Source organism: Haloarcula sp. Atlit-120R, assembly GCF_003665885.1.
In the GTDB taxonomy this organism is placed as follows: Archaea; Halobacteriota; Halobacteria; order Halobacteriales; family Haloarculaceae; genus Haloarcula; species Haloarcula taiwanensis.
The window spans coordinates 343,287-400,175 of record NZ_QPLN01000003.1 but is presented as its reverse complement, the minus strand read 5'-3'; the positions used below and the strand labels follow the sequence as shown (position 1 = coordinate 400,175).

At 59.5% G+C, this 56,889-nt stretch carries 53 protein-coding genes; 25 read left to right on the top strand and 28 right to left on the bottom strand.

The window, feature by feature from the left end:
- The first annotated feature begins 198 nt into the window (after nt 1-198).
- Nucleotides 199-870 (top strand): NADPH-dependent F420 reductase, encoded by a 672-nt coding sequence (gene npdG, locus DVK01_RS13690; RefSeq protein WP_101351502.1) that lies wholly within the window; start codon nt 199-201, stop codon nt 868-870.
- 130 nt (nt 871-1,000) lie between these two features.
- On the opposite strand, the gene DVK01_RS13685 is transcribed toward npdG, so the two are convergent.
- The 5 genes from DVK01_RS13685 to DVK01_RS13665 all read right to left on the bottom strand — a co-directional run bounded on the left by DVK01_RS13685 (nt 1,001) and on the right by DVK01_RS13665 (nt 6,744).
- On the bottom strand, nt 1,001-1,384 hold the full coding sequence (locus DVK01_RS13685) for a PaaI family thioesterase (protein WP_101351501.1): 384 nt from the start codon (nt 1,382-1,384) through the stop codon (nt 1,001-1,003).
- Nucleotides 1,385-1,545: 161 nt separating this feature from the next.
- Nucleotides 1,546-2,550 carry an LLM class flavin-dependent oxidoreductase gene (locus tag DVK01_RS13680; protein ID WP_101351500.1) on the bottom strand — a complete coding sequence of 335 codons (1,005 nt, stop codon included), beginning with the start codon at nt 2,548-2,550 and terminating at the stop codon, nt 1,546-1,548.
- A gap of 84 nt (nt 2,551-2,634) precedes the next feature.
- Nucleotides 2,635-3,903 (bottom strand): Xaa-Pro peptidase family protein, encoded by a 1,269-nt coding sequence (locus tag DVK01_RS13675; RefSeq protein ID WP_101351499.1) that lies wholly within the window; start codon nt 3,901-3,903, stop codon nt 2,635-2,637.
- A 113-nt stretch (nt 3,904-4,016) separates the two neighbouring features.
- Nucleotides 4,017-4,979 carry an NAD(P)-dependent oxidoreductase gene (locus DVK01_RS13670; protein WP_121537143.1) on the bottom strand — a complete coding sequence of 321 codons (963 nt, stop codon included), beginning with the start codon at nt 4,977-4,979 and terminating at the stop codon, nt 4,017-4,019.
- A 61-nt stretch (nt 4,980-5,040) separates the two neighbouring features.
- Nucleotides 5,041-6,744 carry a thiamine pyrophosphate-binding protein gene (locus tag DVK01_RS13665; protein ID WP_121537141.1) on the bottom strand — a complete coding sequence of 568 codons (1,704 nt, stop codon included), beginning with the start codon at nt 6,742-6,744 and terminating at the stop codon, nt 5,041-5,043.
- 1,166 nt (nt 6,745-7,910) lie between these two features.
- Here DVK01_RS13665 and DVK01_RS13660 point away from each other — a divergent pair.
- From DVK01_RS13660 to lpdA, 10 genes are all read left to right on the top strand, one after another.
- Nucleotides 7,911-9,110, top strand: a complete 1,200-nt coding sequence (locus DVK01_RS13660; RefSeq protein ID WP_121537330.1) for an ABC transporter substrate-binding protein — start codon at nt 7,911-7,913, stop codon at nt 9,108-9,110.
- Nucleotides 9,111-9,295: 185 nt separating this feature from the next.
- The gene (locus tag DVK01_RS13655; protein WP_101351915.1) at nt 9,296-10,414 is read left to right on the top strand and encodes a pyridoxal phosphate-dependent aminotransferase; all 1,119 of its coding nucleotides are present in this window, start codon (nt 9,296-9,298) and stop codon (nt 10,412-10,414) included.
- 262 nt (nt 10,415-10,676) lie between these two features.
- Nucleotides 10,677-11,774, top strand: coding sequence for a branched-chain amino acid ABC transporter permease (locus DVK01_RS13650; RefSeq protein ID WP_121537139.1), 1,098 nt, complete (start codon nt 10,677-10,679; stop codon nt 11,772-11,774).
- On the top strand, nt 11,771-13,078 hold the full coding sequence (locus DVK01_RS13645) for a branched-chain amino acid ABC transporter permease (RefSeq protein WP_121537137.1): 1,308 nt from the start codon (nt 11,771-11,773) through the stop codon (nt 13,076-13,078). Before DVK01_RS13650 ends, DVK01_RS13645 begins: the two co-directional genes overlap by 4 nt.
- Nucleotides 13,071-13,898, top strand: coding sequence for an ABC transporter ATP-binding protein (locus tag DVK01_RS13640; protein ID WP_121537135.1), 828 nt, complete (start codon nt 13,071-13,073; stop codon nt 13,896-13,898). Before DVK01_RS13645 ends, DVK01_RS13640 begins: the two co-directional genes overlap by 8 nt.
- Nucleotides 13,895-14,599, top strand: a complete 705-nt coding sequence (locus DVK01_RS13635) for an ABC transporter ATP-binding protein (protein WP_101351912.1) — start codon at nt 13,895-13,897, stop codon at nt 14,597-14,599. Before DVK01_RS13640 ends, DVK01_RS13635 begins: the two co-directional genes overlap by 4 nt.
- Nucleotides 14,600-15,278: 679 nt before the next feature.
- Nucleotides 15,279-16,427, top strand: coding sequence for a pyruvate dehydrogenase (acetyl-transferring) E1 component subunit alpha (gene pdhA, locus DVK01_RS13630; protein ID WP_121537133.1), 1,149 nt, complete (start codon nt 15,279-15,281; stop codon nt 16,425-16,427).
- Nucleotides 16,424-17,440: an alpha-ketoacid dehydrogenase subunit beta gene (locus DVK01_RS13625; protein WP_121537131.1), complete on the top strand. Its 1,017-nt coding sequence runs from the start codon at nt 16,424-16,426 to the stop codon at nt 17,438-17,440. The genes pdhA and DVK01_RS13625 overlap by 4 nt, the downstream gene beginning before the upstream one ends.
- A gap of 1 nt (nt 17,441) precedes the next feature.
- Nucleotides 17,442-18,968, top strand: a complete 1,527-nt coding sequence (locus tag DVK01_RS13620) for a dihydrolipoamide acetyltransferase family protein (protein ID WP_101351909.1) — start codon at nt 17,442-17,444, stop codon at nt 18,966-18,968.
- A complete protein-coding gene (gene lpdA / locus DVK01_RS13615) occupies nt 18,968-20,401 on the top strand; it encodes a dihydrolipoyl dehydrogenase (RefSeq protein ID WP_121537129.1) in 1,434 nt (477 codons plus the stop codon). The genes DVK01_RS13620 and lpdA overlap by 1 nt, the downstream gene beginning before the upstream one ends.
- A 1,930-nt stretch (nt 20,402-22,331) precedes the next feature.
- Here the strand turns inward: lpdA and rdfA are convergent.
- Entirely contained in the window at nt 22,332-22,946 is a 615-nt protein-coding gene (gene rdfA / locus DVK01_RS13600; protein ID WP_101351905.1) for a rod-determining factor RdfA, read from the bottom strand.
- A gap of 128 nt (nt 22,947-23,074) precedes the next feature.
- Nucleotides 23,075-23,959, bottom strand: coding sequence for a universal stress protein (locus DVK01_RS13595; protein ID WP_121512698.1), 885 nt, complete (start codon nt 23,957-23,959; stop codon nt 23,075-23,077).
- Between the two features lie 355 nt (nt 23,960-24,314).
- Here DVK01_RS13595 and DVK01_RS13590 point away from each other — a divergent pair, with 355 nt between their 5' ends.
- From DVK01_RS13590 to DVK01_RS22280, 4 genes are all read left to right on the top strand, one after another.
- Nucleotides 24,315-24,605, top strand: coding sequence for a DUF211 domain-containing protein (locus DVK01_RS13590; protein WP_101351903.1), 291 nt, complete (start codon nt 24,315-24,317; stop codon nt 24,603-24,605).
- A 6-nt stretch (nt 24,606-24,611) separates the two neighbouring features.
- The gene (locus tag DVK01_RS13585; RefSeq protein ID WP_121537125.1) at nt 24,612-25,193 is read left to right on the top strand and encodes a VIT1/CCC1 transporter family protein; all 582 of its coding nucleotides are present in this window, start codon (nt 24,612-24,614) and stop codon (nt 25,191-25,193) included.
- A gap of 75 nt (nt 25,194-25,268) precedes the next feature.
- Entirely contained in the window at nt 25,269-25,658 is a 390-nt protein-coding gene (locus DVK01_RS13580) for a DoxX family protein (RefSeq protein WP_121512700.1), read from the top strand.
- Nucleotides 25,659-25,771: 113 nt separating this feature from the next.
- Nucleotides 25,772-25,927: a hypothetical protein gene (locus tag DVK01_RS22280; protein ID WP_199722347.1), complete on the top strand. Its 156-nt coding sequence runs from the start codon at nt 25,772-25,774 to the stop codon at nt 25,925-25,927.
- A 140-nt stretch (nt 25,928-26,067) separates the two neighbouring features.
- On the opposite strand, the gene DVK01_RS13575 is transcribed toward DVK01_RS22280, so the two are convergent.
- The 3 genes from DVK01_RS13575 to DVK01_RS13565 form a co-directional block, all read right to left on the bottom strand.
- A complete protein-coding gene (locus DVK01_RS13575; RefSeq protein ID WP_121512701.1) occupies nt 26,068-26,391 on the bottom strand; it encodes a hypothetical protein in 324 nt (107 codons plus the stop codon).
- A 206-nt stretch (nt 26,392-26,597) separates the two neighbouring features.
- On the bottom strand, nt 26,598-27,962 hold the full coding sequence (locus tag DVK01_RS13570) for a bifunctional UDP-sugar hydrolase/5'-nucleotidase (RefSeq protein WP_121537123.1): 1,365 nt from the start codon (nt 27,960-27,962) through the stop codon (nt 26,598-26,600).
- 176 nt (nt 27,963-28,138) lie between these two features.
- Nucleotides 28,139-29,245, bottom strand: a complete 1,107-nt coding sequence (locus DVK01_RS13565; RefSeq protein WP_121537121.1) for a tubulin/FtsZ family protein — start codon at nt 29,243-29,245, stop codon at nt 28,139-28,141.
- A 400-nt stretch (nt 29,246-29,645) separates the two neighbouring features.
- Between DVK01_RS13565 and DVK01_RS13555 the strand changes: the two genes are divergently transcribed.
- Nucleotides 29,646-30,155: a universal stress protein gene (locus tag DVK01_RS13555; RefSeq protein WP_121537117.1), complete on the top strand. Its 510-nt coding sequence runs from the start codon at nt 29,646-29,648 to the stop codon at nt 30,153-30,155.
- A gap of 741 nt (nt 30,156-30,896) precedes the next feature.
- Here the strand turns inward: DVK01_RS13555 and phnE (DVK01_RS13550) are convergent.
- From phnE (DVK01_RS13550) to phnD, 4 genes are read right to left on the bottom strand one after another with little or no spacing between them, the layout of a single operon-like run.
- A complete protein-coding gene (gene phnE / locus DVK01_RS13550; RefSeq protein WP_053967803.1) occupies nt 30,897-31,691 on the bottom strand; it encodes a phosphonate ABC transporter, permease protein PhnE in 795 nt (264 codons plus the stop codon).
- Nucleotides 31,691-32,506, bottom strand: coding sequence for a phosphonate ABC transporter, permease protein PhnE (gene phnE, locus DVK01_RS13545; protein ID WP_101351895.1), 816 nt, complete (start codon nt 32,504-32,506; stop codon nt 31,691-31,693). Before phnE (DVK01_RS13545) ends, phnE (DVK01_RS13550) begins: the two co-directional genes overlap by 1 nt.
- 5 nt (nt 32,507-32,511) lie before the next feature.
- Nucleotides 32,512-33,327: a phosphonate ABC transporter ATP-binding protein gene (gene phnC / locus DVK01_RS13540; RefSeq protein ID WP_101351894.1), complete on the bottom strand. Its 816-nt coding sequence runs from the start codon at nt 33,325-33,327 to the stop codon at nt 32,512-32,514.
- A 15-nt stretch (nt 33,328-33,342) separates the two neighbouring features.
- On the bottom strand, nt 33,343-34,518 hold the full coding sequence (gene phnD, locus DVK01_RS13535; RefSeq protein WP_199722346.1) for a phosphate/phosphite/phosphonate ABC transporter substrate-binding protein: 1,176 nt from the start codon (nt 34,516-34,518) through the stop codon (nt 33,343-33,345).
- 299 nt (nt 34,519-34,817) lie between these two features.
- Between phnD and DVK01_RS13530 the strand changes: the two genes are divergently transcribed.
- Nucleotides 34,818-36,119 carry a DUF4010 domain-containing protein gene (locus tag DVK01_RS13530; protein ID WP_198560258.1) on the top strand — a complete coding sequence of 434 codons (1,302 nt, stop codon included), beginning with the start codon at nt 34,818-34,820 and terminating at the stop codon, nt 36,117-36,119.
- A gap of 122 nt (nt 36,120-36,241) precedes the next feature.
- On the top strand, nt 36,242-37,033 hold the full coding sequence (locus tag DVK01_RS13525) for an HAD-IIA family hydrolase (RefSeq protein WP_121537115.1): 792 nt from the start codon (nt 36,242-36,244) through the stop codon (nt 37,031-37,033).
- A gap of 52 nt (nt 37,034-37,085) precedes the next feature.
- Here DVK01_RS13525 and DVK01_RS13520 read toward each other — a convergent pair whose 3' ends face one another.
- The gene (locus tag DVK01_RS13520; RefSeq protein ID WP_232794571.1) at nt 37,086-37,958 is read right to left on the bottom strand and encodes a glycerophosphodiester phosphodiesterase; all 873 of its coding nucleotides are present in this window, start codon (nt 37,956-37,958) and stop codon (nt 37,086-37,088) included.
- A 701-nt stretch (nt 37,959-38,659) separates the two neighbouring features.
- On the opposite strand from DVK01_RS13520, the gene DVK01_RS13505 reads away from it, so the two are divergent.
- A complete protein-coding gene (locus DVK01_RS13505) occupies nt 38,660-39,829 on the top strand; it encodes a beta-ketoacyl synthase N-terminal-like domain-containing protein (RefSeq protein WP_101351943.1) in 1,170 nt (389 codons plus the stop codon).
- Nucleotides 39,826-40,257 carry a Zn-ribbon domain-containing OB-fold protein gene (locus tag DVK01_RS13500; RefSeq protein WP_121537111.1) on the top strand — a complete coding sequence of 144 codons (432 nt, stop codon included), beginning with the start codon at nt 39,826-39,828 and terminating at the stop codon, nt 40,255-40,257. The genes DVK01_RS13505 and DVK01_RS13500 overlap by 4 nt, the downstream gene beginning before the upstream one ends.
- Before the next feature lie 122 nt (nt 40,258-40,379).
- Here DVK01_RS13500 and DVK01_RS13495 read toward each other — a convergent pair whose 3' ends face one another.
- The 12 genes from DVK01_RS13495 to phnG form a co-directional block, all read right to left on the bottom strand.
- A complete protein-coding gene (locus DVK01_RS13495; protein WP_101351890.1) occupies nt 40,380-40,820 on the bottom strand; it encodes a hypothetical protein in 441 nt (146 codons plus the stop codon).
- Between the two features lie 1,245 nt (nt 40,821-42,065).
- The gene (locus tag DVK01_RS13490) at nt 42,066-42,443 is read right to left on the bottom strand and encodes an ACT domain-containing protein (RefSeq protein ID WP_101351889.1); all 378 of its coding nucleotides are present in this window, start codon (nt 42,441-42,443) and stop codon (nt 42,066-42,068) included.
- A gap of 141 nt (nt 42,444-42,584) precedes the next feature.
- Nucleotides 42,585-42,980 (bottom strand): hypothetical protein, encoded by a 396-nt coding sequence (locus DVK01_RS13485; protein WP_101351888.1) that lies wholly within the window; start codon nt 42,978-42,980, stop codon nt 42,585-42,587.
- Between the two features lie 92 nt (nt 42,981-43,072).
- The gene (locus DVK01_RS13480) at nt 43,073-43,729 is read right to left on the bottom strand and encodes an HAD family hydrolase (RefSeq protein ID WP_101351887.1); all 657 of its coding nucleotides are present in this window, start codon (nt 43,727-43,729) and stop codon (nt 43,073-43,075) included.
- Nucleotides 43,722-44,528 carry a sugar phosphate isomerase/epimerase gene (locus DVK01_RS13475; RefSeq protein WP_101351886.1) on the bottom strand — a complete coding sequence of 269 codons (807 nt, stop codon included), beginning with the start codon at nt 44,526-44,528 and terminating at the stop codon, nt 43,722-43,724. The genes DVK01_RS13480 and DVK01_RS13475 overlap by 8 nt, the downstream gene beginning before the upstream one ends.
- Entirely contained in the window at nt 44,525-45,697 is a 1,173-nt protein-coding gene (locus tag DVK01_RS13470) for an alpha-D-ribose 1-methylphosphonate 5-triphosphate diphosphatase (RefSeq protein WP_101351885.1), read from the bottom strand. The genes DVK01_RS13475 and DVK01_RS13470 overlap by 4 nt, the downstream gene beginning before the upstream one ends.
- On the bottom strand, nt 45,694-46,431 hold the full coding sequence (locus tag DVK01_RS13465; RefSeq protein WP_101351884.1) for a phosphonate C-P lyase system protein PhnL: 738 nt from the start codon (nt 46,429-46,431) through the stop codon (nt 45,694-45,696). Before DVK01_RS13465 ends, DVK01_RS13470 begins: the two co-directional genes overlap by 4 nt.
- A complete protein-coding gene (locus DVK01_RS13460; protein ID WP_101351883.1) occupies nt 46,428-47,258 on the bottom strand; it encodes an ATP-binding cassette domain-containing protein in 831 nt (276 codons plus the stop codon). Before DVK01_RS13460 ends, DVK01_RS13465 begins: the two co-directional genes overlap by 4 nt.
- Complete coding sequence (locus tag DVK01_RS13455; protein WP_233562777.1) at nt 47,255-48,358, bottom strand: alpha-D-ribose 1-methylphosphonate 5-phosphate C-P-lyase PhnJ; 1,104 nt, start codon at nt 48,356-48,358, stop codon at nt 47,255-47,257. The genes DVK01_RS13460 and DVK01_RS13455 overlap by 4 nt, the downstream gene beginning before the upstream one ends.
- Nucleotides 48,351-49,478: a carbon-phosphorus lyase complex subunit PhnI gene (locus DVK01_RS13450; protein WP_101351882.1), complete on the bottom strand. Its 1,128-nt coding sequence runs from the start codon at nt 49,476-49,478 to the stop codon at nt 48,351-48,353. The genes DVK01_RS13455 and DVK01_RS13450 overlap by 8 nt, the downstream gene beginning before the upstream one ends.
- Nucleotides 49,479-50,027 (bottom strand): phosphonate C-P lyase system protein PhnH, encoded by a 549-nt coding sequence (gene phnH / locus DVK01_RS13445; protein ID WP_121537107.1) that lies wholly within the window; start codon nt 50,025-50,027, stop codon nt 49,479-49,481.
- The gene (gene phnG, locus DVK01_RS13440; RefSeq protein WP_101351880.1) at nt 50,024-50,467 is read right to left on the bottom strand and encodes a phosphonate C-P lyase system protein PhnG; all 444 of its coding nucleotides are present in this window, start codon (nt 50,465-50,467) and stop codon (nt 50,024-50,026) included. The genes phnH and phnG overlap by 4 nt, the downstream gene beginning before the upstream one ends.
- A 225-nt stretch (nt 50,468-50,692) precedes the next feature.
- On the opposite strand from phnG, the gene DVK01_RS13435 reads away from it, so the two are divergent.
- The 4 genes from DVK01_RS13435 to DVK01_RS13420 are packed head-to-tail and all read left to right on the top strand — an operon-like array spanning nt 50,693 to nt 54,238.
- Nucleotides 50,693-51,730, top strand: a complete 1,038-nt coding sequence (locus DVK01_RS13435; RefSeq protein ID WP_101351942.1) for a PhnD/SsuA/transferrin family substrate-binding protein — start codon at nt 50,693-50,695, stop codon at nt 51,728-51,730.
- 23 nt (nt 51,731-51,753) lie between these two features.
- The gene (locus DVK01_RS13430) at nt 51,754-52,557 is read left to right on the top strand and encodes a phosphonate ABC transporter ATP-binding protein (RefSeq protein ID WP_101351879.1); all 804 of its coding nucleotides are present in this window, start codon (nt 51,754-51,756) and stop codon (nt 52,555-52,557) included.
- A complete protein-coding gene (gene phnE, locus DVK01_RS13425; RefSeq protein ID WP_101351878.1) occupies nt 52,554-53,576 on the top strand; it encodes a phosphonate ABC transporter, permease protein PhnE in 1,023 nt (340 codons plus the stop codon). The genes DVK01_RS13430 and phnE (DVK01_RS13425) overlap by 4 nt, the downstream gene beginning before the upstream one ends.
- Nucleotides 53,573-54,238 carry a DapH/DapD/GlmU-related protein gene (locus DVK01_RS13420; RefSeq protein WP_101351877.1) on the top strand — a complete coding sequence of 222 codons (666 nt, stop codon included), beginning with the start codon at nt 53,573-53,575 and terminating at the stop codon, nt 54,236-54,238. Before phnE (DVK01_RS13425) ends, DVK01_RS13420 begins: the two co-directional genes overlap by 4 nt.
- A 40-nt stretch (nt 54,239-54,278) precedes the next feature.
- Here the strand turns inward: DVK01_RS13420 and DVK01_RS13415 are convergent, their stop codons facing one another.
- Nucleotides 54,279-55,187 (bottom strand): PhoU family transcriptional regulator, encoded by a 909-nt coding sequence (locus DVK01_RS13415; protein ID WP_101351876.1) that lies wholly within the window; start codon nt 55,185-55,187, stop codon nt 54,279-54,281.
- A 194-nt stretch (nt 55,188-55,381) separates the two neighbouring features.
- Here DVK01_RS13415 and DVK01_RS13410 point away from each other — a divergent pair, with 194 nt between their 5' ends.
- Nucleotides 55,382-56,398 (top strand): phosphate uptake regulator PhoU, encoded by a 1,017-nt coding sequence (locus DVK01_RS13410; RefSeq protein WP_101351875.1) that lies wholly within the window; start codon nt 55,382-55,384, stop codon nt 56,396-56,398.
- Nucleotides 56,399-56,889 lie beyond the last annotated feature (491 nt).

Here is a 56,889-nt window from a genome sequence, read left to right as displayed (position 1 = left end):
ACTGGGTCATACTTCTCTTGCTGGCGTGCCCGGTTTTTACGGCTGTAGTAGCCATTGACAATCAATGTACACCCGAGCGCACGGCTGCAGTGTGCTCGGTATTAATTGTTTCAATTGTTACTGCAGTATCAGGGACGGTCGTCAGCGATTTGTGTGACAGGACAAAGCTTCTTGTTTCAAGGGGCGTTATGCGGGCGCATGGAGTTAGCCATACTTGGCGGTACTGGTGATATCGGTGAGGGACTTGCGATGCGCTTTGCCTCCGACACAGACCACACGATTACCGTCGGCTCGCGGGACGCTGCAAAAGCCAGCGAGCGAGCCAGAGCGTACGAAAAGCGATTGTCCGCTCACGATGTTGAGACTGAAATCAGCGGAACTGACAACAGCAGTGCCGCGGCTAGCGCAGACGTGGTTATCCTGGCCATTCCGCCACATCACGTCGGCGATACAGTCGAAGAACTAACTGAAGATAACGTGCTTTCGGATCAACTACTCATCAGCCCTGCTGTCGGGATGAGCGGCGACGGAGATGGACTTCACTACCGACCGCCGTCGACGGGAAGCGTTACCGAATTTGTCGCACAGCGGGCCCCTGAATCGGTTCCAGTGGCGGGCGCATTCCACAATCTTGCGGCGGACCGGCTGGCGGATCTAGAGGCCACGCTCGATGTGGATACGCTGGTCGTCGCGGACGATCCGGCGGTCAGTGACCGCGTCGTGACGCTAACTGCTGACCTCGCGGGCGTCCGACCGATCCCTGCTGGCCCGCTTTCGAACGCCGCGGAAGTCGAGAGTCTGACGCCGCTGCTCATCAACATCGCTCGATACAACGAGGGGATGCACGATGTCGGTGTGACTTTCAATTAGACGCCGGCAACGTTCTGTCCTCCGCCACGGCTCAGATAGTAGCGCCGCGCGGTCGATTGCACTCTTGCTTTCGACGTCTCTGCAAACCGCCACACTCAGACATGGGCCTGTTCACTTGCCGCAGCTGAGCTTAGCCTGTCTTGTAGACGCCGCGTGCAGTCGCGACCTGTGCACCGTCTTCGGCGTACACCTCGACACTGACGACGCCAACGTCACCACCGTGCCGAATCACGTCCGCCTCCGCTCGGAGGTTCCCTGTCCCGGCTTCGAGGTAATCGATGCGCATATCGATGGTGGGCACCGGCTGTTCGACGAGGGACACGAGAGCGGCCCCACCAACAGTGTCGGCGAGGGTGAATGTAACACCGCCGTGGGCCATTATTTGGTCCTCGTTCCACGACAGTTCCTCGCGCATCTCGATGTGGCCTTCGGCGTGCCCGTTATCGACGGTGGTTATCTCGATATCGAGCAGGTCGGCAAACGGCATGTTCTCGAAGAATGCTTCGATGTCCATACTCATCAATTAGGTTCTTTACCTAGGGAAATAAGTATTGGTGTTCACCGGGTCCGAAATCCACGGGCGACACGCAGATAACTGCTGGCGCGCGCTGTCACAACCCTCTCCGCCGGACTGTGTCTGTCGTCTCAGCAGCTACCGACACGGTCTGGCAGTCTCTAGCTGACCTTCGGTCGCACCTCTTCACCCAGCCGCCGGATGCACTCGGCCATTTCCTGCGTTCCGGTTCCGGGGTGGTACGTCCGGAAAATGAAGTGGATGTCATCGCCCAGCGCCTCCCGGTACGTTTCCAGTTCGGCCGCGACTTGGTCGGGTGTCCCGAAGAGAGCCTGTTCTTTGAGTTCCTGTTTGCGGTCGTCGTCCAGTTCCGGAACCGTCTCGCCCGAGAATATCTCCTCGTACCGGCGCTGGATGTAGAGGTAGCCGTCGCGCATCTGCTCCCATGCGTCTTCGCGGGAGTCACCGACGAACCCGTGCTGGAGGACATACACTTGAAAATCGCCCTCGATTTCCTCGTCGTCACGGACGTGCCTGATATCCTCGACACGCTTCCGGACGCCATCGACTGACAGCGACGACGGGGCACACCATGCGTCAGCGGTCCGGGCGGCCCGCCGGACGGCAGGTCGCGACGCCCCACCGAGCATGAGAGGAACATCGTGTGCTGGCTTCGGTGTCACAGTGACATCCGATGAGATGTCGTGGAACTCCGGCTCGTAGTCGAGCGGTCCGTCAGACCAAGCACCGCGAAGCGTATCGACCGTATCGGCCAGCCGGTCAGCCCGCTCGTCGTCGGGAATCCCGAAGGCATCAAACTCGGAGACGTTTGACCCGATTGCCAGCCCGAGGGTAGTTCGGCCACCGGAGATCTGATCCACCGTTGCGATATCCTCGGCGAGCCGGATTGAGTCATACAGCGGCGCGAGTGCGATACAAGAGCCGATTTCGATATTATCGGTGACTGCAGCTAACGCCCCGAGTGCCGGTGTGACGCCCGACAGATAGTCGTCGTCGAGGAAGTGATGCTCTGAGACCCAGGCGCTATCGAGACCTGCGGTGTCGATAACTGCCCCCAGTTCGAGCATTTCGTCGTAAATGTCACTGGTTTCGCGGTCGTCGTCCGGGCGCTGCTGACAGGTAAACAGGCCTGTTCCCAGTTGCATACCTCTCAATTACGACGCGACCGACTTAATGGTAGTGACGCGCTGGCAATCGGACAGTGCGTGAGACCGGCTGGATACTGCCAGTCAGTAGTCGATTCGAGTAATCTCCGAAACGGGCCACTCACTGAGGATCTCAACGCCGTTCTCGCGGACAACAACCATCTCTTCGACGCGGACGCCCTGCCGTTCCGCGGGTTGCATCGTTTCGACAGCCATCGTCATGCCCTCCTCGATTTCAATCGGATGGTCCGGTGAGAGCCCGCGCCAGATGAGCGGCGTCTCGTAGAGCTGTAGCCCCAGCCCATGCGCCCAGTGGTTGGTCGTCATCTGCCAGAACTCGTCGGCGTCGTACCAGTCCATATGCTCGCCGTCTCTGTCGGGGAAGCCCTTGCAAATCTCGTCGGTCGTGGCCCCCGGCTCGATCCGTTCGAGGACGTCATAGAGGTCGTCACGGGCCTTCTCGTAGGCGTCTTTCTGTGCCTGCGTCGGTTCGCCCATGCTGAACGTGCGGTAGTAACAGGAGCGGTAGCCCAGATAGCCGATGTTGTAGAAATCAGCGTACACGAGGTCGTTCGGTCGAATCACCCGGTCGGTCGTGTTCGCCTGATGTTTCGGCCAGGTGTTCGGGCCAGAGGTCACGTAGCCACCCTGGGCCATTGCGCCGTGCCGCCAGAGTTCGCCGACTGCATCACCCCAGACTTCAGATTCCCGCTTGCCCGGTTTTGCACTCTCAGTAATCCTCTGGAAGCCTGCCTCACAGATGGCAGCGACCTGTCGCAGACACTCGACCTCGTCGCGGGTTTTGGTCTTCCGCGCGTCGAGCATAATGTCAGTCGCCGCGCTGGTGTCGACATCGACGCCACGGTCCTCGAACTTCTCGATGAGCGCCCCGTTGCCCACGTCGATGCCCATCGGCTCCCGGTCGACACCGTACTCTTCCATGGCGGTGTACACCGTCTCGGCCATCTTGTCTTTGAGCCAGTCGCGCGCGGCAGCGCTGCCCGACGCCCGAGGAACGTTGCCGAGTCCCGGACAGGCATATCGGATGTCGTCGAGCCAGGGACAGTTGAACCGCTGGTTCGATGCGTGGTCCGCAGTGTCCCAGTGGACGATATCGCCGTCTTCGGTCAGGAGCGTGTAGTGGTCCGCCCCGCTCCCGCCGGTCATCGCCAGCCCGGTGACGTACCGGACGTTCGGGTCGTTGATCAGCAGCATCGACCCGAGTTCGGAATCCCGCAGTCGGTCGAGAGCTCGTTCTTTGCGTTCGCGTCGCATCCGCTTGACGTCGATCCGTTCTTCCCAGTCGACGGCCATGGTGCCACGCGTTCCTTCCATGAAGTCGCGCTCGTACATCACGTAGGCGTACAGGCAGGTCCCTAATCAAACACTGGGGTCACTCTGGAGCACTGAGCGAAACGCGGGCGAACCCACGGGGTGCAGTACGCTTCGAGGGCGGGACTGGCGTTTCAGAGCGGTTCGAGGCCGTTCTCCTCCCGGAGCGTGTTGATGTACGACCGGAACCCGGATTCGAGGCCGTACTCGACCTCGTAGCCGAAGTCTTGCTGCGCAGCGGTCATATCGAGATTCTGGGTCCAGGGGAGTTCGCCCTCATCAGAGACCGACAGGTCGGCATCCGGGACGATTTCCCGGACCGTGTTGGCGGCTTCGCGGATCGTCGCGAGGACGCCGCGGACGTTGTAGATGCGCTGGCTGAGATTGTCCTCGTCGACGAACGTCGCTTTCCGGAACGCCTGTGCGATATCGCGGGCGTGTTGCCAGTCGATTACCTGATCACCGTACTCGACGCTGAACGGTTCGCCGAGTGCCGGCTTCTCGATGATGTTTGCGAGGAACGCCGAGCCTCCGGTTTCGCGGTAGGGGCCGTACGCCACAGTCGGGCGGAGTCCAACGTGGTCAACATCGTAATCCTCGTGGTAGACACGGGCCTGATGTTCGTTGTACTCTTTTGTCGCGCCGTAGAGCGTATCAGGATAGACGAGTTCGTTCTCATCGACGTAGTCGGCGGCGTAATTATGTGGCGGCGCGTACACCGCCGCGCTGGAAGCCCATGTGACGCGCTCGATCTGGTCGTCGAGGGTGCGTGCAGCCTCGAAGATGTTGTTGGTCCCCTTGATGTTGACATCGAGGCCAGCCCGCGGGTTGTCCCGTGCCGTGTTCGTCAGCAGTGCCGCGAGGTGCACAATATGCGTCGTCTCCGTCTCTTTGACGGCACGAATCACGTCCGTCGCCTCGGAGACATCACCGCGCCGGATAGTCACATCGTCGGCGACACCCAGCTTCGAGAGGATGTGGTCGTCCGTCGAGAGGTCGTAGGCGACGACGTCGTGACCGTGTTCGATGAGGTCCTCGACGACATACGAGCCGAGGAAGCCGGTTCCGCCGGTGACGAGTACTGTTGTATCTGTCATTGTTGTATCAATGTGTGTTCCGTAGTTGATTTATATTCTTTGCTAAACCATGCTCGGGACTTCATTCGTGCAGCCCGCCGACTTCCTTGTAGAACGACGACTGGAGGGACTCGACCATCTCTTCGTCGCGGTCGATGCGAACGTCGATGACGAACGGGACATCGGCGCTGGTTCCTTCTTCGAGTGCAGCCGACAGTTCAGCGGGCGTTACTGCCCGCGTCGCATCAGCGCCGAACGCCTCGGCTGCCTTCACGAAGTCAGTGTCGTGGAACTCGACACCAGCGATGTCGCCCGCCTCGTGTTGCATCTGACGGACCATGCCCAGGCTGGTGTCGTTGAGGACGACGAACGTGGGCGCGACGCCGTTCTCGACGGCTGTCTCCACGCTGGTCATCGTCATCGTGAAGCCACCGTCTCCCGCGACGGCGATGATCTCTTGTTCCGTCGTGATGGCGGCTGACACTGCGGCCGGTGTTGCCCATCCCATCGCGCCGACGCCGCCACTCCCGTAGTAGGTCCCGGTGTCCGGTGTCTGAAGATAATTGAGCAACCAGAATCGGTTGTTGCCGGAGTCGGCGGTCACAATCGTTTTCGAATCAACCACTGCCTCGATCTCCTTGACCGCCCGCTGTGGCTTGATTGGCGACGCGTCCGACTCGCATTTGGGAGCATAAAACGACTCCTGCGCTGTGGCCGCCCGGTCACGCGCCCAGTCGTTTCCAGCGCTCTCGGGGAGGTTCGCCGCCAGATCGTCGAGACTGTGTGCCGCATCACCGATGAGTGCGACATCTGCGGGGTAGACCCAGCCAGCGTTGCGCGTGTCGATGTCTGCGTGAATAATAGTTTGCTCGTCAGGCCGGATGAACTCCGGGGACTGCCAGTTCGTGTCCATCGGGTTCATGCGACAACCCACGACGAGGAGGACGTCTGCCTCGCTGACGACCTGATTTGCGCCCTCGTGCCCGAAGGAGCCGATAACGCCCGCAGCCAGGTCGTGGGTTTCGGGGAACGTCGACTTGCCCAGATAGGAGGTAGTGACGACGGCATCAGTCGCCTCTGCGACAGTTTCGAGCTGGTCGTAGGCGTCGGCGGCGTGAACGCCGTTGCCGGAAATGATGACCGGGCGGTCAGCTTCGCTCAGGGCTGTTATCGCTGTCTGGACGTCCTTGTGGGCCGGTCGCGAGTCCCAGTTTTGCACCTGATCGTGGCCGTCCCAGACCGGCGGAATCGGGTCGTCGGGCATTTCCTCGGTGACGGCGTCGCCGTCGAGGATTATTGCCGTTGGCCCGGGCCGGCCGGCAGTCGCGTGTTTGAACGCGAGCTGGAGGCTTCGTACCGTCTCCGTCGGTGAGCGCGGGAACCAGTTTTCCTTGGTGTAGGCATCGAGCGCTGACGGGAGGTCCAGCCCACCGTAGTCACCGCGAGCCTGCTGATACGGCGCGAGCGTCGAATAGTCGCCCCGCTCGCTGGCCTCGGTAATGACGACCATCGGTGACGAAGCCAGTTTTCCTTCCATCTGGCCGATTGCGCCGAGGCTCCCGATCCAGGGACCTTGTCCCGCGAGGACCCCGGGGTCTCCGGTGAGTCGTCCGTGCATCTCGGCCATGACGCTGGCTTCCCGCTCATCGCGTGGCCGGACCATCTCCACATCGGCATCCGGGACGTGGTCAAGAATCTCGATGGCGCGACCACCGGGATATCCGAAGACGTACTCGACGCCTTGCTCGTCCAGTTCTTCGACAAGGCGCTTTCCTGTGTCAGTCATACGTAGTAAATTTGGCTGTCATTATCGATCGTTGCGTTACGTCTCACTGTGGGTCACTCCCAAGATATAGAGTTTGGGGTGCAAAGGTACAGCAGCTATGGCTGCATGGGGGGCTCGGGTCCCTGCGAAACCAACTGACTTGCTGTGCTGTTCAAGTAATTCGATCATGAGACAGCACTGGAATCTGGGAGCATCACTCACTTTGGATGCCTGTAACCTCTGTTTTTCTCAATAGAACTGTTCTACTGATTCGAATAGGACTGCTCCCATCATATGAATAGTAGAATATCCAGGAAAAACAAGAGAAATTGGACGAATTGTCGGGGACCCCCTCTCTATTCGCCTGTACCTCTTGTGTAGACCACCTGTACTCCATAGCGCTGGATACGGCCGCTGACTGATTACAGTGGTACTGCTGTAACAGTTTCTGCGCCACAATCGGAGCTGCTGTTACAAACGTATGAATGTAATAGCAATGCGAACGTAGGCCCGTTTTATACCATTCAGCTAGTTTAGGTATATCCCTCAATGAATTGGCTTTCGGCGGCGTAGACACACCCACTCTTCGAGGTCACAGTGTGCGTGGGCCCTGGCTGTTCGAGTAGCTCGAACTGGCATCACACTACAGCCGGTTTATATACTAACGCCGTCCGGATAGTTGGCTGTCCAGTTGGAGCGTGACCACTGCGCGCCGAACCTGAGACTATCCACCGATGCGAGAGCTGTCATACATTCTGAATATCGGTAGTCAACCGCGGGTGAGCGATTGGACACACGAATCCGCGGTGTGTCGAATACGTGCCTGTGAGGGTCGAGATTGCACTGTACCGGTCGGAAGGTGTTGCGACGCCCTGCCGTCGACACCGTTCGGAAAGTTCGAACGGCTATCCACTCTGACGTGGCACGTACTGACAGTATGGCACGAGCAGTTCAGACGAGAGTGTTTCGACTCTCTGTGCGTCTGGTATCGGACAGGGATTGCCCGCAGCGAGGGACAATACAGTAGCGCAAGCGGAACAGTCGGGAGTGGCTGTGCCTGACTTAGACCCTCTCAAGGCCCCTTTCGTCCCTGTGCAGACTTGCTACGGTTCATAATAACGTTTATCACGAAAGATTGTGTCATGGCGAGTGTTGCGATGCACGATACAGTCAGCCGTCGAACTGTCATGAAGAGCATTGGTGCCGCAGGCGCTGTCGGACTCGCAGGCTGTTCGACAGACGGTGGGAGTAGTGGCAACACCATCAGCATGGGCATCCTAATGGGGGTAACAGGTGGGCTGTCCGAAGTAGGCCCCGCAATTCGAGATGCAGCAGAACTAGCTGTAAAGCAGGTCCGAGACGCGGACAACGGGTTCGCAGTCGATACGCAGTTCGAGAACACGGAGACCAAGCCGAGTCGGGGCGTGAGTGGTGCAGAAGCCCTCGTGAACGCCGGGTATCCGATGATCTGCGGGGGACTGGCGTCGTCAGTGACGCTGCAGGTCGCCGAGAACGTTGCCATCCCGAACCAGACGGTTATGTGTTCACCATCGGCGACGTCGCCTGATGTTTCCTCGCTCGAAGATAACGACTTTGTGTACCGGACACCGCCAACGGACAAGCTGCAGGGGTCGCTGCTGGCACAGATAGCGGCCGAACGGCTTGAGAAAGAGAGTGCAGCCATCCTCTTTCTCAATAACGCGTACGGGAACGGCCTGTCGAACGGTTTTACCAAGACGTTCGAGTCGGAGTACGGCGGTGAGGTGCTGAATCAGGTCTCGTACTCGGCGGGTCGGTCCTCCTACACCTCACAGTTGCAAAACGCTCTTGATGGCGACCCGGGAACGCTCGTGATCATCGGCTACCCCGAGAGCGGGAACAAAATCTTCCGGAACTTCTACGAGAACTTTGACAGAGCGGACATGGATATCCTGGTCCCAGACGGACTCAGGGCCGATGACTTGCCCGGGAACGTGGGACACGATATGACAAACGTCCGCGGAACCAATCCGTCCTCGGCCGGTCCGGGAATCGAGTACTTCAGGTCGGCATACGAGGAGGAGTACGGCTCTGCACCGGGGCCGTTCAATCAGCAATCGTTCGATGCTGCGGCAGTCCTCATGCTGGCACGCGCAGCAGCTGGTGAAGATGACGGGACTGCAGTCCGGGATCACATGCGGGCAGTCACAGACGCCGGTGGCGAAACGGTCGGCCCTGAAACCCTGGGAGAGGGCGTGTCGCTTGCGGCCGAAGGGACCGAAATCAATTATCAGGGAGTCTCAGGCCCAGTCGAGTTCGATGACAATGGTGACCTCGCCAGCGCCGTGTACAATTACTTCAGGTACACAGAGAACGGCACAGAAAACATCGAGCAGGTCGAAGTCTAACGGAAACGTCGCTGGGCTTTCTCACTCACAGTTGCCTGTGTTCCAGAGGCGGTCATCTCGGACGATGGTGTGACACAACCGTGACTCAGGTCGTCCTATACACAGTCTCTGTGGCAGGACTGGTGCGATAGTCATTGTCAGACAACCGAAAGACTATAATCAAATACCGTTATACTCATGAACTGATGTCTCAGTACGCAGCACGCGTCGAAGCGATGGATATCAGTGGCATCCGTGAAGTCTTCGAGGCGGCAGGCGAAGACGCAATAAATCTGGGTCTCGGCCAGCCTGATTTTCCCACTCCAGAGCACGCTCGGGAGGCAGCGGTGAGTGCGATTCAGGATGGGATGGGTGATTCATACACCTCCAACAAGGGGATTCCAGAACTCAGAGCGGCTATTAGTGACCGCTACGCCACCGACAACGGGCAGGACATCCCGCCCGAAAACATCATTGCTACTGCCGGGGCAAGTGAGGCAATTCACGTTGCAATCGAGGCCCATGTCCGGCCAGGCGACGAAGTGCTTTGCCCTGACCCCGGATTTCTGGCCTATGAACAACTGGTCTTACTCGCCGGCGGCGAACCAAAGCGGGTCGAGCTCAGGGACGACCTGACACTCGACCCCGCCGCCGTTGAGGATGCCATCACGGAGAACACGTCGCTGTTTATCGTTAACAGTCCAGCGAACCCTACCGGCGCGGTGCAATCGAAGCGAGACATGGCAGAGTTCGCGCGGATCGCGGACGAACACGAGCTTATCTGCCTCTCCGATGAAGTCTACGAGAAGATTGTCTTCGACGGTGAACACCATTCGCCGGCTGAATTTGCCACCTCTGATAGGGTAATCCAGGCCAGCGCGTGCTCGAAAACGTACTCGATGACAGGCTGGCGGCTCGGTTGGGTAGCGGCCAGTGCAGAGCGAATCGAGCGGATGCTTCGAGTGCACCAGTACGTGCAGGCGTGTGCCAGCGCTCCCTCACAGTACGCTGCCGAAGCGGCGCTTACTGGTCCCCAGGAACCGGTTCGAGAGATGGTGTCTGCTTTCGAGGAACGACGAAACGTTCTCCTCGATGGGCTGGAGGATATCGGCCTCGACACGCCGGTGCCGAAGGGGGCGTTCTACGCGATGCCTCACGTCCCAGACGGGTGGACCCAGAAGGTGCTGGACAACGATGTCATCGTGGTCCCTGGCGAGGCGTTTGGGCCGAGTGGACGGGGACAGGCGCGAATTTCGTATGCCACGAGTACAGCTGAACTGAAAGAGGCGCTGGAAGTGATGCGAACGGTCACGAATTCGCTGTAGGGTGCCGCTGGCACTCGTGCTTGACTGTCCCGTCCGACGAGCGGCGTCACATTTCTCGTCGCGGGCTTCTGCGTCCGTGTCGGTGTCTCTCTTGCTACGCCACCTGCAAGAGAACTCCGCTGGATAAAGAGAGCATGACTCCTTCTTGTTATTCGTTGCCATGTGTGATGTTAGCAAGAAACTGGGACACAGCTTCGCTTCTCTCGGATTCTATGACGATTTTACATCAAGATTTTTAACACTGGGTACAGAGCACAAACGTATGGCGGCCCGAGACTACTACAACCGTGGACAGAATATAGTGTACAACCGCCCAGTACTCGTTCTATTCGCGGTTATCGGCGTGTTTCTCGTCTTCGATATCTTTCGACAGTTAGAAACTGGCACGATTGCCGCCACAGATCTCATGAGCTATCTCTGGAACGGCCTGGTACTCGGGATGTCGCTTGGACTGGCTGGCGTCGGCCTCTCAATGACATACAGCATCCTCAATTTCGCGAACTTCGCCCACGGAGACTTGATTACGAGCGGTGCGTTCGCCGGATGGGCGACGGCGTTTCTGATTGCCGGGCTAGGTGAATTTTCCGTCGAAGCGCTCGTCCTCATTGGCGGCCCGATCGCAGTCGGCTCGAACGAACTTGGAATAAACGTCGTCAATACCCCACTGGCCCTGCTGGCTGGCTTACTCGTCGCTGCGGTCCTGACAGCTGCCCTTTCGCTCTTGCTGGACCGAATCGTGTTCAGGCCGATGCGTAGCGCCGACGGTGTGACGCTGATGATCGCCAGCGTCGGTGTCGCACTGTTTCTTCGTAATCTCATCACCTATTCGTTCCTGACTGATAGCCGCGGACTGACAGGCGGAAACGTCCCCCAGTTTACTCTGGCGGGTGTCACGTTTGGCGGACACCAGATTACGCTGGTCGTCGTCGCCGCACTCCTGATGCTTGCTACCCACGTTCTGCTCCAGTACACCAAAATCGGCACCGCGATGCGTGCAATGGCTGCGAACAAAGACCTCGCGAAAGTCACAGGCATCCCGACAGAGCGCGTCGTCAAACTCACCTGGAGTATCGGCGGCGGGCTTACCGGGTGTGCAGGCTTTCTTATCGCATTACAGCAGGGAACGCTCACAGTAACAATGGGATGGGACCTGCTGTTACTGGTGTTCGCAGCGGTCATCCTCGGCGGTGTCGGTTCGATTTACGGGTCAATGGTCGGCGGTGTCATCCTCGGAATCGTGAGCCGACTCGCACTCGTCTGGATTCCGGCCAGTTTCCTTCTGGTCGCGGCGTTCGTTATGATGATCGTCATGCTGCTCGTCCGCCCGTCGGGGCTGTTCAGCGGGAGGACGACGGCATGAGTACGGGTTCTATTCAGGCACGGGCTGAGGGGTGGCTTGGCAACAACGACGCGCGCTTGCTCATCGCCCTGGCCCTCGCTATCGGGGGCTTGTACGCGCTTTTCAGTGCTGTTCTCGGGTTCCAACTGAATGGCACGGTCAACACGCTCCGGCGCGTCGCCTTCCTTTCGGCGATTTATGCTATGTTAGCGCTCGCGCTGAACCTCCAGTGGGGATACGCAGGCCTGTTCAATCTCGGTGCGGCTGGATTCATGGCCATCGGCGTTTACACGATGGGGATACTGACCGCTCCAGTGACAGCCAGTCCGCCCGGCTTCGGGCTGCCACTTCCGGTCGCGATTCTGGGTGCGCTACTCGTGACCGGGGTCACTGGCGGCCTCGCAGCATTACCTGCGATCCGACTCCGTGCTGATTATCTTGCAATCGTGACTGTCGCGTTCTCGGAAATCGTGCGTCTCACATTCCGTGCGCCGGAGTTCGCGAACACCCGCATTGCCGGCGTTGCATTCGGAACGGGCGGTGCGACGGGCCTGTCCTTGCCATCGAACCCGATCCGGATTCTCTTTTACACGGACCCTGCCGCAACAGCCCCAGCACCCAATGCGCTGGGAACGGCGATATTCAGTGTCGTGGCACCGCTGGGAATCGAGGAGACGCTGGTTATCGGCTGGGCGTACGTGATTGTGTTATGCCTCTGTCTCGGCCTCTTGTACTGGCTGATGATCCGCCTCGGGAAGTCACCCTTCGGCCGGGTCCTCAAGAGCATCCGCGAGGACCAGCAGGTCACGCAAGCCCTGGGGAAGGACACGCGCCGATTCAAGATCAAGACATTCGCGCTCGGCTGTGCGCTCATGGGGCTCATCGCTATTCTCTGGCGTCTCTCTGGCGGGTATGCATCGCCACGGATGTTCAAGCCGATACAGACGTTCTACATCTTCATTGCGCTGTTTATCGGTGGGACCGGGTCGCCAACGGGAAGCATCGTCGGCGGTGCGCTGTTCGCCAGTCTGCTCTTCGAGGGCCCCTCGTTCATCCGGCGGGTTGTGGCGGAGTACCTCCAGCTCAGCAACGCTCCCGATACGCTTGTCGGTGCTATCGCCGAGTTAGGAACCCTTGATGTCACACCATTGCTGGCGTATTCCGTGCAGGACGTGAGCATCTCTGCGCTCCGGCTTATGCTGTTAGGTATTGTTCTGGTGTATCTCATGCAACGGCATCCGGAGGGTCTGCTGGGTCATCGAAAAGCAATCGCATCGAGTGTTGACCTCTCACGACAGGAGCCTCGCGAGGATGACAATGAGTAAGAACGCACAAGCAAGACAGAGCGGCCAGACCCAGAACGGACAGCAAGAACAGATACTCAAAGTGAAGAACCTGCGAAAGACGTTTGGCGGTATTACCGCCGTCGCTGATGCCTCATTCCACGTGGAGAAAGGGACTATCACTGGTCTGATTGGTCCGAATGGAGCGGGCAAGTCGACGACATTCGACCTCATTACCGGGGTGCAACGTCCAGACGGGGGTGCAGTCGAGTTCAACGACACGGAAATAACGGGGTATCGATCAGATCAGGTCGCAAATCAGGGCCTCGTCCGGACTTTCCAGATAGCCCGAGAGCTCTCGGAGATGACCGTGCTTGAAAACCTGATGCTGGCACCGCAGGGCCAGGCCGGCGAAGCAGTCTGGCGGGCGGTCCTCCCGCGAGCCAGAACACAGGTCATCGAGCAGGAAAAGATACTCCGAGAACAAGCATGGGAGATGCTCGAACTATTCGAGATCGAACACGTCGCGCACGAATCTGCCGGCAATCTTTCAGGGGGCCAACGGAAGCTGCTTGAGATGGCGCGTGTGCTCATGACCGATCCCGAGATGGTACTGCTGGACGAACCGCTTGCGGGAGTCAACCCAACACTCGAAGAGAAACTCATTGACCGGTTGCAGACGCTCAAAGAGCAGGGCTACACCTTCCTCTTCGTCGAACACGACATGGACGTTATCATGAATAACTGTGATACGGTCATCGTGATGCACCAGGGGAGTGTCCTCACAGAGGGGCAACCGGACGCAGTGAAAAACAACGACAAAGTCCTCGATGCATATCTCGGGGAAGAGGTGACAGTATGAGCTTACTGTCAGTACAGCAACTGGACGCCGGGTACGGTGATCTGCAGATTCTCACAGAAATTGACATGGAGGTCGGACAGGGTGAGTACATCACTATCGTCGGCCCGAACGGCGCGGGCAAGTCCACTGTCATGAAGTCTGTGTTCGGATTGACGACGTACATGGGGGGTGAAATCGTATTCAATAACAGGGACATTGCCGGTGAACAACCGGAAGACATCATCTCATACGGGTTGAGTTTCGTTCCACAGAGCAACAACGTGTTTGAACCGCTGACGGTCACAGAGAACCTCAAGATGGGTGCATACACGCTCGATCAGTTTCCCGAGGAGCGGCTACAGGCTGTTTACGACCGGTTCCCGATACTGGAAACCCGGTCGGAGCAGAAAGCAGGGACACTGTCAGGCGGGCAACAACAGATGCTGGCGATGGGCCGTGCGCTCATGCTTGATCCCGACCTGTTACTGCTTGACGAACCCAGCGCAGGCCTGGCACCGGATCTCGTCGATGAGATGTTTGACCGCATCGACGAGATCAACGACGCCGGTACCGCTGTGCTCCTCGTCGAACAAAACGCCAAAGAGGCATTGCGGCGGTGTGATCGCGGTTATGTCCTTGTACAGGGGCAGAATCGACACGAAGACAGCGGTGAGGCACTTCTCAACGACCAACAGGTCCGCGAGGACTTCCTCGGCGGGTAGCTCCTGTCGCCCAGCACTGGCTTAGAGGGCTTTTTGCCGAAGGAAACAGTCTACGTGAGACACTCTACGGGCCGTTGAGTCGTTTCGGGCTGGTGGGTCCATGGTGGCGATAATCAGTGCACGGATTTCAACGCTGCAGCCCCGGATTCAGCGAAATTATGGGAGTTTGATATATTTGACCCTTCACAGCACACCGTTATATCAATACATCCGCATTACCATCTGAATGTACGCTCTGTTACCAGTATCACAAGATGGAGGGTGTGAATATAATAGTTCAATATATTTTACTTAACCCCTGACTCCACGCCGCTTCGGACCAGTAACTGTCACCGTTCACACCGGCATAGTATCTGTTACGTGTGAACGATTGTCGCACAAACAATAAGTATCTTCCATGTCAGACTTCACATATGCAACCGGGCTTGAACCCTACCGCCTGCCCTGCAGGTCAGCTGTCCCGGCAGTTAATGGACTGGGCACTGCCCTCCGCCACAGCCCCGTCTTTTACATTTTCGACATTTAAACTGGCGTAGACCGCTAGCGCACAGGTGGTCCCTGTGCCCTGGCGGAAAACGCCAGCCTTGAACACGCTCGGAAAGCTGTACCCAGCGGCTGTTCGGGTCATCAGGGTCTGTCGAGGGAACGTCTATCGAATATACAAACATCATCGAAAACAATGAACATGAAAAACGAAGCAGGAAACGCGGACTTGCCAGCGCCCGTCAGACAAGACTCGGAGCTAGTCCAGGTACTGGATGCTGAAGGCAACGTATTACCGCAGGCGTCTGTCCCTGATCTCTCAGATAGGCAGTTACTTGAGCTGTATGAGACAATCAAGCTCGCCCGTCACTTCGATCAGCGGGCGATCAGCTTCCAGCGACAGGGGCGACTGGCGACGTACGCACCAATGACCGGGCAGGAGGGGTCACAGGTCGCCACGAGCTTTGCGCTTGCCGAGCAAGACTGGCTGTTCCCGACTTACAGGGAGCACGCGGCGAAGTACGCTCACGGAATGGAGCTGGCATCCCTCTTCGAACCACTAAGAGGCTATCGGGAAGGATATGCAATCCCTGAAGGTGTCAACGTGATGCCGGAGTATATTCCGATAGCAACCCAGGTTCCGCAGGCTATGGGAATGGCCTGGGGACACAAGCTACAGGGCAAGACGGATACGGCCGTCCTGTGTCATCTCGGTGATGGTGCGACCTCCGAAGGAGACTTCCACGAAGGACTGAACTTCGCCGGGGTATTCGACGTCCCTGCTGTGTTCGTCTGTAACAACAACCAATGGGCGATTTCGGTCCCCCGAGAGCGACAGACTGCGAGCGAAACCATCGCTACAAAGGCACAGGCATACGGTATCGACAGCGTTCGTGTCGACGGACTGGACCCGCTCGCGGTCTACAAAGTCACCAGTGAGGCACTGGAGAAAGCTCGGAATCCAGCTCCCGGAGCGCTGCGGCCAACGCTTATCGAATCTGTCCAGTATCGCTTCGGCGCTCACACCACTGCGGATGACCCGTCCGTCTACAGAGACGAATCGGAAGAGGAGGCCTGGCGAGACCGCGACCCTGTGGACCGCATTGAAAAGTATCTCTACAACGAGGGCATCCTCGATTCCGACCTTGAGAGTGAGATCCAGGACAGTATCGAACAAGAAGTCAGCGAGGCGATAGAAACGGCGGAGCAGACAGAGACGAGTCCGGACAACATCGTCGAGCATGTGTACGAGGACGTTCCAGCGCGGCTCGAAGAACAGCGGGACGAACTGAACCGGCTGCGCGAGAAGTACGACGACGGCGCGTTCTCGGAGGTGCTGGAATGAGTTCGACAGCCAGTACGCAGACGGGGCAAAACGCACAGCGTCTCACCCTCGTGGAGGCGATACAGGACGGACTGTACACGGAAATGTCGCAAGACCATAGCGTCGTCGTTCTGGGCGAAGACGTCGGGAAGAACGGCGGTGTTTTCAGAGCAACCGACCAGCTATACGAGGAGTTCGGCGAAGACCGCGTCATCGACACGCCACTGGCAGAAGCCGGCATTATCGGGGCCTCGATTGGACTTGCCCAGACCGGCATGAAGCCTGTTCCCGAGATGCAGTTCATGGGCTTCATGTATCCTGCCTTCGATCAGATTGTCAGTCACGCCGCTCGCCTCCGGAGCCGTAGCCAGGGACAGTATTCGGTGCCGATGGTGATACGGGCTCCGTACGGCGGTGGCATCCGGGCCCCAGAACACCACTCCGAGTCGAAGGAAGCGTTCTTCGTGCACGAGCCCGGCCTAAAGGTCGTCTCGCCGAGCACGCCCTACGATGCAAAGGGACTGCTGGCGGCGTCCATCCACGACCCGGATCCAGTCATCTTCCTTGAGCCGAAGTTGATCTACCGCGCCTTCCGTGAAGATGTCCCGACAAAACCGTATGAAGTGTCGCTGAGTGAGGCTGCTGTCCGGCGTGACGGAAGCGATATTTCAGTCTACACGTGGGGAGCTATGACCCGGCCTGCCCTGATCGCAGCGGAGAACCTCAGCCAGTCACACGGCATCGAGGCCGAAGTCATCGACCTGCGAACTCTGTCTCCCCTCGATATAGAGACGATCACTGACTCGTTCAAGAAGACCGGGAGAGCCGCGATTGTCCACGAGGCACCGAAGACTGGCGGACTAGGGGCCGAAATCGCAACGACGATTCAAGAAGAAGCGCTCGTGCATCAGGAAGCGCCAATCAAACGAATCGCCGGCTTCGATGCCCCAATGCCACTTCATTCACTGGAGGATTACTACCTGCCACAGGCGGTCCGTATCCAGGACGGAATTCGCGAAACAGTCGACTTCTAACATGGTACGCGAGTTCGAACTCCCCGATGTCGGTGAAGGCGTCGCTGAGGGCGAACTGCTTCGCTGGCGTGTTGCGCCGGGCGACGCAGTTTCCGAAGACCAGCCGGTAGCGGAGGTCGAGACCGACAAAGCCGTCGTCGACGTTCCGTCCCCCGTTGACGGTGTTGTCGAAGAACTCCGTGCTACGGAAGGTGAGGTTGTCCCAGTCGGTGATGTGATTATCGTCTTCCGAGTAGAGGGTGAAAACGAATCAGACGAAACCGCAGTAACGCCTCCAGATGACGCCACCTCGGAAAGTGGCTCCCAGACCGACGACGAAGCTACACCACAGCCAACCGGAGATGCGCCGTCGGACCCAGCGGTGACCCAGAGCGTCCAGGTCCCCGCACCGCCGTCCGTGCGGCGTCTCGCCCGCGAACTGGGCGTTGATATTTCCAGCATTGCTGATTCGTCTTCTGGGCGCATAACAGAGTCAGATATACGCGCGTACGCGAGCGAGTCCTCGACTCAGGAGCGTTCAAATCAGCAGACCGCTGCCGCGGGGCAACGAGATCAGCAGTCTGCCCCGGCGCAGTCTGTCAGTTCGGCACAGATGCAAGAAACGGCAGACCGGGAAACGACCGTTGCTGTCCCGAAAACCAGACACATCGCAGCGGAGGAAGGAATTGACCTCAATACCGTTCCCACCGATGAACGAAAAGACGGAGAACCCTTTGTCACGCTCGAAACGGTCCGGGAGTACGCAGAGGCACACCAGCAAGCACAGAAAACGGATCGAGAAGCGGTAGCCAGGAGAGCAGCGACAGACGAGCCAGCGCGCCCGGAATCTCGAAAGCCATACACCGGAATCAGGCAGACGATTGGCTCGGCGATGACGGAGTCGAAATACACGGCCCCGCACGTCACCCATCAGGACGAGGTTGATGTTACCGCTCTGGTCGACGCTCGCTCGGCCCTCAAACAGGCGGCAGAGGAGCATGATATCCGACTGACGTATTTGCCGTTCGTGATGAAAGCGTGCGCCGCGGCTCTGCAAGAGAACCCACAGATAAACGTCTCTCTCGACGAAGCAAACGAGGAAATCGTCGAGAAACAGTACTACAATATCGGTATCGCAACGGCGACTGATGACGGCCTGCTGGTTCCTGTCGTCGAGGATGTCGATACGAAAGGCCTGCTCGAAGTCGCCGCTGAAACCTACGAAAAGACTCAGAAGGCCAGAGAACGGAGTCTTTCGCCGGAGGAAATGCGTGGCGGGACATTTACCATCTCGAACATAGGCGGTATCGGCGGGGAGTACGGAACCCCGATCATCAACCAACCGGAGAGCGCCATCCTGGCACTGGGAGAAATAAAAAAGAAGCCACGAGTCGTCGAAAGAGATGGTGAGGAGACGATAGAACCCCGCCATGTCATGACCCTCTCGCTGTCGTTCGACCACCGGGTGCTTGATGGCGCAGACGCCGCCCAGTTCACGAATGCCGTACAGAAATACCTGCGAAATCCAAATCTGCTCCTACTAGAATAATGGTTGTCGGAGATGTAACTACGTCGACTGACGTACTGGTTATTGGTGCTGGTCCCGGCGGATACGTCGCCGCAATCCGCGCCGCACAGCTTGACCTCGATGTCACGCTCGTAGAAAAGGGAGCGTACGGCGGAGCCTGTCTCAACCGTGGCTGTATCCCCTCAAAGGCCCTGCTCAACGCTTCAAAACTGGCAGCGGAGGCGGGCAACGCGGAGGAGCTGGGAATTTACGCAGACCCAACAGTTGCGCTCGACGAGATGATGGACTGGAAAGACGGCGTCGTCGATCAATTAACGAGCGGTATCGAGCAACTGTGTACGGCAGCTGGCGTGAACCTGCTGCAAGGGACTGCCGAATTTGCTGATGAAAACAAGATCAGAATCGTCCACCAGGGTGATGGACAGGGGTCTGAATCGCTAAAATTCGAATACTGCATCATCGCGACGGGGTCCCGGCCGATTGAAATTCCGGGGTTCGACTACGGTGACGAGTATATCGTGTCCTCTGCCGGCGCTTTGACCTTTGAAACAGTACCCGACGAACTCGCAATCGTCGGAGCCGGATACATCGGCATGGAGCTAGCGACTGTCTACAGCCGACTTGGAAGCGATGTCACGGTCGTTGAGATGCTGGAGCAAGCGCTTCCCAGCTATGAGCAAGACATTGCTTCGGTAGTCCGGCAGCGAGCGGAGAATCTGGGTGTGGATTTCCATTTCGGGTACACCGCGGACAGCTGGGCTGAGTCTGGCGACGAGGCCGTTCTGACTGCTGTCCCCGCCGACGGAGCGGCACACGATAGCGATATAGAGCTCACCGCTGACAGAATACTCGTTGCCGTCGGCCGACGCCCGGTGACTGACACGCTCAGTATCGATGCCGCCGGCGTCGAAACCAGTTCTCAGGGGTTCATTCCAACGGATAGCAGATGTCGGACAAACAAGGAGCACATTTTCGCAGTCGGTGACGTTGCTGGTGAACCGATGCTCGCGCACAAGGGATCGAAAGAAGGGGAGGTTGCAGCAGAAGTAATCGCTGGTGAGCCAGCGGCAGTCGATTATCAGGCCCTCCCGGCTGCCGTGTTTACCGAGCCGGAGATCGGAACCGTCGGGCTCACAGCGACCGAAGCAGCGAACGAGGGAATTACGCCTGTCACAGGTACGTTCCAGTTTCAGGCGTCTGGTCGAGCACTGACAGCAAACCGGACGGACGGCTTTATCCGAATCGTCGCCGCAAAAGAAACCGAACGTGTGATCGGTGCACAGATTGTCGGTCCGGAGGCCTCTGAGTTGATTGCAGAAATCGCGGCAATGATAGAAATGGGGGCAAAACTTCAAGATATCGGTTCAACGGTCCACACGCACCCAACACTAAGTGAATCGATAATGGAAGCCGCACAGAATGCAAGAGGGAAAGCGATACACAGACACACCTGACTGAACCGAATTGAGACCTCAGTCTCTCTATCTACGTCCAAACTGAGGGAGACGCCACTCAATAACGGCCCATACGATACTACCTGCTGGTTCGAAGCTGTAACTCCGGAACAGATCGCCGCAAGCGAACTCCACGTCTCCTTTGCTGGCCACGTAATTCCGAAGACTGGTCCAAGGCGGCTGTCGACTATGAACCAGTGTCAGTCGTTTGCGACTGTTTGGGTTGCGCCGCCGTCTCTGGTGCTTAGCTTGCTGTCTTCTTCGGGTTTCGCTGTGTCTGTTGGCAACTCTTTGTACAGAATTCCCTTGCTGCTGTTATACTGTGTCATGAATTCACATGGCTTGTGGACACACGTAAACCCATCCCTTATTTCATATCATTAAATATTAACACTCATGGGATATTTATATATCAAACAATCCTGTAGAGCAACAAAATAGCGCATCTGTATAAAGTATATAGAAATAAACGGACGCTCAAACTATTCTTTGGAGAAAATACATAGGAAATAACCTTTACTTCGATAATTTTTACTATTTGGTTGCCGTCCGCGTGGCCTATAATATGGGTTTGATGTATTATATACTATATTTTTGTACATTTGTGATCTATACCAGTCGAAAACAAAACGGGAATCTCAGATATTGGGGTACTGCGATGTCATGCATTCCTCTTCACAGAAAAAATGCTCTGTTATCTCTCCGCCTGAGTCTCGTATCGTAAGACCTCTGTACCTCATCTGTTCGCTGATCACCTGCCCACAGTAGTCACAGCGGTAGGTCGGTGACCCACCAACCAGGACTCGGGTCGACTTATTTTGAATTATCAGCTCGGTAGTGGTTGTGTTGCCGCTGACTTCCATAGCGCAGCGACCGGTTGCTAACGACTGTTCTGCGTCACTTTGTCCATTCATCGTTCGTATCGATTCGTTGTTGACGGGGGACGGTCTCGTTCTATCGACTGGTCCACACTACTCCACAGTCGCGATAATCGACTCACCGACGTTTTCCACCGATACCGGGGTACTGCCCGGGCTGCGATGGTCTACGCGGATTACTAGGCAGGCAGTATAAAAAACGTATAACCGGTCGCTACGACGGTAGCTGCCATTGTTTTCCGGGACGCTTCTCCCGTCTGGACACCCGGTTCCATGTACATATATAACAAACTATTGTATTTAATCATTTGGTTAGTGTGCATCAACTCATCTACTGAGACGGGGCTGTCTGCAAACGCCGGTAGTTGGTGGGTGTGAACAGCCCTCACATAATTGTTAAGTGTACATCCAATGAATCCATGCATATGAATCCGGGCGTCGACTGTACGGCTTGGAAAGTAAGCCCGCTGTCCCGGCACGTGATCGGTACGGATCGTTCTACATCTGGTTTTACATTTTTCAAGTTTTAAACTGACGTAGACCACCACAGTGCGGGCAAACGTCCGCACACAGGTGGAAAACGTCAGTCCCGGCTGGTCCCCAGAGCACCGGCCAACGGCTGTCGGGTCGTGATGACCCATCACACGACGCGCTGTGACACAAACTACAAATCCACACTCAGCACCATCATGAACGCACAAAACACGCAGGAGTATCGTAGCCAACAACCAGCGGACATCGCAAACGCAGACCAGGCCCGGAATGCAGCCCCCGGAAGTGTCGAGAGCCAATCTATCAGGGTCGTCATTAGCTCGATTGCAACGCGCCACTGCGACCACTGCGGAGCACCGATCGGGGAAAACGTCCAGTATCGAAATGTCACTACCAGAGATGGGGCCGGCAACGTCACGGAATACGCGTTCTGCAGCGTCGACTGTAAGTCCGCCCGGTTCCCGAGGCTCGACTGATTACCTTCTGTCACGGAACTGCGTCTGCTTACAGACCCGCTGGCTGGGCTGCCAGCGTTCCTGTGCCTGCTTGTGAAGAAACCCTCATTCGGACTGGCAGTCGCAGCCACCCTGTTCCAGAAATGCGACAATATCGTAGCTACGGCCACAGTCCTCACACAGTACCTGCAGTTCGTTGATGATGTTGAAATCGCCCGCTGAGATGGCGTCGTTTTTTTCTAAGCTCTCGATAGTTTGCCTCGTCACGGCGGTGGTTCGCCCCCGGAGCCGCTGTATTCTGTCAATGGCACTTTCCTTCCGTTCTTCGGGTGTCTGCTCGGGCCTAGCCGCGCCCCGATCGTTCTTGAGATAGCGATACACCGTCTGGTGGGAAATAAAATCAGCCATCACGGATTCGATATCGACTCCGCTCTGTTCGAGGCGGGAGCGTATGAGTGGGGCGTCGGCGTCGTCTTCACTGAGTGACTGATAGACCTGTTGGATATCACCACTCAATGTCGGGGCGTCAACCCCTTCAATAGCGGATTCGAGCACTGATTGATTGAAATACTCCGCAAGATCGCGGGTGCTTTGTTCCTCTCCCTCGTCACCAACCCATCGGCTCTCGAGCTCTGCACCCATCCCGACAAGACCGTACTTCTGAATCACGGCATCGACCTTGCTCGTTCCTCCACCGGACTGTGAGTCGTCTGTGGTCATGATCCGATTTAGGTGGTGGCCATAGTTACTAAACACTCCCGCATATCCAGAGTCCGACCACGGTCCCGCACACGCAGCGCTTTCTCAGACCCGTGCTCTGGGATGTGCTGACAGATTCACGAACCGCCCTACTCATCTGATTCAGCGTCGGGCTCACGAACCCACGTCACTGGAACTGGGGACGTCCGGACGATTTTGGCGCTGACACCACCCATGACGTACCTGCTGAAATCAGTCTGTCCGTGAGTCCCCATAACCGCGAGACCGATCTGGTTCTCGTCGATGTAATCGCGAATCACCTTTGATGGGGTACCGTGTTCGATGGCGGTGGTGACCGAGTCAAGCGACGTTTCCTCGACTCTCTCGGTTGCCTCGGCCATAATTTCGTTCGCCCGATCAGTCAACTCCCCTTCCTTCAGGACAGAGCGTGCATCGAGCCCGAGACCGCCGGTCTCGACAACGTGGAGCAGATGGAGTGTTGCCCCCGTCGCGTTTGCAACAGCAATCCCCTGTGTCACTGCGACCCCCGCGCCACGGCTGCCATCTGTCGGGACAAGGACGTGTGTCGGCGGATACACGAGTGACCGCTCTCCTGCGGGGTTGACCGCAATGACGGGAACCGTCGCCGTGTTGATGACACGTTCGGTGACGCTTCCGAGGAGGATTCGCTTGATCCCCCGCTGTCCGTGTGTCGGCATGACAATGCAGTCAATGTCGGACTGTTCGCTGTAGTCGAGTATCGTCCTGTGCGGGTCTCCTTGGAGAACCGTCGAGACGACTGGGACGCCCTCATCCTTCGCATGTTGCGCGGCTTCCGCCACAATGCGCTCTCCTTCTGTTTCGAGAACGTCGATGACCTCTCCACGAATCGTTGTGACACTGTCTCGGCCAGTATCGGCGACGTTGAGGATATGCAATGTCGCCTCGTGCTCGGCTGCGATCTGTAGCGCGTATTCAAGAGCCGATTCTGCGGCGTCGCTCCCGTCAGTCGGGAACAGGATGGTGTCGTACATACTGGGAGTCGCTTGTTTGCACTCGGTCAGCTATCTGGGCAACGGAGGGCGTTCCGGGGTGACTGAAGACGGATTTCTGTTTGCACCCGTCCGTGACTGTGACTTCTGAGCCTTTGCTGTGTCAGCGTCCGCGCAGCGAACTGGTCGGCTCGATGTCGTTGCAGATGCATCGTAATCCAGAGACGCTGTTCGATGAACTACACAGTGGGATCTAATAACATCTCGCCTGCGGAAGTTTCTTGCCCGCTTCGGATAGAGGATGTACAGCGTCGCCGTCAGGTACCTCGATAGGAGTGGTCCGATGACAGGGTGGTATTGGCACACATTTTTACCATAACCCCGCGCGTGTTGAGATATGGCAGCAGTCCGACGCCTTGTGATCGATGTCCTGAAACCACACGATCCGCCGCTCCTGACCTTTACCGACCAACTGGCCGAAATTGCGGGGGTCGACGGAGTAACATCGTCTCTGATTGAACTGGATCAGGAAGTGCAGAATGTCAAGGTCACGTTCGAAGGCGACGATCTGGATTTCGAGGCGATCGATGAAACGATCGAACATCTCGGCGGGTCAGTGCACTCTGTAGACCAGGTTGCCTGCGGTGACACTGTTGTCACGGATCGACGGACGTTACAGGATGGCTGATGCGCTGTGGCGTCCATTCGACAATTCATCAGGCGACTGCTCGGAAAGGAAGATGTTCTTGCTATCTCCCGTCGGTACTTCATTTCGAACGGCTTTGACGGGACACTCACGAGCATCGGCATCATCGTCGGCGCTGTCCTGTCTGGGGTCCCTGATGGATACACTGTGATCAAAATCGGACTGGGCGCGGCAGTTGGCCTCGGGACCTCTGCAGTCTGGAGCGTGTGGGAAATCGAACGTGCCGAAACCCGGGCCGAAATCAGACGTATCGAGCAAGCGATGCTTACGGATCTCGATGATACCCGCGTGCAGCGAAACCAGTGCGGTGCCCGCTTCGTCCACGCCATTATGAGCGGCCTCGGCCCGCTGGTCGGGATTCTGATTCCGCTGACCCCGTTCCTTGTCGCAGGAACCGTCGTCACAATGACAGAGGCGGCACTCATCGCGGTTGGCCTCGGTGTCGGTGTGTTGGGTGCGTTCGGTGCCTACATGGGTTCGATTTCGGGCCAGCAGTGGTACGTTGCCGCCGCGCGAATGGGACTCGCCGGCGTAGTCGTGGCTGTCCTCAATCTCTTTCTTCCCGGCTGAGAGGCCGCGACTCTGTTTCCTCACTGAAGTACAAATCCCAACTTGCTTTTCACTGGCCGCCAAACAAGGTCGTAGATGCATGTTGGCTTGCGGCAGTTCAAACGGCCGTTGTGCTACGTGATGTCGACCCTGTATGTCGTTGCTGGGATACTGCATTTCGTCGTGCCGGAACTATACGTCCAGATCGTGCCGCCGGTTTTGCCAGCACCGCTTGCGCTGGTGTACCTGTCCGGTGTCGCCGAGATCGGTGTCGGGTTCGGCCTGCTGGTACCGCAGACGCGCTCATACGCTGCATGGGCGACGATCGCACTGCTCGTCGCAATTTTTCCCGCAAACGTCTACATGGCTGTTTCCATGGTCACCATCGAGGGCACGGGCGGTGGCCAGCCATCTGTACTGGTCCGCTGGGCACGCTTACCACTGCAGGGCGTGTTGATTCTCTGGGCGTACTGGTACACCGACTGAGCGTGGCGGCGGCCGACCACGACGAGTTCGCCGCAAGACCTGCGCTGAATGAGAAGCTGGACCACGTATCCTGATTGAATCACTTATTACGAAGAAGCGGGTGGTGTAGCACAATGGCCCTTGAATTCCTCCTCCCCGGCCTGATCGGATTCGTCTTCGTAATGGTTGCAGCCTATGCCGGCTCACTCCGGGCGCTGGAAGTCTACTTCGACTCGGAGCAGGACAGTATCTTCCTCTCGGATGACTACGACCCGCCAGGTAAGCAGTAGCTCCGTGTATCAGCCACCGAATCGAGGCCTGTGCTGAAAGCTGGAGACAGCTGTTCCGACGCGGTGCTTCGTGGTCTGTCTGTGTTCGGGCACTCTGTAGCGGAATCCGATTTAGAGGCAGAGGTCAATAGTGTCGGTACTCACACAACTTTCTGCCAGGCCGGGCTCGCTTCGAGTTCTTGCATCGCCGTGCGGACCTCTGACTGAATCGCCCCGTAATACCGCTTTCGACCAACTGGTGTCTGGATGCGGATAATGGCGGTCTCGCTTGTCACCTCAAACAGCGACAGGGCCCACTGCCCGGCCTGATAGGACCAGTCGCCGAGTTCTATCGTTTGCTCGTCCTGAATAGAGCGTGTGCCCAGTTCCCAGCTCTGACGTGTCAAATGGTCGAGGTTGAACGGCACAACATCGGGAAGCGTGACAGCACAGCCGCTTTCACAGCGAGTGTTATCTACCGCCATGATACGAAATCCAGAATCGATCAGTAAAAACGTGTCTACTTTCCCGGCTCAAATCTGACGCGACGTGGAGTTCTCAGCGTAGCGCAAACCGCTGTCTGTTCTCGAATATATACTTACGCGACTCGCCACCGAATAAGCGGCTCACTTTGAGCGGGCTTCAACGTCGTTTCTAGGCCATATACACAGTCATTCCTCGCGTGAACTCATCAGCATTCTCGGAGCCGTCCGTCCACCTGGACAGCGAGGCCTTCTTCGCGAGCGTAGTCTGCAACAGTCTTGAACGGAGGTCCGACCGAATCGACGGCTGTCTCGCGCGGAATCGGCCAGTCGTCGCTGTAGACGACGTACGAGTTGGTGGCAATCCTGTACTCGCGACCGGCGTCGATAGGCTGGTCGTTGACAGCCACGCTCACTAGCCGTCCAGTCTCGGTGTCGTACTCGACGGTCATCCCGCTGATGTCGCCGTGCCAGAGCCGTCCGTCATCGCGGTGGGGACGGAAGGCTGCCTTCAAGAGCGTTCGTAGCTGGTCACCCGAAAGGCGGAGGACCTCCACCTTACCGCCGAAGGGGTTTAGGCTGGCCACCTCGCCAGCCGTGACCTCACCAGACAGGGGTCGCCCCTCTCGAAGGCCGCCATTGTGGACGAAGGCGACATCGGTATCAGCCGCCCAGCGATAGGCGTCGGCCACGAGGTTGCCAATACGACTCTCGCCGCGGGTACGCCGGTCGATATCGCGATAGATCGGGTCGTCGACAGTGGCGACAGTCTCCAGCAAGCCGACATCGGCCAGCTGCTCGCGGGTCGTATCGGCCATCGACTTGTCGATAGGTCCCTCGGCTGTCGAATGCCGAGTGGCCACCGGCGGACGATTCCCGTCGAACAGTTCGACTTCCCAGACCACTTGCCCGTTTGCTCCTGGGCGGATAACCAGTGTTCCGTCGACGATCTCGTGGCGTTCCCTGTGGACGTGGCCCCCGAGGACCGCGTCGACACCGTCGACGGCCGCAACGGCGGTCTCATAATCACGCCGTAAGTGTGCGAGCACCACGAACTGATCGACAGTGTGACCGAGTTCACCCACCGCTGTTCGCACGCTCTCGACAGGACTGGTCACGGTCAGCTCCGACGCGCCGGTTGGAGCAATTCGGGGCGTCGCGGGATCGATTACCCCGACGAATCCGATCTGTTGGCTATCTCGGTGTAGAACTGTCATTCCGTCTAACCCAGCGATGCCAGAACCACAACCGGCTTCACTGTCGCCGGCAGCGACGTTCGCGACGATCCACTCCTGTGGACTCTCCGAGATGACGTCTAGAATGGGCGCAGTCCCGAAGTCGAAATCGTGGTTTCCTACCGTCTCGACATCGGTACTCACTGCCCGGAAAAACGGTAGCGCTTGACGGCCTTCGAAATAGTGAGCGAGAACACCCGGGGCAGTGTTGTCGCCGGTACCGGCGACGACTGTGTCCTCTCCGCGGACGGACTGGATTGTTCCGGCGAGCTGCCCCATCCGAACGGGGTCGTCACAGCCGGTCTCAATGTCAGAGTACTGGAGTAACCGAACTGACATCGCTCAAAGCCGATTCCAGTGACGTATGGAAATCGATTTCGCTCGTGACTTCTCGGTAATGTGCTTCCGTTCCCGGCCGCCTCGGTGAGACCGTCCTCGTTGCTGGATGAGATTCACTGCTCCAAAGCAACGTAGCTTCGACCGCGGCGTCCGCCAGCTGTTCCAATCAGAGGTCGTTATGTCGATTGTTCGGCTAACTTTTTCAGTTCCACCAGCCGCGGCAGTTCTGTGACGCCGCTAAGTACGACTAAAACCGACAGCGTGTTTCGGTCGGGCGTGGGCATGTCGCCACTCCGGACCTCCGGCGACTGGAGTTCCTCGGTAAGCCATCGCCGCCCGTCGGTAACGGCTTCCCGGAGCAGCCACGCGGGCGGCCCGGCAAACACAGCTAGGGCTTTATCGGCGGACGCCACCTCGCACTGGATCGTTAGTTTGCCACGTACCGCTCGGCGGAGTGTCGTCTCGACGGCGTTGTATGCCTCTATTTCGTCAACATCGTCCGAGTTGTCCCCGAGAAAGCGGTTTTTGAGCTGGCCTATAACTGTCCCGTCTCCGTCCCCGCTATCCGCCTGCAGGTCCTGACTGGCGTAGCCAAGTGTTGTGAAACCAGAGTCTGAGAGGGTATTGATAATCTCGCTAGCGTCAACGACACTCTGACCGACGGTGTCGGATGCCGTCGCCTCACCTGCGGCGAATAGCGCCCCGAGCCGCGCCACAACGGTTTCGTTCAGTGTCTCGGAGGTCTCATCGACCGTCTGGCCGCTTCCGAGCCACGCTTCGTTGTCGAACAGTATCTGTCCGTCGACAGGCGATTCCAGCGCCTGGAGTGCCTGCATCGTGTTCGCGGCTGCGTCGTCGTCCCTGCCGGCTGGTAACACCGCTAAACAGTAGAGTGGGAGCGAGTAAACCTCTCTGAGCGCGTGGGCGACGTGGGCTGTGGCACCGCTGCCAGTCCCGCCTGCAAGCCCGGCCACGAGGACGATAGCGTCGATATCACTCGTTATCAGTTCGTCTATCGCCCGGCGAATCTCGAGCCGTTCGTCTTCGATAGCGGCGATACCGCTCGCTCGGTCCCCGTTCGTTCCGATCCCAGTTGTTTCGGAGAGCCCGAAGGCATGCCGCCGGTCGGACGGGAGTCCATCGAGTTCGCCGAGCGCTTCGGTGTCCGTGTCGAGGGCACAGGCTGCGCCGAGATATGGTCCTTCGCGGCGTTCGTTGTCCTGCCACAGTCGCTCAACGATCCGGCCTCCAGCGCCACCGATACCAACTGCCGCGACTCGCATACGTCGCATTTAGTGTCGTCTACTATTAATAATCCGACTCACTGCGATACCACCACTGGTATTGCTACAAGTCGAGGTACGGTCGGAGCTTCAGTAGCGTCTCACAGGACTGGTATTTGACCGCAATACTGTCAGAATAGAAGCCTCTCATGCGACAGGCGCTGAAAAGGACTGTGTCTCACGAGCTTGTCGATGAACCAGCCGATTCTCTGTCTATTATCGTTTCCGGCGAGTCGATGGGCAGCCTGTTCATCGCCACCGCTCTCGACAGCTATAGGCCCTGTGCTGTGCGCGGCCCCCTCGGCTCTCGGGGGGTGCTGGCTCATAGAGCCTGATGCTGGTTTCCCGCTGTGTAAGAATGGATGCGGTGTTACTTGTCTGCTTGTCTAATAGTCGGTATATGACCCTCGTTGTGCCGTTCGACGGCTCTGAATTAGCCGAGGCAGCACTCGTTCGGGCGACGGAGTTCGGCAACGTCTTCGAAGAGGAGGTGCTGGCCGTCAGTGTCGTCCGGAACGGGAATGCGGAGTACGCTCGGGAACACGACTGGATCGGGCCGAACGAAGAATTCGACTTGGAGACAGTTGTCTCCTCACTGCACGAGCAGGTGATAGACCTGTGTCCGGCTTCCGATTTCCGACATACAGTCGTGGATCGGTACGCGCCGGCCGGGTCGGTGGCGAAAGCCATCCGCAAGATGGCCAAGAGAGAAGACGCGTCAATGGTCTTTATCGGGAGCGAAAACGCCGGCCACCTCGTCACGAGCATCAGCAGTGTCGGCGGATCGATTGCCTCGGACGACGCCTACGACGTCGTCATCGTCCGAAACTGCAATCCGTCTAAAATCGCCAAACTCAGGGACACGTCCCCGCACAGACAGTCGAAATCCGATTTTTATTTCCCGGAATAGGGAACGATGCCGGCCGTACAGTCATCCCAGAACCGACAGACGGAACGCAGATATCACAACTGTTTTTGTTACCAACTGTATATTGTTAGGTGGGTTCTGGTCCTCGCTCCATCTCCCCTTGAGTCTAATCCAGTTCATCGATTGGCCCGAGTCCAGAACCTGTCGTCGTGGATGACGACTTTGGGTGGTGCGTGCACGCCACTCCCCCCGGCTGCCCACCATTCGTTTGCTGACTACTCCTGAGTCGTTGCTGGTCCTCGTGACGGGTTTTTGGAAGTTCTCCCGTGTTACACCGCTTCCCCCAGTAGCGAAGCGGCCACGAATCGGTGTGAGCATACTGGCAGGGTTCGAAAGCCCGTGTCTGACAGAGTCAACTAGCGGCTACACATCGCTTCAAGCATCATGAGTGCCAGGAACCACTTCGAAGAGCTGCCCTGTATCAACGAACCAGGGCTACTGTTGGATTCTAAATAACTGTTGTGGGCTCGTTATTCGTGCGTTTTAGCCGGCGTATTATATCGCTAAATCGGCCAGTCATCCACGAAGCTCTCGGAGTAAATTCACGCGGCGCTGTCTCCGTTGATGGCGACTCGTAAAACGGAGAAGGGGAAAACCAGGTTGGCAGACACTGGCGTTGGCCCCACTGGCTATATATACTCTAGATATATAAGCTTTCTGATATATTATTTATAGTATTATCTAATAGTGTGTCAAATAATAGGCGACGCGAGATGCGAACGCCTACATCACTTTCTTGCGCAGATAGGCTGAGATGGCTTCACTGATGAGCACAAGGCCCAGAATCGAGATGAGTATCGTCAGGACTGCTTCCCAATTGAAGTAATTGATCTCTGTTTGTAGTGGGACGCCGATCCCGCCTGCACCGACGAATCCGATGATCGTCGACGCTCTGACGTTGATATCCCATCGAAGCGTCGCGACGCTGATGAACGCCGGCTTGATCTGTGGAACGATACTGTAGATGAGTACATCAACGGACGATGCCCCAGCTGCTGTGATCGCCTCGACAGACCCGCGGTCGATCTCTTCGATGGCCTCTGCGATTAGCTTTGCAGTGAACCCGATCGACCTGATCGAAATCGCAAGCACGCCAGCGAGGGCTCCCGGGCCGAAGATAACCACGAAGATCAGCGCCCAGATGATGACGTTGACCGAACGGGTAAACGAGATGATGAACTTACCCAGCAGGTACGCCGGCTTGTTGGGCGTCGTGTTGCTGGCGCCGAGGAACGCGACCGGAATCGCCATCACGATGGCCAGTGCCGTGCCGAGGATGGAGATATTGATGGTCTCGAGGAGCGGCCCGACAATTTTCCGGGAGTATCCCACATTGGGAGGATACATCCGGCCGAAGAGGTCAGCCAGTTCGCGCGGAGCAGTCACGGCGTAGCCGTAATTCACTTCCATGGCACGCCAGGCTGCGACGAGGATGACAAGCCCAGCCAGTAGTCCAAAGAACCGGAGCAATCGCTCACGGCGATCGAACCGGCTCCAGGAGTCAGTGCTGTTTGACATTATTGGATCCGCCTCCGGACGAGAGCGCTGACGCCTTCACCGACCATGACAATCGCGACGATGACGGCGATAATCGCCATACTGAACTGGTAATCGTACTTATCGAAGGAGTTCAGCAGTGTGATCCCGATACCACCCGCTCCGACAATCCCAACGACGGTGCTGTGACGGAGATTGATGTCGAGCCGGTAAATCGACAGCCCGACAATCCGGGGCATTACCTGTGGGAGCACGCCGTAGAGATACGTCTGGACGGGTGTCCCGCCGACCGCGGTGATCGCCTCCATCTGTCCGCGGTCGATGTCCTCGATTTCCTCTGCGAGGAGCTTCGCGAAGAATCCGATGGTTTTGAACGCGAGCGCAAGGACACCAGCGAGCGGACCGAACCCGACCGCTTTGACCATAATGATCGCGACGATGAGTTCGTGAAGCGAGCGCGTGACGGCGACGATGCTGCGGCCGACGTAGTAGACTGGCTTCGGCGAGAGGTTGTTGGAAGACATGACAGCGACCGGCACGCTGACGATGATTCCCATTGTCGTGGCGACAATCGTCATCACAATGCTCTCGACGATTCCCTGTATGAGGAGTTCCCGCTGCGACGGAGTGTACGCTGGTGGGAGCATGCTCGAGACGAGCTCGACACCGGCTCCGATCCCTCGCATAAATCGGCTGGGGGAAATCCGGAGGTTCCAGAAGCTATACGCGAAGAACAACAAGATAAGCCCGTAGATGAGATACTTGACTTTCTTGTTGTAGAAGACTGTGGGTCGCTCCCAGGATCCTTCAACAGCCGATCCAGATTCAGCAGCCATGTTGATTAGTCACCTCGCTCGGCAATAACGTCGTCAGAGTCGGTGCTGCTACTGGCACTCGGCTCTTCGCGGTCCGCAATGGATTCACCACCGCGATAGATTTCGTCTCTGGCTGCCTGATCCAGATCGTCGGGCGGGCCGTTAAAGACGATTTCACCGTCACTGAGACCGATGATGCGGTCCGCGTAGTCGACCGCTAGATCGACTTCGTGGATGTTGATGATGATGGGGATATCGTCTTCATGAGCGATGTCCGTCAGGAGGCTCATGACCTCTCGGGAGGTGTCGGGGTCCAGCGCACTCGTCGGCTCGTCAGCGAGCAGGATTTTCGGCCGCTGAATGACGGCACGGGCGATACCAACGCGCTGTCGCTGGCCACCAGAGAGTTCATCTGCACGGTTGTTCTCGACGCCTTCAAGATTCACGCGACTGAGAATCTCCCGTGCGCGCCTGATGTCCTCCGGTGGGAAGTTCCGCCGGAACGCGTTCCACGTGCTGAGATAGCCCAGGCGGCCGGAGAGTATGTTTTCCATGACCGTAAGGCGCTCTACAAGATTGAACTCTTGGAAGATCATACCCATATCGCGACGGACGTCGCGAAGGGCTGATTTGTCCAGGCCAGTGACCTCTGTATCGTCGAGTGAGACGTGCCCACCAGTTGGCTCGGTCAGCCTGTTGATACTACGAACGAGTGTGCTTTTCCCGGCCCCGCTTGGCCCGATGATTGCAACGATCTCGTTTCCACTGACTTCGAATGAGACACCTTTGAGTGCTTTATCACCGGAGTCGTACGTTTTTTCCAAATTATCTACAGTGAGCATTATTCGAGTCTCTTCTTAGCCTTCGATGTTATCGGTGTTGTACTTGATCTCGTTATTCTCCTGAATCTGCAGGATGATATCGTAGACTGTGGCGTAATCGATCTCCGTCCACTTTCCGCGACCACCGAAGACCTCCGCGATCTTGGTGTCAGAGTAGTCGTAATCGAGGAATGCCGCCCTGATACCTTCCTGAATTTCTGGTTTCAGGTTGTAGCGGTAACAGAAGCTCGTTGTGGGGAACGGATTGCTGGCCCACACGACTTTGAGATTCGTCGGGTCAATGTTGTCCGCCTCGGCAACACGCGTGACACAGGTGCTACAAACCGGGGCAGCATCGTAGTCGTCGTTTGCCACACCGAGGATGCTCTGTTCGTGCCCGCCAGAGTAACTCACTTCGTAGTCGTCTCCCGGAGTGACACCCTGGTTCGAGAACAGCGCACGCGGAGCCAGGTTCCCGGAGTTGGACGACGGCTCAGCGTGTGCGACACGCTTGCCCTTGAGATCCTCCAGCGAGGAGATTTCGTCGTTGTCTGCCTGTGTGGCGAGCCACAGCCGATAGCCGAAGTCACCCTCTTTCGAAATCTGGAGTGAGAACGGGACAGCACCAGCCAGATTCACAGCAAACGGCGTTGGCCCAGTGGAGAACCCGGCGACGTGGAGGCGTTCGGATCGCATCGCCTCAATCTGTGACGCGTACGAGTTGAGGGGGAAGTACTTGACTGATTTCCCCGTTTCCTCGGCGATGTTGTCCATCAGCGGCTGCATGGTATCCCGATAGACTGCCGGATCCTCTGTCGGCGTCATCGCAAACGCGATACGGTCCGGGTCAATCAGCTCATCTTCATTGTCGGGAGTACTCTGGACGGGGTCACCGTAGCGAGGGGACTCGCGTTCCTTCATGTTCTTCAGGTCCTGCAGGGACCCCGTCTCGAATCCTGCCTCGATGAGCGTCTGCATCAGCTGCGGGAACTCCGGGTTCGCCGGATCGAACTCGGGATAGTTGTTACTTTGTCCGGAACTACCGTCACCGCTACTGGAGCCGCCGCTATCAGTGCTATCTCCACCAGATGCTTCGGTGTTCTGGCTACTCTCCTGAGAACAGCCTGCAACGCCCGCTGCGAGCGCAGTAGCGCCAACTTTCAGCACAGATCGTCGGTCAACTGGGTTCTGTTTCATTGTCGACGCAGACATATGCGAAATCTGGGTTAAAAAGTATTTATGTTTAAATCTGACAAAACGATATAGCCTTCAAAACGAGTTTCAGCCATACGTGACGTAGTATGAAAAATCAATATCAAAACACAATGTATGACAGATATTAGGTACTAACCGCTAATCGAGAGACGCTTTCGGTCTCCACAGAGACTATATCGATATTCAGGCCAGACTCAAGGCCAACACCTATTACCCATCAGTATATTTGTCTCCATATAGAATATAGTAGTATATAGACTATATAAAAATGACGGAACCACCGCTTGAAAGTTAAGATGACTGTAATGAGTGCAATCGCGAATACGGCTGTTTTCGGAGGTATAGAGGGGATAACTGTCGATCCTGAGATACTCCACCTTTTTATCGCAGGTGCGCTGGGAATGCTGCTCGGGCTCGAACGAGAGTGGGCCAACAAATCCGCAGGAATCCGCACGTTTACCCTGACGAGCCTGGTGGGGGCTGCCGCAATGTCGCTCAACGAGACAATCCTACTTGCTTCTGGCGGAGCGCTTGTTCTCGTACAGGGAGGGTTGCTTGGAGTCCGGGGGATAGTCGCACAGTGGACTGGCGACGATGGTGAGCTAGACTCTGGCCTGTCCCTGACAACGTCGACCTCGCTCCTCGTCGCGTACGCGGTCGGGATTTTGGTTGGTGCTAATCACGTCCTGATCGGCGTCATCATTGGGATAACGTCGTCGTTCCTGCTAGTCCTTCGCAGGGAGCTACACGAGTTTGCCAACCAGTTATCCCGAGAGGAAGTACGCAGCGCCGGTGAGTTTGCGATCATCTCATTTGTCGTATATCCGCTCCTGCCCGGTGGAACGTACGGGCCGTGGGATGCGATTGATCCGAAACTGGTCTGGATGCTCGTAATCGCAGTCAGTGGGATCGGGTTTGTCAACTATATCGTGATGCAACGATACGGCAGCAAGGGGATCGCTGTCACTGGTTTCTTCGGTGGGTTGGTGAACTCCACCGCCGTGATCGGTGAAATCGCGGGCCGTGCAAAGAACAACGTGGGAATCACAGAGCTTGCAGTGGGAACGATACTGATAGCTGATGCGGCGATGGCGGTTCGGAATTTAGCGATCATCGTTGCGTTCGTCCCCGAGTCGGCTGTCAGCGTTGGACTCCCCCTCGGCCTGATCGCCATCAGTGGCGTTGGACTCGCATATTACGATAGCAACTGGGAGGGCGATCTGGAACTGGATTTCGACTCCCCGTTTAGTAGCGCGAACGCGCTGAAATTCGGGGTGCTCTTCCTTGCTGTCTTGATTCTCACCGCTGGCGCACAGCGTATCTTCGGAACAGCTGGCTTCCTGATTACGAGCTTCCTCAGCGGCATCGTCTCGAGCGGCACGACGACAACGACTGCAGTGACGCTGACATCGACTGGCCAGATATCGCCGGCGGTAGCGGCACAGGGCGTACTGGCCGGAACCCTCTCCAGTATCCTCGTGAAAATCGGGTTTGCAACGAGTATCAACCGCTCACTGTTAGCGCCGGTAGTGCGAAAGTCGCTCTACCTGTCGCTGATCGGAATCGGTGGTGTGGTTATTAGCCTCCAAGTGATATGAACCGCCAGAGCTATCCGGATGGTACGAGGGCCGCCGGGGTCCCTGCGGCAAAGGAAGCGCCTGTGAATACGTCGGCAGCGGCGTCTGCCGAAGCGTCACTGTTCGAAACGGGGAATCTCTAGATGACGTACACCAGTGCTATTATCGATCTCGACGGAACGGTGTATCGAGGGGAGTCATTAGTTGAAAACGCTGCCGAAGGGGTCCAAGCAGTGCGTCAGGCGGGGCTTTCGACCCTGTTCGTTACGAACAAACCGATTGACCGCCGAGAGACATACTGTGAGAAGCTGAACGCGCTGGGCATTGAGTGCAGCAGTGATGACATAATCACGTCCGCCACGGCAGCAGCGGACTATCTATCCGCGCAGTATCCGGAGCGTGAGATTTACGTTATCGGCGAGGACGCCCTGGCCGCGGAGTTGCGCGCCGCTGGATTGAAGACGACGACTGACCCAGAGCGAGCAGGCACAGTCATCGCATCACTTGATTTCGGGTTCGATTACCAGACGCTACAGGATGCGCTAATCGCACTCACTGAGAACGACGCGCTCTTCGTTGCGACCAATCCGGATCGAACGTGTCCTGTAGATGACGGTGAGATTCCCGATGCTGCAGGGATGATCGGAGCGATAGAGGGAGTGACTGGGCAGGAGTTGGACCAGTTGATTGGAAAACCGTCCAACGTCATCCTGCAGATGGCGCTGGAGCGGGTCGGCGGAGAGCCCGACCGTTGCCTCATGATCGGTGACCGGCTCGAGACAGACATCAGAATGGGAAATCAGGCTGGAATGGAGACGGTACTGCCACTCACTGGCGTTACCAGTACCGCGGACTTGGCGGAGAGTGAGGTGCGTGCCGACCACGTCGTGACCGACCTTTCAGAGCTGGCAGCGATTGTAGCGGACGAGGGATAGGGCAGGGACCAAGGAGCGGTTAGCTGTTCCCACTGCGTCTATGCCTCAGATATCAATCGAGTACACCGGGGTAGTCAGCGATGATTCCGTCGACACCGGCCTCGACCAGTTTCTCCGCCTGATGCCAGGTCGTTATGGTGTATGGGATCACCTTCCGCCCCTCCTTGTGGGCAGTCTCGACCAGATCGATCTCGGCGAAACCCGGGTCTTCGAGGTAATAATCTTCGTTGAAGAAGGGCGTGTTCATAATCATATTGTACGGGGGCTGGATGTACTCCGCGTCCAGATCACGGACGACAGACAGTCCCTCCTCGATGGAGTCCCAGAGCAAGTACGCGATCGGAATATTGGGATTCGACTTTCTGACGGACTCCAGTGCAGCCCTCTGGAACGACTGAACGATAAAGTCGTTCTCGTGAGTGGAGAGGACGTCAAGCGCCTGCTCCGTAAACGGGTCCCAGGTCTCAACGGCCGATTCTGACGCGTCATCGTCGGGAGAAACTCCAGCGGCTTTCCACTCAATGTTGAGTGGGATGCTGTCCGGAGTGGCTTCGACGAACTCGTCTAGTCGTGGGATCGTCTCTCCGCTGTCACGGATTTCGGCGTCCAGAACGGTCTGTACATCTGTCTCCCAGACGTACCCGGATTCGTCTGTCAGGTCGTCCAGCTTATCATCATGGAATACGACGATTTCGAAGTCCTCGCCCTTCCAGGGTTTCCCGCCTGCAGGTACGAGGTCACACTCCATCATGTCAGTGTTGTACCCCGGACCGCCACGACCACCGTACGCCGCCTGTTGGACAGCAGCAATGGTGTTTTGCGGATACAGGCCGCGGTAGCCACGGTGTGCAGCAAGGATCGGTGTGGAAGCGATAGGCGGCTCGGTGCTGTCGTGATCGTTTTCTCTGCCAGCAGCAGTGCCCACGATGGACCCCAGAGCGGCAGCAGACGCACTCTTCAGCACGGTTCGACGGCATATGTCTGGTATTCGAACCATTCCGTGGCCTATTACCTACACAATCTATATATAGCTATTGATTAGTAATATCGATATATACGGGTTCGGAGTTGCGAGTCATTTTACCCCTCATAGGAGGTGTGTCTGTAGCTCAGTCGGAACTGACCGACCCGCAATAGTCCGACAGCGACGAACAGGACGACGGAGTTCGCTGGGGCGGACCCAAACTCGTGGAACTGGAGGGGTCCGGGAGGGGGCGTGAATAATTGCGTACCGGTCCGACCGTCCGTTGTAGTGCGGCACATGCCGAAATGGCATATAACTGTAACTATGCGGCAGCCTCCGCTCACTTTCAGCGTGCTTGATTACTCAGTACGGGGACGTAGCTGTCAGGGCCACGGATCTGAAAGCAGCGCATCAGGAAAACAGTCGTTCCCAGAGCACCGAACAGCAGTCCGACAGTCGGATACGGAAAGACTCCATCAAAGAGAATGACCAGAAACAGTCCGGCGAGTGTCACCTGCACGCCGAGAAACTCCGCCTCTATCGTCTCTATATCCCCCTTTCTCTCAGCCGTTAAAAACGGTTGTGCCGTCCGACAGGAAAACAGTTCAGGCACCGTGAAAATGTGAACTGTTAACTAAGAACCTCGATATATGGAGGCACGGATGCCACAGCCAGTCATTGCATCGGTCGGTGCCTCACCGCTCGGCCGCACGGACCTCCCAGGCCGCGACCTGTTCTCGGTCGCTCTCGCGGAGGCGTTCGACGAACTGCCCGACCCTGCCGACATTGTTGAGGCGGTGTACGTCGGTAATCAGTCGGAGAGCTACGAACACCAGATCATGTACGGGACGTTGCTGGCGGAGTGGGCCGGCCTTCGGTATGTCCCCGCTGAACGGGTCGAAGGGTGTGCCGCCGCGGGCGCGCTCGCGCTGCGCCACGCAGTCAAGGATGTCCGCAACGGTGAGCATGAGGCCGTGCTCGCCTGCGGTGTCGAGAAGATGACGTCTGCGGGCACCAGCGGCGCGACGGACGCGCTGTCGGCGGCATTCGACCGCGCCATCGAGCAGCGCTCCGGCATCACCGCACCCAGCCAGTACGCACTGCTCGGCCAGCGCTACCTCCACGAGACCGACGCCACGGAGCGGGACCTTGCCGAGATCGCGGTGAAGAATCACGCCAACGCTGCTCGCAACCCTCGGGCGCAGTTCCCGAAGGAAATCGACGTGGCGACTGTGCTGGAATCGGACCCAGTTGCCCCGCCGCTGAAACTCTACGACTGCGCGCCAGTCGGCGACGGTGCCGCCGCTGTCCTCGTGACGACCGCTGAACTAGCGGCAGACCTTGACCGGCCGCAGGTGCGCGTCGCGGGCAGCGGGGCCGCTGCGAACAACATCGCGGTCGCTGAGCGGAACATGACCGATATCGCTGGCGCTCGCATTGCTGCCGAGACGGCGTACGAAGAGGCAGGCATCGACGCCACGGCTGTCGACATCGCGGAGGTTCACGACGCGTTCACAGTCTGTGAGGCGCTCCTCGCGGAAGCTGCCGGCTTCGCGCCTACAGGCACGGGCTATCAGAGCTACCTGCCGCCCGCGGAGCGGGCTGACGGCTGGACAGACGTGCAGTTGAGTCCGAGCGGTGGGCTGAAGGCTCGCGGCCACCCCATCGGCGCGACCGGACTCCTGCAGGCGCTCGAAGCCTACGAGCAGCTCACCGGAGCCGCAGATGACCGAGCAGTCGAGGGGGCCGAGACGGCCCTGTTGCTCAACGAAGGTGGTGTCGCTGACGCTGTCACCGTCGGCCACGTGCTCACGACGGCGGAGGCACCATGACTGACAGCGACCTCGATGCGACCGACCCCCAGACACTGCCGGGGTTCTTCGACGCCCTTGCGGACGGCGAGTTACTGGGCGGGGTCTGTGCGGACTGTGGACAGGTCCTGTTGCCGCCGCGGCCGGCTTGCTACGCCTGCGGTAGCCGCGCCGTTGACGTCGAGCCACAGCTCCGTGAGGGACAGATCTTCTCGTACACGGCAGTTCACACGCCACCGCCGGCGTTCGCGGAAGACGCGCCATACACGGTCGCCGTCGTAGAACTCGCGGCCGGTGGCCGCCTCCTCGGACGCGTCGCCGCCGATTACGCCGATGTCTCCATCGGTGACCCAGTCGAACTCACGGTGCGCGAGCCGACGGCTACAGAGCGGGAGGTGGCGCTCGACTACGAAACCGACTGGCCGGTTCACGTCTTTCAGCCGCGGTGAGAGCAGGCCTCGCAGACGACAGCAAGACGGTCGCGGCCACCCCAGCCACCCCTACTTGACTCAGGAACGGTAACTGATACAATAGACCCGCTGGGACGAGGCACGGAGCCACGAGGTCTCAATTATCGTCCCGGGGGAATCGTCTCTATCTCAGAAATGACAAACCGATCCCGGTCGATCACGAGGTCGAAATTTGAGACGGTAAGCGTACGCCGTTGTCGGAGTCCCTCGCCAAACCATCCGAAGTCGAGCACAGCTTCGAAAGACCGTTCAAGCAGCCCCTGCCGCTGTGCACTGATGAAGTCAGCATCTCCAGCAGCGATGAGTATACTGTTTGACTCAGCTACAATATAACAGATCGTCTGCGCACTAAAGTACAGATCGCCTGGTTCGAAGAACTTCCATATCACCGGAACGAAGTCGGTGAGAGAATCGACGAAGACCACTTCACCTGGTTTCGTCTCGATGAGGTCGTCAAACCGCCGGAATACATGTTGATACTGCTCCGTTGACTGGTCCGTCTTTGATTTGTACTCGAAGCCGCCACCAGCCCCGGGTTTCATTGGCCCGAGAGTGACCATTTCCTCGGCAAGGCTGTGGACCTCGATGTGGTCAGGTGCGAACGTCTGTAGAATTGAATTTTCAGCGTAACAGTGCCTCGTTGACGGCGATCGTCATGACGACAATTTCGGCGGTACACGCGCAGTTATCCGCTGTCATGATAGTTGGACGGTGAGTCCCCAGCAGCTGTATGAAAAAAAGACAGTCAGTCTAAGGCACAAGTATTTTAATACTAATCATATAATAATCGGTTGGGTTCTGGTCCCCGCTCCACTTCCCTCTGGATCGCCCCAATTCAGCAACTGACCCGGGTCCAGAACCCGTTGTCGTGGATGACGACTTCCAATGGTGTGTTGCACGCTGCTGCCCCATGGCTGCACACCTACCCCCCACTCTGTTGTTGCCTGATCGGTGGTGGTTGTGCAGGCGTGCCAGTCTCTACCTGAATGTATCAGTAAGCGGTCTGGCTGCGGTCCAGAACTCGGCAGGCATGAAGGATATAGCGCACGCTTCTCCGCATTCACCTCAGACCTGCGTGGATTCTGTGCCCCATTGATTCGTCTATTCTATCGACTGTGTCAGGGCTCAACTCTGTCGTCGACGCCGCGGTATCCGCTAGTTCGATGTGTCCCGACTCTCCCACTCTCAGCAACTGACTGCTCCGTTGATGCACATAGCGGGACCGAAGTTGTGCGACGTAGAACTGTGGACACCGCTAGAGACTGTGGCAGGATGGCCGGTTTCCGAGAGGGCTTATCTTATGCCATTCGATGACATGTCTCAACAAAGTCTATTTACTAGGCGATTATTACATCCGAGTGGGTTCTGGTCCCCGCTTCAACCACCCCTGATTGCTGGTCGTCTGGTAGGGTTTCTCGGGTCCGGAACCCAGCCGTGCCTCTGACATAGCAGTACGGTGGGTCACAAATTGCCCATTGTGGCCCACCATTTCCCTCCAAACGATCGGGCAGGGTCCAGTCCCTGGTTGTGTCGTACTGTTGTTCCGTTGGAATGCCGGTAAAATGGGATCGCAGCGTCTTGCAAACGTCTCTACAGGTGAGCAGGCCGAGTGCCTCGGGGCTACCCGAGGCGGTTCACACGGAACTGGTGCAGCCACGTGTCAGCGTCAGTCAGCGAATACACGTTGGTGCAAGCGTGTTCAGTACTCATCGCTTCTGTTTTTCCGTTTACGTATCATAGCCCGGCTGGCATACGTAGCGCGCGGCTTGACCTCAGCGGCACTCGCCTCAAACCGCACACCCGAGGTCGTCAAGCGTCTGAAGCGCCGTCTCGAGGTCCGACTGTTTGACGAGCACGTGGTCCGTCGAATACGCCGAGACGACGAACACAGAGACGTCGGCGTCGGCCAGGGCCGACGCGACAACTGCGAGGAACCCGACCAGTTCGAACGGGAGTTCAACATCGAAGGTCAGTCGCTTCCAGCCACGTTCCACGTCAGCGGCCTCGTCCACGGTTGGGCTGGTCTGGTCGACGACGACGGTGGTCTCTGTCTCGTCCTGCACCGTCACGAACGCGTCCGGGTCTGGGTGGGCCGTCCGGCAGACGGCGTACACATCGTCAGCAACAGTGACCGTGGCGTCTTCCAGAAAGTCAGCCGGTTCCATCCCGTCGTCTTTGGTTCCTCTCCCACTAGTAGTGGTCGGTGTAGAATGCCGACCAGCGGGCCTGAGTCAAGCATGAGCTGGAAGCCGCAGCTTCGAATTTCCGCTCTGCACTGAGAGACAGCCAATCAAGACGGGTGATCGCTACTCCTCGACCCACTTGCACCGGAGCTCGTAGCGTGCCACGGCGTCGACATCGACGCCAAGTGCGAACTCAAGTGTGGTCGACTCACCGACGCCAACGGCGTCCACTAGCGTGCGTCCAGCTTGATATACCTGCTCGCCGGTATCGGAGCGAAACGTACAGACGATCCGTGGGACTGGCGGGTCGGTTGTGATAGATTCGTCGCCGTCGTTTTCGGCCGTCACCTCGACGGCGATTTGAGTGCCAGAGTACGTCGCCTGAACTGCGTAGTCGTGTGAGAGGACGAGCGGCGTCTCGTTTGTGCTCACGGTTCCGTTGACGCTCGACCCAGTACAGCCGGCAAACAGTGTCCCCACCCCGGCGGCCAGCGATCCGAGGACGGCACGTCGGTGCATGCTATGACCCCGGACACCTCCAGAATAAATGTCCCGTCCGTACTGTCCGGACGCCGCCGAATCTCGGACCGGCGAGCGCGCCGCCGGTGGGGTCAGTGCAGTTCGGGCAGCCTCTCGACCAGCGCCCGGAGATCCGCCACCTCGGCGGTCGGTTCAACGTCGAGGGACACGTCCGAGACGTGGTCACGTCGGAGGAAGACCGAGTCGATGCCGGCGCGGTGAGCCGCGACAACGTCCTTCTCGGAGTCCCCGACGTACAGCGCCTCGCTCGCGTCCAGGTCAGAAAGCGCCTGCTCGATGTACGCCGGGTCCGGTTTGCGCCGGGCCGCGCCCGCGAGGGTCGGCTGGCGGCCGTAAGCGGTGTCGAAGCGGTCGATGTCGTGGTGAGCGAGCAGAAATTCGACGGTCGCGTGCTGGTTGTTGCTGACCAGTCCCAGCGGCACGTCGAGCGCGTCGAGCGCGCGCACGTCGTCGTAGACGGGCTTGCCGCCCGCGCGGGTGTGGGCCTGCTGGGCGAGGCTCGCGGTCAGTTCGCGCTGGTGCCAGAACGCCTCGGCGTCGAGGCCGTGGTCGGCGATCAGGTCCCGCGGGACCGCGTCCTCGGCGACGGACTGTCGGACCGTCGACGCGTCGACCGGCACGTCGAAGGCCGCGAAGGCGTCCACGACGGCGTCGACGAGAACGCTCTGGTCGCTGGGTTCGACGATCACGCCGTCGTTGTCGAAGACGACGGCGTCGTACTCAGTCATCGCCCGGCACCCCCGTCTCCGGAAGCGGGGCGTCGCCGTCGGTGCAGGCGGCCACGTCGGCGACGGACTTCATCTCGAAGACGAAGCAGTCCGCCGGGATGGCGTCGATCAACGGTTCGGGCGCAGACAGCGGGTCGTGCTGGTCGGCGGTCCCGTCATTGTCGTGGAGGTGACAGACGCGGATTCGGTCGCCGAAGCGGTCGACGAAGTCGCGCCAGTCCTCGCCGGTCACCTTCGCGTGGCCGACGTCGAGCGTGACGCCGAGGTACTCCGGAATCACGTCGACGGATTCGAGCAGTGCCGCGAGGTCGTCTGGCGTGGTGGTGTAGCGCCGCGTCGTCTCGTCGAAGGGCTGGTTCTCCAGACAGAGCGGGACGCCGACCAGCTGGGCGTACTCGGCGCACTCCGCGAGCGACCGCTTCGCGCTCTCCCAGGCCTGTTCGTGGACCCACTCGGGGTAGCGCTCCGGGACCGACCCGCCGTGGACGACGACGGCCTCGGCCCCGGCGTCGGCGGCGTCGTCGAGCGTCCGCTTGACTCGCTCGACGGAGTCCTGCCGGACCACCTCGTCGTAGCTCCCGGTGTTCCAGTCCCGGAACGGCGCGTGGTACGTGACGCTGACGTCGTAGCGCTCGCACAGTTCTCGGACCGCTCGCGGCCCCGGCGTGTCGGGGTGGCCCGCGAGGTACTCGCGCTTGAACTCTACGTGGTCGAGACCAAGGTCGGTGACGTATCGCACGAACGCCTCGACGGTCGTCCCGTAGCGGATATCCATCGCCGCGCCGACGCGGGCGGTCATCGCGTCCCTCCCGCCGCCGGGTCCGCGCAGTACACTGGCTGGCCGGCGACGAGTGCGCGCGTCACAGTGGGCGTCGGGTCGCGGTCGACGACCAGCAGGTCGGCGCGCGCCCCGTCCGCTATCCGGCCGCGGTCGGTGAGACCGACCGCGTCGGCGGGGGCGGCGCTGACCCGCCTGACCCGCGCCGGGAGCGGTTCGCCGGTGTCGACGAACGCGCCGGCGAGCAGCGACGGGGGGTGGTAGTCCGCGACCAGCGCGTCGACCACGCCAGCCCTGATGGCGTCGGCTGTCGAGAGGTTGCCCCACTGGCTCTCCCCACGGACGAGGTTCGGCGCGCCCATCGCTGTCGTCATCCCGATGTCGGTGGCCCGTTCGGCCGTCTCCAGCGTGATGGGGTACTCCGTGATGTCCACGCCGGCCTCGCTCAGTCGGTCGACCTCGGCGGGGTCCTCGTCGTCGTGGGAGGCCGTCACCGCGCCGGCGTCGTGGGCGGCCGCGACGACCCGGTCCACACGCTCGCGGAGCGTCGCCATCGAGATGTCGGTTCGCTCGGCGATCATCTCCTCGGCCTCCTCAACCGTGCGGTCGTCGGCGTTCTCGTAGTACCGCTTGAACGCCTCGACGTCGCGGAACTGGCCCTTGCCGGGGACGTGGCTCATCACCGAGACGAGGTCGGCGTCGCCGTTCTCGACGACGTCCAGCACCGCGTCGACGCACCGGCGCTGGGTCACCTCACACCGGGCGTGCAGGCGGTGGTCCGCGAGCAGGTCGTCGGCGGCGGCGATGGCGTCGGTCAGCGTCGCCGCGAGTTCCGGCGAGCGGTCCTCGTCCGCGTCGTCCTCGAAGGAGATGGCGTGGAACTTCGTCGTGATGCCGGCCGCGAGGTTCGCACGGTCCGCGGACGCGAGCGCCATCGACGGGGGCATGCGCGCACCCGACCGCGGGTGGAGGTGCGTCTCGATATCGTCGCCGTGCAGGTCGACGAGGCCGGGCAGGATCAGGCGGCCGTTGGCGTCCACGACGGTGTCGGCGTCGGCGTCGACAGCACCCACGCTCACGATTCGGTCCCCCTCGACGCGGACGCCGCCCTCGACGACCGCGTCGGGCGTGACGACCCGGCCGCCGACGATGGCGACGCTCTCTGCGGCGGTCTGAGCGGTCGAACTCATCCGACCACCACCTCTCCGTCGAAGGCGTCGATGGGGACGACCCGACGGAGGCGGCCGTCGTCCAGCACGACCACCCGGTCGGCGACGGCCTCCACGACGTCGGTGTCGTGGAAGACGCCGACCACTGTGGTCCCCGCGTCCAGCGACGTCGAGAGCAGGTCGATGGCGGCCCGGCGCGTCTCGGGGTCGAGGGCGCTCGTCGGTTCGTCGAGCAGGAGCAGGTCCGGTTCCGGCGCGAGTGCCTGCGCGAGGTTGACGCGCTGGCGCTCCCCGCCGGAGAACGTCGCCGGGTACGCCTGCCAGAGTTCCTCCGGCACTGACAGCGCGGACAGGAGGTCGCGGGCGGTGTCCCGGGCGTCCTCGCGGTCGGTCCCCTGCTCGACGAGCGGCCGCGCGACCACGTCGACTGCGGGGACGCGCGGTATCTCGTCGAGGAACTGGGAAGTGTAGCCGATGGCGTCGCCCCGGAGGTCGATGACCGTCCGGTCGGGACAGGACGCGAGGTCCACGTCGCCGTCGGGGCCGTGGTAGACGACGGCGCCCGAACTGGGCTCGTAGGTGCGATAGAGGCACTTCAGCAGCGAGGACTTGCCGCTGCCGGACTCTCCGACGATAGCGAGGAACTCGCCCTCGCGCACGTCGAACGATACGCCGTCGAGGCCGACGACCTGCGTGTCGCCGAGCACGTGCATGTCGAAGGTCTTCGAGAGACCGTCGACGGACAGGACTGTCATATGACTGAGTTGATGAGGGTCTGGGTGTACTCGTGGTGCGGGTCTTCCATCACGCGGTCCGTGAGGCCGGACTCGACGACGCGCCCGTGGCGCATCACCAGCGTCCGGTCGGCCAGCAGGCGGACGACGCTCAGGTCGTGCGAGACGACGATGGCCGCGACGCCCTCCTCGCGCTGGACGCGCCGGAACATGTCGAGGACGCGGGCCTGGACGCTCACGTCCAGCCCTGTGGTCGGTTCGTCCAGCACGACCAGGTCGGGGTCCGTCGCCAGCGCACGGGCTATCTGGACCCGGCGCTGCATCCCGCCGGAGTAGGTGCTGGTGGGGTCGTCCATCCGGGTGACGGGAATCTCGGTCGCCTCAAACAGGTCCCGGACGCGCTCGCGGACGTCCTCGTAGGACCGCTCGCCCGCCGAGAGCAGTTTCTCGGCGACGTTGCCGCCGCCAGTGAACGAGAGGTTCAGTCCGTCGCGGATGTGCTGGTGGACCAGGGCGATGTCGCCGGTCCGGAGGTCGTGACGCGTCTCGTAGTCGACGTCGAGCAGGTTGCCGTCGTGGCCGGCGTAGCGCACTTCTCCGGCGGTTTTCGCGTCCGAATCGCGCTCCAGTGCGACCAGTTCAGCGAGGCTGGACTTGCCGCTGCCGGACTCGCCGACGATGCCGAGCACCTCGCCGGCCTCGACGTCGAGGTCGGCCTCGGCGCAGGCCACGACGCTCCCGCAGTGGGGACACTGGTTCGTCCCGGCGCGGTCGCCCGTCGACTCGACGCACTGTGGACATCTGGGCCCGTACACCGTCTCCAGGCCCTCGGCGTCGAGCAGCGTCACTGCCCGTCACCTCCACGGACCGCCTCGTCGCCTGTGACAGCGTCGTCGTCCGTGGCCGCACGGGCCGCCCCGTCGTCTGCTGTGGCCGTCTCACTCGTTCCCGGCCCCCAGTCGACGCTCTCACGGTCGAGGTGGTGGGTCTTCGACAGGTCGGGATTCTCGCGGCGCTTCTCACAGAAGCTCGCGTCATTGCAGGCGTAGCGCGTCTCGAAGCCTCCGTCCGCGTCCGCGGCGGCCTCCGAGACTTCGACGAGGTAGGTGTCGGTCGATCCGCAGGCGTGACAGGCCTCGTCCGGGAACCGCTCGACCGTGAACTCGCGGTCCTCGAAGGCCAGCGGTTCGACCTCTGTGTGGGGCGGGACGGCGTAGATGCGTGCCTCTCGGCCGGCGGCCAGCACGGTGAGGTGGTCGGCATCGTCGAGTTTCGGCACGTCCCACCGAGGGATAGGCGAGGGGTCCATCAGGTAGCGCCCGGCAACCATCGTCGGGTACCGCGACGCGATCTGGATCTCGCCGTACTCGACGACGTTCTCGTAGAGGTGGACCCACATCTTCCCGTAGTTCCGGTGGGCGTGTCGCTGTCGGTTCGCGGCGTCGGAGGGGTCGACCTTCCGGAGGGCGTCGGTGACCGGCACCTGCAACACGAGGCGCTGGTCGTCGGTCAGCACCTCCTCCGGGATGCGGTGGCGGCTCTGTATCAGGTCGGCGGCGGTGGTGTCCGTCGTCGTCTCCACTTCTGCCGTGTTCTCCGCTAGCCGGCGGATGTTGGCCGCGTTGACGCTCTCGTCTGCGCCCTGGTCGATCACTTTGAACGTGTCGTCGGGGCCGAGCAGCGACAGCGACGCCTGTATCCCGCCGGTCCCCCACCCGCGGGCCAGCGGCATCGGCCGTGAGGCGTAGGGCACCTGGTGGCCGGGGATGGCGACGGCCTTCAGCATCGACCGCCGGACCTCGCGCTTGGTGTGTTCGTCGAGATACGCGTAGTTGTACCCCGCGAGGCCGTCGCCGTCGAGCGAATCCAGCGCGGCGTCGACGGAGTCGGTCGCGACGGGTGTCCCCCCGTCGGGCGAGACGTCGTTAGTGGTGGTGTCCTCAGTCATCGTCACTCGCTCCCGCGACTGCCGGTTCGGCTGGCTGTTCGTCGTCGACGCGTCCGTCCTCACGAAGCCCCTGGCGCTCCCGGATCGCGCGGATGCGGTCCAGAATCGACTGGAAGGTGACGTAGTGGGGCAGTTTGAGGTGCTCGATGAAGCCGAAGGCGTCCATCCCGTCGACCGTGTCGAGGACGAACTCGGCGTCCTCGGCCGGTTCGGCCTCGCCGTCGAGCTGTATCGAGGCGTCGAGGATCGTCATCCCGATGGCCTTGCGTTCGTTGCGACCGAACGTCAGGCCGTAGCCGAAGGCGAACTGGGGGTCCTCGCGCTTCTCGTAGACAGGCACGACGGCCTCTGACTCGGTTACGCGAGTGTGCGCGACGGTCACGTCGTCGCCGGTGTAGGGGTGTTCGATGCGGACCGGCAGGTCGCCGACGCGGACCTCCGCCAATGTCGGGTGGACCTGGCCGTACCCCCGGAGCGCGGAGTAGCCGAGCGCCGTCACAGCGCCGGTCTCGCCCCGGGCGAGTTCCTGTAACACCTCGTCGCGCTCGGGCGGATGCGTCACCGACTCCCGCGTGGTGTCGTTTGGCTCCTCAACGTCCGGGGCGGTCGGTTCGTGGAGCAGGCCCTCCTCGCGGAGCAGTTCTGTGACGTTCGTGAGCCGCTCGGGTTCGCCTGCGTCCTCGACGTCCCAGTCCTCGGTCGGGTCCGTCGGGTCGCCGTCGACGAGGTCGAAGTCCAGTAGGCGCTGGGTGTAGTCCTTGGTCGCGCCGAGAATCTGGCCGCCAGGGACATCTTTGAACGCCGGGGAGACGCGCCGCGAGGCGATCATCTCGCTTGGCTCGACTGTGACACTCTCGTCGAAGCGCTCCAGCGTCGAACGGTAGGCCCGTAGGAGGAAGGCGGCCTCGACGGCGTCCCCCTGGGCCTGCTTGACCGCCAGCGCAGCCAGTCGTGGGGCGTACAGTCCGCCCTCGCCCATCGCCTGGGCGGTGAGGCGACCGAACTGGTCGCGAATCTGGTCGACATCGACGTCCTCGGAGTCACCGATCCGCTGACTCTCGAATAAGTCGGCCGCGCGCTCGATGAGTTCCTCGCCGGCGGTGACGGCAACGTATCCCATTCAGACCACCTCCGCGGTGAGCGACCGGGGGAGGGCCGCGAGGCTGTCGTCGGCCGCGAACACCGCGTCGACGCCCCGGGGATAGCTCGACTGGGCGTCGGTGAGCGCGGCCAGATCTGCGGCGGGCAGCGACACCGACAGCGTCGTCTCCCCGTCGACGCCCGGCCCGGTAATCCGAACGGTCGTCCCGGCCCCGGCGGCCCCAGCGGCGAGCGACGCCACGCGGTAGACGACCGTCGCGCCGTCGCTGGGTTCGACGAGCGTCCCGCGCTCGCACTCGCGTACGTCGACGTCTCGGTCGCCGGTGAGGTGGACGATGTCGGCCGTCTCGGGCGGCGCGGCGTCGAGACGCCCCTGGTCCGAGAGCGCGTCGCGGAGCGTCTCGTCGGTCGTCGAGAGCGTCACTTCGTGGTCGACTAGCGTCGAGACGACGGCCTGGTCTGCCGGCGACGGGACGGACTGGACCGTTCCCGGCCGACTCATCGCTTCGAGCAGACCGTCGAACGCGTCGCGCGTGTCGTGGACTGGGTCGAGACCGAGCGCCCTCATTCCTCGCCCTCCATCGTCTGGAAGTCGACGGCCGTATGCTTGCTCTCGGCCCACGCCCGCCGCCGCTGGTCGCGCTCGCTGTCGGCGACCGCTTCGAGCGCCGCGACGATGTCCGGCGTCGCCTCGTGGTCGCCGGCGACGGCGGCGTCGACGATAGCCCCAGAAAGCGCGGCGCGCTCGCGCTTGCCGGGGAGCATTGCGAATCCGCGAGCGCCGTCGAGTTCGACCTCGGCGGGCGTCACAAGGACCTCCCCGAGATTGAACGGCCGTCGCTCGACCGGTTCGCGTACCTGTTGCATCACCAACTGCGGCCGTGGCTCCTGACGGACGGACAGCGGCGGGTCGTCCGCGAGGACATCGTTGGCGAACCGGGCGAGCGTCCCGCCCTCGCAGGCGGCGATCAGCTCGAACCGGTCCGACCGATCATATGGGTCAACCATGCACTCACTCTATCAGGACTGCAACTACCGCATAAGGCTTCACTCGGTACTCTCTATGCCCGACCAGCTGCTGGGGTTCGCTCCCCCTCCTGTCTCTGTGCGTCTATACGGGTATGTACTTGCTAGCCACGTTGTGGAGATAGTCACCAGCCGCCCTCAGACAGGTGGACGCTCCGGACTCTACGCAGCCAACTGTTATTCGACCCCTTTACCAGCCCACAGATGATGTCAGACGACGCGACTGAATACGGGTTCGGGGTATCGGACACAACGAACGGGACACAGTCTGGTGCGGTCAACCGCCGTCGATTCCTCGCCGGTGGTGCGGCCGCCGCTGCGACATTTGGTCTCGCCGGGTGCAGCTCCGTGATGGGCGGTGGGAGTGGTGGCGGCGCAGAGAGCGTCACGATGCTGCTGACGCCGGGGACGCCGGCCGACGCCCGTCGGCGCTACAAGCCGGTCCAGAACCTCATCAACGGCGAGGTTGACGGCGTCAACGTGGAAATGAAGGTCCCACAAGATTACTCCGCTATCCGACCGGCGCTGGAGAGTGAGCAGGCCGAGATCGGCATGGACGACGTGACACTCATCTCCAACCCCGACCTGATGGACGTCTACGGAACGACCGTCACGGGCGGGTCGGCGTTCTACTTCTCGGTAATGCTAGTCAAACCGGACTCGGAGATTTCAGAGCGGACAGACGTGGAGGGCAAGACGTGGGCTTTCGCCGACCGCCTCTCGACCAGCGGCTCCATTTTCGCGCTCTACACGCTTCAGGAGGCTGGCCTCGACATCGGTGAGGCACCCAAGGGGCCGCCGGAAGACTTCGAAGGGAGCTGGACCGACCACGACATCGCTCTGCAGAAACTCGGGAACGGCGAGGCTGACGGCGCGACCACCTGGGGTGGGAATGGCATCCCGCACATCCCCGAGAAGTACAAGTCAGACTTCCCCGACCGCGTGCTGGACAAGAGTTCCTTCCTCGACACGCTCGGGACTGAAACGCCGGCATTCAAGCCGATCTGGTGGTCCTTCCCCATCCCGAAACAGCCGATGTACGCCCGCAAGAGCTGGGACTCCGAGAAGAAATCGGCGATCGGCGACGCACTGGTCAACTCTGATAAGGAAACTATCCAGCAGTACTACCCGGACGACTACAACGAGGAGGAACTGCCGTTCACGACACTTAGAGACACCTCAATGGAGACATATCAACCGGTGATCAAACGGATGAACGCAGTCGGCATTGACCCCGCGGCCTAAGCGCTTAGGGTACTATTTTTATCATGAGTACGCTTAAGGTAGAAAACCTGACAAAGGAGTACGGTGACGTGACAGCCCTCGAATCAGTATCGTTCGAGATTGAAGACGAGTTCGCGGTCTTGCTCGGAGAGTCTGGGGCGGGAAAGTCGACGCTGTTGCGCTGTGCCAACGGTCTGACCGAGCCTACTGAGGGCGGTATCTATCTCGATGACGAGGAGATTGGCGGGTCGCGGACAGACGTTGGGATGATCTTCCAGCAACACAACCTTGTGGAAGGCGTCTCGGCGTACCTGAACGCTCTCACTGGGTCTCTGGACCGCGTTTCGATGGTCAAGAGCCTGCTTCAGTGGCAGGCCCGCGAGGACAAGGTCCGGGCGTTGGAGGCTCTGGAAACAGTCGGCCTGCTCGACGAGAGCCACCAGCGCGTCACTCAGATGTCGGGCGGGCAGCAACAGCGCGTCGGCATCGCCCGCGCGCTGGTCCAGGACCCCCGTCTCCTGCTCGCGGACGAACCGGTCGCAAGCCTCGACCCCGCCAGCGCCGAAACAGTGATGGGCTACCTCCGGAAGGCCGCGATGGAGCATAATGTGACGGCGCTCGTAAGCCTCCATCAGGTTAACATCGCCGCACACTTCGGCGACCGATTCATCGGCTTGAAAGACGGTCAAAAACTGTTCGACGTGGGTCGGGAGGGCCTGACGCCCGATTTGATTGACGACCTGTACGGCAGCGTCGAGACGGTCGGCCTAGCAGACCAGGACGACCTCGCCGACGGCGCTGCCGGTCTCCCCGGAGACGAGGATCACGAGCGGAGGGTCGAAGCGTGAGTTCGGCCGACGGCAACCGCGTCGCGACATACTTCGGGTTCGACGACGTGGGCGACACCGCCGCGGAACAGAAACTTCAGGAGATGAAGCGCCGTAAGACGAAACGGCGGCTCTGGACGCTTTTAGGCCTTGTTGGCACCGGTTTGATATTTTATTTCAGTCTCCGCGTAATCGAGTTCGAACTGCTGATGCTGGTCGAGCAACTCGACCAGTTCTACGAGGCACTACTGGGGTACTTCCCACCGACGACGTACTTCGGCGTTCCGTTCGTTGATCTCGGTGAGTACTGGGCGTTCATGATGGCGGAGAATCTTATTCTCACCGTCGAGAACGGACAGATCGTCTGGGGCGCTATGTTCGTCACGTTAGCTGTCGCATTCGCTGGGTCGGTACTCGGACTGCCCGGCGCGCTCTTTTTCGGCGTGATGGCAAGCGAGCGGGTTGTCCCCTACCCGTTCAATTTCGTCTTCCGCGGGACGATGAGCCTCATTCGAGCTATCCCCGGACTTGTCTGGTTCCTGATACTCATCCCGCTGGCCGGGGTCACACCGTTCACCGCAGCTCTGGCGATAATGGTCGACACAACGGGATACCTCGGCCGGTTGTTCACCGATGAGCTCGAAGAGATAGAGGACGGACCCATCGAGGGGATCCGCTCGACGGGCGCGAACCGCTCGCAGGTCGTCTCTTTCGGGATGCTCAGTCAGGTGTTCCGGCAGTTTATCGCCTGGATCGCCTTCGATCTGGAACACAACGTGCGGGCCGCTATCGGCCTCGGTATCATCGGCGGCGGCGGCCTGGGTCTGGAACTGTACATCCAGCGACAGACGTTCCACTACACCAATATGATGGCCTGTATCATTCTGATCTTCCTGTTAGCCGGATCTGTTGAACTAATCAGTCAGCGTGTCCGGTCGTACCTGCGAGAGGACGACGACACCGAACAGACCGGCGTCCTCGACGCCTTCGTAAACGCGCCGAAGAAGATACTGGCCTCGACGATGGGGCGTCGCCAGTGACGTACGTCGAGGACTACGGGGCGGACCGGACCCGGTCGCTCGGTCCCGACCCGACGCTGCACGACCCCGTCTCGATCACTGAGAGCGAACTCGGGGCGTGGACCGAGGTTCGGCAACGGTCTCGACTCAACGAGTCTGCTATCGGCGACTACACCTATCTCATGGAGGACGTACAGCTGGATTTCACGACCATTGGGAAGTTCGGCAACGTCGCCGCCGCGGCCAGACTCGGGCCGACCAACCACCCCATCGACCGCCCGACGGCACATCACTTCACCTATCGCGCGGCGATGTACGACCTCGGAAAAGACGACGAATCGATATTCGAATGGCGGGCCGACCAGCCAGTCGAAGTCGGTCACGACGTGTGGATTGGCCACGGTGCCATCGTCCTCCCCGGTGTCTCTATCGGTGATGGGGCCGTCGTGGGCGCGGGTGCCGTCGTTGCCGACGACGTGGCGCCGTACTCCATCGTTGCGGGCGTCCCCGCCGAGCCGATTCGGCGGCGTTTCCCAGAGGACATCGCGGCTCGCATCGCAGCGACTGAATGGTGGGACTGGGACCACGAGACGCTCCGCGAACGACTCGACGACTTCCGCGATTTAGAGACCTTTCTCGACCGGCACGCGCCCGAGACAGCCGACCCCGCGACGCTGGATTGAGCAGTCTGGACCCGTCTGTACTCGCGCTGTTTTTGTCGGTTCAGATCTCGACGTGGTCCGGCTGGACGCCAGAATGCAACTGAACGGCCAGCTCAGCGGCGTCGACCCAGTAGTAGATAGCCCGTTCAAGTGCACGCGTAATGGTGACGAGATACCCGTACATATCGGGATCGTACGCTGTCACCAGTTCGAATAACTCATCCAGATCCCGGTGGACAGTGACCTCCTCCTCTCGGAGTCTGTCGAGTACTTCGAGTTCACAGTCGAATAGAATTCTCGAAAAGTAGTCGTTGATCTGCTCCCCGGATGCAAAAATATCCGTCATCCGTTCGTTCACCATCCCAGTCGCGTCGGTCTCCTCACGAGCGACCACGTCGGCAATGAAGCAGGCCCGGTCGCCGACGATTTCGAGATTGGTCGCAATCGTCGAAAGGTCGGCAGCGACGCGGTTACCGGGCCAATCAGTCGTCAGCGTGTAGGACTTCAATTCCGACAGCACTGCGGAGTAGCGCTCATTGGTCAACGATTCAAGTTTCTTCGCCGAGCGATCAACAGGGTCACCTTCGAAGGCTGCACGAGCCGCTTCGTACTGGCGGGTGGTCACCGACTCTAATCGTGCGAGCAGTTTGAGGAGCGCTGCACCTCGGTCATCAGATACATCGGCATCTGTTTCGGTCTCTTCGGCTGATCCACCGTATAGCTTCGAGATGTTCGGTGCACCACGGTAGAGTGCCTCATCGTCGACAATGTAGCCCTTTCGAACGACGTTTTCGGCCTTGAGTTCCTGAAGCAATTCCGAGAGGTACTGTTCAGAAATACCGACTGTGCGTGCCAGCTTTTCTTTCGTCTTCGGAGCGGTTCGGTCAATCGCCTCGACAACCTGTGCACGTGTCGCATCGCGACCCTGTTGATCCCTCGCCAGCGGGTGGTGCCACGTTCGATGGGACATAGCTGCTTCTCTCTACTTGCAGTATTAGCCCTGTTCCACAGACTGTCCGGACGGCTATATAGCGTTGTTAGCTGCCGTGACGTACTCTGTTTTTCCCTTCCGCTCTGGCGGCCTGTACAGATATATACCACTTCCTACCAGGATAGACCCCTCATATAAAATATAATATCTATTCTGTTATCAGCGGGTAGTGTATGGAGACACGGAAGGTGCAACTCTCGGGGGGAACGACATTTACTGTCTCTCTGCCGAAATCGTGGGCGCAGGAACACGGAATCGACGCTGGATCCGTGCTCTCACTGCATCCCAACGACGACGGATCGCTACTGATTGAGGCGACAACGGATCGCACGATGGAGGCCCGGACGACGACAGTCGATGTGGCGACCGACTCAGACAACGCTATCCGTCAGCAAATACACGCCCTGCACGCCGTCGGTTTCGATACAGTGACGCTGCTAGATAGAACAGGCCACTCCGCGGAGCGCCGGAAGTTGGTTGAGGACACTGTCTCGAAGCTCTCAGGATTCGAACTGTTGGAGGCCGGTGAGACGCGAATCCGCCTGACCAACCTCATCGACGCCAACAACGTCGATGTGCGTAAGTCTGCGCTCCGGTTGCGGCTTGTCATGCTGGGAATGCACCGCGATGCCGTTCAGGCCGTGCTAAACGGCGACGAAGCACTTGCTCGGCAGGTCATCAACCGCGATAGCGAGGCCGACAAGCTGTTCGCGATGGTGACCAGACACTTCCGTCGCGCGCTGACAAACCTCCAAGAGGTAGAGAAGCTCTCATACGGTCGTGACGAGCTATTCGAGTATTACTATGCTAGCCGGCAGTTCGAGCGATGTGCAGACCATGCCGAGAAGATAGCGCGCTTTGCTCTCGACCCCGACGCAGTGGTGCCAGCGACGTTCGCGGATCGCATTGAGTCGCTCTCGGCGACTTCCCGACAGGTCGTCGACGACGCCGCCGACGTGATCCTCGCCGACGGCGGCATCGAGGCCGCACACGCTGCCCTCTCCAAGCGCAACGATTTGAGCGACAATCTCCAGGCGCTGGATCGAGACCTCTACGGGCACGATACCCCCGGCGAGGCCTACGTCGTGGGTCTCTTACTCGACAGTATTCAGCGGACTGCTGAGTACGGTGCCAACGTCGCTGGCATCGCTATCCAGCAAACTGCTCGTGAATGCGAGTGTCTCGACTGAATAGCGGATCGACGGTGCGACGATGCGTGGCCAGTGTGCGGGGCACGAGCGGCGGCATGGATAAGAGGTAGCGGGAGAGTCGCGGCCAGTGATTTCAGGTACCCGGTCGCACCGAGCGACGTGATCTCGCTGAGCGGGTCAGCAGCGAGGGACCTCGCTGTGGTATTCGTGAAGTTGCCCCCGGGAAATCTGACCGCACTGGCATAGTGCGTGCCGCGTGTGTGGCCCAATCAGTTACGCCACTCGTTGATCAGTGTCGGTATGATAACGCCAACGCCGAGTAGCACAGCGAAGTGAATCCATTGATTGTCGGTAACAGTTATGCTACCGAATACCGACACGAGAGCGAGTATGATAAAGACAGCTGTGATCTTGGTCTCTGTACTGACAAAGCTCGTTGAACGACTGGAGGGCGGTTCTGACATCTGGTTAATGTTCGATCGCATTCTAAAAATGTCTTACCTAGAGTATCAGACCTAGCAACTGCCCCG

Bases quoted from the DNA above. Each gene is read 5' to 3' on its own strand.
- npdG (WP_101351502.1), top strand. From the start codon at position 199: ATGGAGTTAGCCATACTTGGCGGTACTGGTGATATCGGTGAGGGACTT.
- DVK01_RS13685 (WP_101351501.1), bottom strand. From the start codon at position 1,384: ATGGACATCGAAGCATTCTTCGAGAACATGCCGTTTGCCGACCTGCTC.
- DVK01_RS13680 (WP_101351500.1), bottom strand. From the start codon at position 2,550: ATGCAACTGGGAACAGGCCTGTTTACCTGTCAGCAGCGCCCGGACGAC.
- DVK01_RS13675 (WP_101351499.1), bottom strand. From the start codon at position 3,903: ATGTACGAGCGCGACTTCATGGAAGGAACGCGTGGCACCATGGCCGTC.
- DVK01_RS13670 (WP_121537143.1), bottom strand. From the start codon at position 4,979: ATGACAGATACAACAGTACTCGTCACCGGCGGAACCGGCTTCCTCGGC.
- DVK01_RS13665 (WP_121537141.1), bottom strand. From the start codon at position 6,744: ATGACTGACACAGGAAAGCGCCTTGTCGAAGAACTGGACGAGCAAGGC.
- DVK01_RS13660 (WP_121537330.1), top strand. From the start codon at position 7,911: ATGAAGAGCATTGGTGCCGCAGGCGCTGTCGGACTCGCAGGCTGTTCG.
- DVK01_RS13655 (WP_101351915.1), top strand. From the start codon at position 9,296: ATGTCTCAGTACGCAGCACGCGTCGAAGCGATGGATATCAGTGGCATC.
- DVK01_RS13650 (WP_121537139.1), top strand. From the start codon at position 10,677: ATGGCGGCCCGAGACTACTACAACCGTGGACAGAATATAGTGTACAAC.
- DVK01_RS13645 (WP_121537137.1), top strand. From the start codon at position 11,771: ATGAGTACGGGTTCTATTCAGGCACGGGCTGAGGGGTGGCTTGGCAAC.
- DVK01_RS13640 (WP_121537135.1), top strand. From the start codon at position 13,071: ATGAGTAAGAACGCACAAGCAAGACAGAGCGGCCAGACCCAGAACGGA.
- DVK01_RS13635 (WP_101351912.1), top strand. From the start codon at position 13,895: ATGAGCTTACTGTCAGTACAGCAACTGGACGCCGGGTACGGTGATCTG.
- pdhA (WP_121537133.1), top strand. From the start codon at position 15,279: ATGAACATGAAAAACGAAGCAGGAAACGCGGACTTGCCAGCGCCCGTC.
- DVK01_RS13625 (WP_121537131.1), top strand. From the start codon at position 16,424: ATGAGTTCGACAGCCAGTACGCAGACGGGGCAAAACGCACAGCGTCTC.
- DVK01_RS13620 (WP_101351909.1), top strand. From the start codon at position 17,442: ATGGTACGCGAGTTCGAACTCCCCGATGTCGGTGAAGGCGTCGCTGAG.
- lpdA (WP_121537129.1), top strand. From the start codon at position 18,968: ATGGTTGTCGGAGATGTAACTACGTCGACTGACGTACTGGTTATTGGT.
- rdfA (WP_101351905.1), bottom strand. From the start codon at position 22,946: ATGACCACAGACGACTCACAGTCCGGTGGAGGAACGAGCAAGGTCGAT.
- DVK01_RS13595 (WP_121512698.1), bottom strand. From the start codon at position 23,959: ATGTACGACACCATCCTGTTCCCGACTGACGGGAGCGACGCCGCAGAA.
- DVK01_RS13590 (WP_101351903.1), top strand. From the start codon at position 24,315: ATGGCAGCAGTCCGACGCCTTGTGATCGATGTCCTGAAACCACACGAT.
- DVK01_RS13580 (WP_121512700.1), top strand. From the start codon at position 25,269: ATGCATGTTGGCTTGCGGCAGTTCAAACGGCCGTTGTGCTACGTGATG.
- DVK01_RS22280 (WP_199722347.1), top strand. From the start codon at position 25,772: ATGGCCCTTGAATTCCTCCTCCCCGGCCTGATCGGATTCGTCTTCGTA.
- DVK01_RS13575 (WP_121512701.1), bottom strand. From the start codon at position 26,391: ATGGCGGTAGATAACACTCGCTGTGAAAGCGGCTGTGCTGTCACGCTT.
- DVK01_RS13570 (WP_121537123.1), bottom strand. From the start codon at position 27,962: ATGTCAGTTCGGTTACTCCAGTACTCTGACATTGAGACCGGCTGTGAC.
- DVK01_RS13565 (WP_121537121.1), bottom strand. From the start codon at position 29,245: ATGCGAGTCGCGGCAGTTGGTATCGGTGGCGCTGGAGGCCGGATCGTT.
- DVK01_RS13555 (WP_121537117.1), top strand. From the start codon at position 29,646: ATGACCCTCGTTGTGCCGTTCGACGGCTCTGAATTAGCCGAGGCAGCA.
- phnE (WP_053967803.1), bottom strand. From the start codon at position 31,691: ATGTCAAACAGCACTGACTCCTGGAGCCGGTTCGATCGCCGTGAGCGA.
- phnE (WP_101351895.1), bottom strand. From the start codon at position 32,506: ATGGCTGCTGAATCTGGATCGGCTGTTGAAGGATCCTGGGAGCGACCC.
- phnC (WP_101351894.1), bottom strand. From the start codon at position 33,327: ATGCTCACTGTAGATAATTTGGAAAAAACGTACGACTCCGGTGATAAA.
- phnD (WP_199722346.1), bottom strand. From the start codon at position 34,518: ATGTCTGCGTCGACAATGAAACAGAACCCAGTTGACCGACGATCTGTG.
- DVK01_RS13530 (WP_198560258.1), top strand. From the start codon at position 34,818: ATGACTGTAATGAGTGCAATCGCGAATACGGCTGTTTTCGGAGGTATA.
- DVK01_RS13525 (WP_121537115.1), top strand. From the start codon at position 36,242: ATGACGTACACCAGTGCTATTATCGATCTCGACGGAACGGTGTATCGA.
- DVK01_RS13505 (WP_101351943.1), top strand. From the start codon at position 38,660: ATGCCACAGCCAGTCATTGCATCGGTCGGTGCCTCACCGCTCGGCCGC.
- DVK01_RS13500 (WP_121537111.1), top strand. From the start codon at position 39,826: ATGACTGACAGCGACCTCGATGCGACCGACCCCCAGACACTGCCGGGG.
- DVK01_RS13495 (WP_101351890.1), bottom strand. From the start codon at position 40,820: ATGAAACCCGGGGCTGGTGGCGGCTTCGAGTACAAATCAAAGACGGAC.
- DVK01_RS13490 (WP_101351889.1), bottom strand. From the start codon at position 42,443: ATGGAACCGGCTGACTTTCTGGAAGACGCCACGGTCACTGTTGCTGAC.
- DVK01_RS13485 (WP_101351888.1), bottom strand. From the start codon at position 42,980: ATGCACCGACGTGCCGTCCTCGGATCGCTGGCCGCCGGGGTGGGGACA.
- DVK01_RS13480 (WP_101351887.1), bottom strand. From the start codon at position 43,729: ATGACTGAGTACGACGCCGTCGTCTTCGACAACGACGGCGTGATCGTC.
- DVK01_RS13475 (WP_101351886.1), bottom strand. From the start codon at position 44,528: ATGACCGCCCGCGTCGGCGCGGCGATGGATATCCGCTACGGGACGACC.
- DVK01_RS13470 (WP_101351885.1), bottom strand. From the start codon at position 45,697: ATGAGTTCGACCGCTCAGACCGCCGCAGAGAGCGTCGCCATCGTCGGC.
- DVK01_RS13465 (WP_101351884.1), bottom strand. From the start codon at position 46,431: ATGACAGTCCTGTCCGTCGACGGTCTCTCGAAGACCTTCGACATGCAC.
- DVK01_RS13455 (WP_233562777.1), bottom strand. From the start codon at position 48,358: ATGACTGAGGACACCACCACTAACGACGTCTCGCCCGACGGGGGGACA.
- DVK01_RS13450 (WP_101351882.1), bottom strand. From the start codon at position 49,478: ATGGGATACGTTGCCGTCACCGCCGGCGAGGAACTCATCGAGCGCGCG.
- phnH (WP_121537107.1), bottom strand. From the start codon at position 50,027: ATGAGGGCGCTCGGTCTCGACCCAGTCCACGACACGCGCGACGCGTTC.
- phnG (WP_101351880.1), bottom strand. From the start codon at position 50,467: ATGGTTGACCCATATGATCGGTCGGACCGGTTCGAGCTGATCGCCGCC.
- DVK01_RS13435 (WP_101351942.1), top strand. From the start codon at position 50,693: ATGTCAGACGACGCGACTGAATACGGGTTCGGGGTATCGGACACAACG.
- DVK01_RS13430 (WP_101351879.1), top strand. From the start codon at position 51,754: ATGAGTACGCTTAAGGTAGAAAACCTGACAAAGGAGTACGGTGACGTG.
- DVK01_RS13415 (WP_101351876.1), bottom strand. From the start codon at position 55,187: ATGTCCCATCGAACGTGGCACCACCCGCTGGCGAGGGATCAACAGGGT.
- DVK01_RS13410 (WP_101351875.1), top strand. From the start codon at position 55,382: ATGGAGACACGGAAGGTGCAACTCTCGGGGGGAACGACATTTACTGTC.